Annotated in this window: 55 protein-coding genes, 1 pseudogene, 1 riboswitch and 1 other annotated feature (1 of these 58 running past the window's edge); of the genes and pseudogenes, 3 read left to right on the top strand and 53 right to left on the bottom strand. The window is 29.1% G+C overall.

What is annotated here, in order from left to right:
• The 25 genes from yabQ to purR all read right to left on the bottom strand — a co-directional run.
• On the bottom strand, window positions 1–458 hold the 5' portion of the coding sequence (yabQ, locus tag KGF52_RS02345; RefSeq protein ID WP_227829095.1) for a spore cortex biosynthesis protein YabQ. 73 nt of this gene lie to the left of the window's left edge; 458 of the gene's 531 nt are visible here — the first part of the coding sequence; it begins with the start codon at window positions 456–458; the stop codon falls past the left edge of the window.
• A complete protein-coding gene (locus KGF52_RS02340) occupies window positions 459–713 on the bottom strand; it encodes a YabP/YqfC family sporulation protein (protein ID WP_003421411.1) in 255 nt (84 codons plus the stop codon).
• A gap of 61 nt (window positions 714–774) precedes the next feature.
• Window positions 775–1,017, bottom strand: a complete 243-nt coding sequence (locus tag KGF52_RS02335; RefSeq protein ID WP_227436285.1) for an RNA-binding S4 domain-containing protein — start codon at window positions 1,015–1,017, stop codon at window positions 775–777.
• 71 nt (window positions 1,018–1,088) lie between these two features.
• Window positions 1,089–1,367 (bottom strand): HU family DNA-binding protein, encoded by a 279-nt coding sequence (locus KGF52_RS02330; protein ID WP_227436295.1) that lies wholly within the window; start codon window positions 1,365–1,367, stop codon window positions 1,089–1,091.
• 88 nt (window positions 1,368–1,455) lie between these two features.
• Window positions 1,456–2,904 carry a nucleoside triphosphate pyrophosphohydrolase gene (gene mazG, locus KGF52_RS02325; RefSeq protein ID WP_227839022.1) on the bottom strand — a complete coding sequence of 483 codons (1,449 nt, stop codon included), beginning with the start codon at window positions 2,902–2,904 and terminating at the stop codon, window positions 1,456–1,458.
• Between the two features lie 106 nt (window positions 2,905–3,010).
• On the bottom strand, window positions 3,011–4,624 hold the full coding sequence (locus KGF52_RS02320) for a polysaccharide biosynthesis protein (RefSeq protein WP_227839021.1): 1,614 nt from the start codon (window positions 4,622–4,624) through the stop codon (window positions 3,011–3,013).
• A 119-nt stretch (window positions 4,625–4,743) separates the two neighbouring features.
• Window positions 4,744–5,283 carry a stage V sporulation T C-terminal domain-containing protein gene (locus KGF52_RS02315; RefSeq protein WP_227436300.1) on the bottom strand — a complete coding sequence of 180 codons (540 nt, stop codon included), beginning with the start codon at window positions 5,281–5,283 and terminating at the stop codon, window positions 4,744–4,746.
• Window positions 5,284–5,406: 123 nt separating this feature from the next.
• Window positions 5,407–6,402 carry a peptidylprolyl isomerase gene (locus tag KGF52_RS02310; protein ID WP_227839020.1) on the bottom strand — a complete coding sequence of 332 codons (996 nt, stop codon included), beginning with the start codon at window positions 6,400–6,402 and terminating at the stop codon, window positions 5,407–5,409.
• A gap of 30 nt (window positions 6,403–6,432) precedes the next feature.
• Window positions 6,433–9,819 (bottom strand): transcription-repair coupling factor, encoded by a 3,387-nt coding sequence (gene mfd, locus KGF52_RS02305; protein ID WP_227829099.1) that lies wholly within the window; start codon window positions 9,817–9,819, stop codon window positions 6,433–6,435.
• Between the two features lie 16 nt (window positions 9,820–9,835).
• Complete coding sequence (pth, locus tag KGF52_RS02300; RefSeq protein WP_227839019.1) at window positions 9,836–10,396, bottom strand: aminoacyl-tRNA hydrolase; 561 nt, start codon at window positions 10,394–10,396, stop codon at window positions 9,836–9,838.
• Window positions 10,397–10,409: 13 nt separating this feature from the next.
• Window positions 10,410–11,060 (bottom strand): prepilin peptidase, encoded by a 651-nt coding sequence (locus KGF52_RS02295; protein ID WP_227839018.1) that lies wholly within the window; start codon window positions 11,058–11,060, stop codon window positions 10,410–10,412.
• A gap of 102 nt (window positions 11,061–11,162) precedes the next feature.
• On the bottom strand, window positions 11,163–11,945 hold the full coding sequence (locus KGF52_RS02290) for an A24 family peptidase (protein ID WP_227839017.1): 783 nt from the start codon (window positions 11,943–11,945) through the stop codon (window positions 11,163–11,165).
• Window positions 11,926–13,008 carry a type IV pilus twitching motility protein PilT gene (locus KGF52_RS02285; protein WP_227829102.1) on the bottom strand — a complete coding sequence of 361 codons (1,083 nt, stop codon included), beginning with the start codon at window positions 13,006–13,008 and terminating at the stop codon, window positions 11,926–11,928. Before KGF52_RS02285 ends, KGF52_RS02290 begins: the two co-directional genes overlap by 20 nt.
• 105 nt (window positions 13,009–13,113) lie before the next feature.
• On the bottom strand, window positions 13,114–14,625 hold the full coding sequence (locus KGF52_RS02280) for a hypothetical protein (RefSeq protein ID WP_227839016.1): 1,512 nt from the start codon (window positions 14,623–14,625) through the stop codon (window positions 13,114–13,116).
• 20 nt (window positions 14,626–14,645) lie between these two features.
• Window positions 14,646–15,173, bottom strand: coding sequence for a prepilin-type N-terminal cleavage/methylation domain-containing protein (locus tag KGF52_RS02275; protein ID WP_227839015.1), 528 nt, complete (start codon window positions 15,171–15,173; stop codon window positions 14,646–14,648).
• A 38-nt stretch (window positions 15,174–15,211) separates the two neighbouring features.
• On the bottom strand, window positions 15,212–15,778 hold the full coding sequence (locus KGF52_RS02270) for a prepilin-type N-terminal cleavage/methylation domain-containing protein (RefSeq protein ID WP_227839033.1): 567 nt from the start codon (window positions 15,776–15,778) through the stop codon (window positions 15,212–15,214).
• Window positions 15,779–15,804: 26 nt separating this feature from the next.
• Complete coding sequence (pilO, locus tag KGF52_RS02265) at window positions 15,805–16,713, bottom strand: type 4a pilus biogenesis protein PilO (RefSeq protein WP_227839014.1); 909 nt, start codon at window positions 16,711–16,713, stop codon at window positions 15,805–15,807.
• Window positions 16,706–18,412 (bottom strand): hypothetical protein, encoded by a 1,707-nt coding sequence (locus KGF52_RS02260; RefSeq protein ID WP_227839013.1) that lies wholly within the window; start codon window positions 18,410–18,412, stop codon window positions 16,706–16,708. Before KGF52_RS02260 ends, pilO begins: the two co-directional genes overlap by 8 nt.
• Before the next feature lie 15 nt (window positions 18,413–18,427).
• The gene (locus KGF52_RS02255) at window positions 18,428–19,636 is read right to left on the bottom strand and encodes a type II secretion system F family protein (RefSeq protein ID WP_227829108.1); all 1,209 of its coding nucleotides are present in this window, start codon (window positions 19,634–19,636) and stop codon (window positions 18,428–18,430) included.
• An 11-nt stretch (window positions 19,637–19,647) separates the two neighbouring features.
• Window positions 19,648–21,324 (bottom strand): GspE/PulE family protein, encoded by a 1,677-nt coding sequence (locus KGF52_RS02250; protein ID WP_227839012.1) that lies wholly within the window; start codon window positions 21,322–21,324, stop codon window positions 19,648–19,650.
• A 153-nt stretch (window positions 21,325–21,477) separates the two neighbouring features.
• Window positions 21,478–21,954 carry a type II secretion system protein gene (locus KGF52_RS02245; protein WP_227839011.1) on the bottom strand — a complete coding sequence of 159 codons (477 nt, stop codon included), beginning with the start codon at window positions 21,952–21,954 and terminating at the stop codon, window positions 21,478–21,480.
• A 156-nt stretch (window positions 21,955–22,110) separates the two neighbouring features.
• Window positions 22,111–22,196: riboswitch (cyclic di-GMP riboswitch) on the bottom strand.
• Between the two features lie 850 nt (window positions 22,197–23,046).
• On the bottom strand, window positions 23,047–23,997 hold the full coding sequence (locus tag KGF52_RS02240) for a ribose-phosphate pyrophosphokinase (protein ID WP_227839010.1): 951 nt from the start codon (window positions 23,995–23,997) through the stop codon (window positions 23,047–23,049).
• Window positions 23,998–24,091: 94 nt separating this feature from the next.
• Window positions 24,092–25,471, bottom strand: coding sequence for a bifunctional UDP-N-acetylglucosamine diphosphorylase/glucosamine-1-phosphate N-acetyltransferase GlmU (gene glmU, locus KGF52_RS02235; RefSeq protein WP_227839009.1), 1,380 nt, complete (start codon window positions 25,469–25,471; stop codon window positions 24,092–24,094).
• 211 nt (window positions 25,472–25,682) lie between these two features.
• Window positions 25,683–25,961: a septation regulator SpoVG gene (spoVG, locus tag KGF52_RS02230; RefSeq protein WP_003421453.1), complete on the bottom strand. Its 279-nt coding sequence runs from the start codon at window positions 25,959–25,961 to the stop codon at window positions 25,683–25,685.
• A 155-nt stretch (window positions 25,962–26,116) separates the two neighbouring features.
• Window positions 26,117–26,995: a pur operon repressor gene (purR, locus tag KGF52_RS02225; RefSeq protein WP_227829113.1), complete on the bottom strand. Its 879-nt coding sequence runs from the start codon at window positions 26,993–26,995 to the stop codon at window positions 26,117–26,119.
• A gap of 218 nt (window positions 26,996–27,213) precedes the next feature.
• On the opposite strand from purR, the gene murC reads away from it, so the two are divergent.
• Entirely contained in the window at window positions 27,214–28,566 is a 1,353-nt protein-coding gene (gene murC / locus KGF52_RS02220) for a UDP-N-acetylmuramate--L-alanine ligase (RefSeq protein WP_227829114.1), read from the top strand.
• Window positions 28,567–28,643: 77 nt separating this feature from the next.
• Here the strand turns inward: murC and KGF52_RS02215 are convergent, their stop codons facing one another.
• The 21 genes from KGF52_RS02215 to KGF52_RS02115 all read right to left on the bottom strand — a co-directional run bounded on the left by KGF52_RS02215 (window position 28,644) and on the right by KGF52_RS02115 (window position 50,075).
• Window positions 28,644–29,438, bottom strand: a complete 795-nt coding sequence (locus KGF52_RS02215) for a hypothetical protein (protein WP_227829115.1) — start codon at window positions 29,436–29,438, stop codon at window positions 28,644–28,646.
• Between the two features lie 69 nt (window positions 29,439–29,507).
• On the bottom strand, window positions 29,508–30,404 hold the full coding sequence (locus tag KGF52_RS02210) for a cation diffusion facilitator family transporter (RefSeq protein ID WP_227829116.1): 897 nt from the start codon (window positions 30,402–30,404) through the stop codon (window positions 29,508–29,510).
• Window positions 30,405–30,591: 187 nt separating this feature from the next.
• Window positions 30,592–31,707 (bottom strand): M20/M25/M40 family metallo-hydrolase, encoded by a 1,116-nt coding sequence (locus KGF52_RS02205; protein ID WP_227839008.1) that lies wholly within the window; start codon window positions 31,705–31,707, stop codon window positions 30,592–30,594.
• A gap of 149 nt (window positions 31,708–31,856) precedes the next feature.
• Window positions 31,857–33,140, bottom strand: coding sequence for a hypothetical protein (locus KGF52_RS02200; protein WP_227839007.1), 1,284 nt, complete (start codon window positions 33,138–33,140; stop codon window positions 31,857–31,859).
• A gap of 65 nt (window positions 33,141–33,205) precedes the next feature.
• Window positions 33,206–34,075 carry a 16S rRNA (adenine(1518)-N(6)/adenine(1519)-N(6))-dimethyltransferase RsmA gene (rsmA, locus tag KGF52_RS02195; protein WP_227839006.1) on the bottom strand — a complete coding sequence of 290 codons (870 nt, stop codon included), beginning with the start codon at window positions 34,073–34,075 and terminating at the stop codon, window positions 33,206–33,208.
• Between the two features lie 161 nt (window positions 34,076–34,236).
• Window positions 34,237–34,767: a ribonuclease M5 gene (gene rnmV, locus KGF52_RS02190; protein ID WP_227839005.1), complete on the bottom strand. Its 531-nt coding sequence runs from the start codon at window positions 34,765–34,767 to the stop codon at window positions 34,237–34,239.
• A gap of 365 nt (window positions 34,768–35,132) precedes the next feature.
• Window positions 35,133–36,200, bottom strand: a complete 1,068-nt coding sequence (locus KGF52_RS02185) for a putative 2-aminoethylphosphonate ABC transporter substrate-binding protein (RefSeq protein WP_227839004.1) — start codon at window positions 36,198–36,200, stop codon at window positions 35,133–35,135.
• A gap of 11 nt (window positions 36,201–36,211) precedes the next feature.
• Window positions 36,212–37,900 carry a putative 2-aminoethylphosphonate ABC transporter permease subunit gene (locus KGF52_RS02180; protein WP_227839003.1) on the bottom strand — a complete coding sequence of 563 codons (1,689 nt, stop codon included), beginning with the start codon at window positions 37,898–37,900 and terminating at the stop codon, window positions 36,212–36,214.
• Window positions 37,901–37,918: 18 nt separating this feature from the next.
• Window positions 37,919–38,914, bottom strand: coding sequence for an ATP-binding cassette domain-containing protein (locus tag KGF52_RS02175; protein WP_227839002.1), 996 nt, complete (start codon window positions 38,912–38,914; stop codon window positions 37,919–37,921).
• On the bottom strand, window positions 38,915–39,751 hold the full coding sequence (locus KGF52_RS02170) for a PHP domain-containing protein (RefSeq protein WP_227839001.1): 837 nt from the start codon (window positions 39,749–39,751) through the stop codon (window positions 38,915–38,917).
• Window positions 39,752–39,754: 3 nt separating this feature from the next.
• Window positions 39,755–40,924 (bottom strand): alpha-D-ribose 1-methylphosphonate 5-triphosphate diphosphatase, encoded by a 1,170-nt coding sequence (locus tag KGF52_RS02165; RefSeq protein ID WP_227839000.1) that lies wholly within the window; start codon window positions 40,922–40,924, stop codon window positions 39,755–39,757.
• Entirely contained in the window at window positions 40,925–41,638 is a 714-nt protein-coding gene (locus KGF52_RS02160; RefSeq protein ID WP_227838999.1) for an ATP-binding cassette domain-containing protein, read from the bottom strand.
• 39 nt (window positions 41,639–41,677) lie between these two features.
• The gene (locus KGF52_RS02155) at window positions 41,678–42,550 is read right to left on the bottom strand and encodes an ATP-binding cassette domain-containing protein (RefSeq protein WP_227838998.1); all 873 of its coding nucleotides are present in this window, start codon (window positions 42,548–42,550) and stop codon (window positions 41,678–41,680) included.
• Window positions 42,543–43,412, bottom strand: coding sequence for an alpha-D-ribose 1-methylphosphonate 5-phosphate C-P-lyase PhnJ (locus KGF52_RS02150; protein ID WP_227838997.1), 870 nt, complete (start codon window positions 43,410–43,412; stop codon window positions 42,543–42,545). The genes KGF52_RS02155 and KGF52_RS02150 overlap by 8 nt, the downstream gene beginning before the upstream one ends.
• An 18-nt stretch (window positions 43,413–43,430) precedes the next feature.
• Window positions 43,431–44,519, bottom strand: a complete 1,089-nt coding sequence (locus tag KGF52_RS02145) for a carbon-phosphorus lyase complex subunit PhnI (protein ID WP_227838996.1) — start codon at window positions 44,517–44,519, stop codon at window positions 43,431–43,433.
• Window positions 44,520–44,521: 2 nt separating this feature from the next.
• Complete coding sequence (phnH, locus tag KGF52_RS02140) at window positions 44,522–45,097, bottom strand: phosphonate C-P lyase system protein PhnH (protein WP_227838995.1); 576 nt, start codon at window positions 45,095–45,097, stop codon at window positions 44,522–44,524.
• A gap of 14 nt (window positions 45,098–45,111) precedes the next feature.
• Window positions 45,112–45,543 carry a phosphonate C-P lyase system protein PhnG gene (gene phnG / locus KGF52_RS02135; protein ID WP_227838994.1) on the bottom strand — a complete coding sequence of 144 codons (432 nt, stop codon included), beginning with the start codon at window positions 45,541–45,543 and terminating at the stop codon, window positions 45,112–45,114.
• A gap of 274 nt (window positions 45,544–45,817) precedes the next feature.
• The gene (locus tag KGF52_RS02130) at window positions 45,818–46,588 is read right to left on the bottom strand and encodes a TatD family hydrolase (protein WP_227838993.1); all 771 of its coding nucleotides are present in this window, start codon (window positions 46,586–46,588) and stop codon (window positions 45,818–45,820) included.
• 29 nt (window positions 46,589–46,617) lie between these two features.
• Window positions 46,618–48,555, bottom strand: coding sequence for a methionine--tRNA ligase (gene metG / locus KGF52_RS02125; RefSeq protein ID WP_227829132.1), 1,938 nt, complete (start codon window positions 48,553–48,555; stop codon window positions 46,618–46,620).
• 84 nt (window positions 48,556–48,639) lie between these two features.
• Window positions 48,640–48,888: a binding site (T-box leader), on the bottom strand.
• 65 nt (window positions 48,889–48,953) lie between these two features.
• Entirely contained in the window at window positions 48,954–49,475 is a 522-nt protein-coding gene (locus KGF52_RS02120) for a spore maturation protein (RefSeq protein ID WP_227838992.1), read from the bottom strand.
• A 15-nt stretch (window positions 49,476–49,490) separates the two neighbouring features.
• Window positions 49,491–50,075, bottom strand: a complete 585-nt coding sequence (locus tag KGF52_RS02115) for a nucleoside recognition domain-containing protein (RefSeq protein ID WP_227829134.1) — start codon at window positions 50,073–50,075, stop codon at window positions 49,491–49,493.
• A gap of 131 nt (window positions 50,076–50,206) precedes the next feature.
• Here KGF52_RS02115 and KGF52_RS02110 point away from each other — a divergent pair, with 131 nt between their 5' ends.
• The gene (locus tag KGF52_RS02110; RefSeq protein ID WP_227829135.1) at window positions 50,207–51,637 is read left to right on the top strand and encodes a nicotinate phosphoribosyltransferase; all 1,431 of its coding nucleotides are present in this window, start codon (window positions 50,207–50,209) and stop codon (window positions 51,635–51,637) included.
• Window positions 51,638–51,674: 37 nt separating this feature from the next.
• A complete protein-coding gene (locus KGF52_RS02105) occupies window positions 51,675–52,103 on the top strand; it encodes an Lrp/AsnC family transcriptional regulator (RefSeq protein ID WP_227829136.1) in 429 nt (142 codons plus the stop codon).
• A gap of 177 nt (window positions 52,104–52,280) precedes the next feature.
• Here KGF52_RS02105 and KGF52_RS02100 read toward each other — a convergent pair whose 3' ends face one another.
• The 7 genes and pseudogenes from KGF52_RS02100 to KGF52_RS02070 all read right to left on the bottom strand — a co-directional run.
• A complete protein-coding gene (locus tag KGF52_RS02100) occupies window positions 52,281–52,985 on the bottom strand; it encodes an HDIG domain-containing metalloprotein (protein ID WP_227838991.1) in 705 nt (234 codons plus the stop codon).
• Between the two features lie 22 nt (window positions 52,986–53,007).
• Window positions 53,008–53,841 (bottom strand): 16S rRNA (cytidine(1402)-2'-O)-methyltransferase, encoded by an 834-nt coding sequence (rsmI, locus tag KGF52_RS02095; RefSeq protein ID WP_227838990.1) that lies wholly within the window; start codon window positions 53,839–53,841, stop codon window positions 53,008–53,010.
• Window positions 53,842–54,594 (bottom strand): tRNA1(Val) (adenine(37)-N6)-methyltransferase, encoded by a 753-nt coding sequence (locus KGF52_RS02090; protein WP_227829139.1) that lies wholly within the window; start codon window positions 54,592–54,594, stop codon window positions 53,842–53,844.
• 76 nt (window positions 54,595–54,670) lie between these two features.
• A complete protein-coding gene (locus KGF52_RS02085; RefSeq protein WP_227436386.1) occupies window positions 54,671–55,564 on the bottom strand; it encodes a stage 0 sporulation family protein in 894 nt (297 codons plus the stop codon).
• Window positions 55,561–56,496 carry an ATP-binding protein gene (locus KGF52_RS02080; protein WP_227436388.1) on the bottom strand — a complete coding sequence of 312 codons (936 nt, stop codon included), beginning with the start codon at window positions 56,494–56,496 and terminating at the stop codon, window positions 55,561–55,563. Before KGF52_RS02080 ends, KGF52_RS02085 begins: the two co-directional genes overlap by 4 nt.
• Before the next feature lie 2 nt (window positions 56,497–56,498).
• Window positions 56,499–57,188, bottom strand: coding sequence for a deoxynucleoside kinase (locus KGF52_RS02075; RefSeq protein WP_227838989.1), 690 nt, complete (start codon window positions 57,186–57,188; stop codon window positions 56,499–56,501).
• Between the two features lie 99 nt (window positions 57,189–57,287).
• A pseudogene (locus KGF52_RS02070) lies at window positions 57,288–57,671 on the bottom strand (arginine decarboxylase); the annotation flags it as partial.

The raw sequence follows: 57,671 nt of genomic DNA, 5'->3' as shown, positions 1-57,671 counted from the left end.
TTTCTCTTTATACTTTTTTTTGTTGCCATAAATATGTTTGGTATATAAAATATAATATCAAATAGTAGGTGTAGTGAATAGATTATAACGTAATACAAATTGTTTAAAAAACTGACTATGTAGTGTGTAACTTTTTTAAAAGAATTCCTCACAAAACGAATTATTTTATTGATAATTGATAAAACAATTTTACTTATGGTGTTATAGTATAAAATAAAACCAATAAACAAAGCCACAAAATGGTAATATCTTAAATTAAAAAACTCTGTAAGGTTTATTGTTATAAATATTATAATGGTTGCTAGAAACCAAAACAATACATCAAAAATTATTGCAAAATAATTGATGAATTTAAAACTCCCTCTCAGGCCTCTATAAAAATCAAACAACACTCCTATGAGTATTCCACCATAAATAGTAGCGTAGAAAATACTTACATCTTGAGTAAAAGGTATCATCTATCTAAATACCTTTTTCAAAAAACTTTCTTGTGGCTTTTTAGGCTTTGCATATACCATAGAATTTATAGTTCCATCTATGCTAATTATATTTTCGTCTATACTTAGCTTGCTCATATCTAGGTTTTCGCCTTCAATCACCATCTCGCCTACAGAAGTTTTAAGCTCTACTCTTTTATCATTAAAAGAATATATGTGCTCGACTCCTGAAATAACCAGCTTTGATCTATCTTTCAAAGTTATGTTCTGTTCCATAATATCCCCCCAGTAAATATTTCACTAATACTACTATTAATATACTAGAGGACTATTAATTTTATTCTAAAATTTCGTACATTTCTTTTGCATCATTTTTTAATACATGCTCTCTTACTTCATTTATCTTAAACTTCATCTTCTTCTCTCCAAATTGTATTTCTAGTGTATCTCCAATATTCACTTCTGAAGAAGATTTAGCGACTTTTCCATTTATAGTGACAATTCCTTTATCACATGCATCTTTAGCAACAGTTCTTCTCTTTATAATCCTAGATACTTTTAAAAACTTATCTAATCTCATAATTATCACCTTCCTTAGCTCTATAGAAAAAGTGTGGTAAATTTATCCACACTTTTTCACAAGATTTCTAATTATCCATTTATTGTATCCTTTAATCCTTTTCCAGCTTTGAAAACTGGTGCTTTAGAAGCTGGTATATCTATAATTTGCTCTGGATCTCTTGGATTTCTTCCTTGTCTAGCAGCTCTTTCTCTTGTCTCAAATGTTCCAAATCCAACTAATTGAACTTTTTCATTATTTACTAGTGCATCTTGAACAGAACTCATAAATGCGTTTAACGCAGCCTCTGCTTCCTTCTTTGTTAATCCACTTTTTTCTGCCATCTTTGATACTAATTCAGCTTTATTCACGATATTTACCTCCTAAAAATGTTTATAATATAGACTCCTATCTTTCTGATAAAAGTTCTAGATTTTTGACAAATTTCCTTCCACAATTTTATTGTTTTTTAGCCTGATTCCAAAATTCATCCATCTCTTCAAGTGTCATGTCTTCTAATTTTCTATTTAAATTCATTGCACTTTTTTCTACAAACTCAAATCTATTTATGAATTTATCTGTAGTACAGTTCAAGGCTTCTCCTGAGTCTATGTCTAAAAATCTAGCTAGATTTACTATCGAAAATAATAAATCGCCTAGTTCTTCCTTTATGTATTTTATATTCCCGACCCTGTGTTCGTCAAGTAATTCCTGATATTCTTCTTCAATTTTTTTAAATACATCTTCTACATTGTCCCAATCAAAGCCAACAAGAGCTGCTTTATGTTGAACTTTACTAGCCTTCATAAGAGCTGGTAAATGTTTTGGTATTCTTCTAAGGCCATCTGTTACAGTGCTTTCGCCTTTTTCTTCTTTCTTTAACTCTTCCCAAGTTTTTTCAAACTTAGACATATCTAGTTTTACACCATTAAATATATGAGGATGTCTATGAATTAATTTTTTGCATATACCATTTACCACTTCTTTTAAATCAAAGTAGCCTTCCTCATTACCTATCTGACAATGGAATATAACTTGTAAAAGAACATCTCCTAGCTCTTCTACCATTTCATCTATATCATTATTATCAATTGCATTACAAAGTTCATATGCTTCCTCTATAACAGAATTTTTTAATGATTGATGTGTTTGTTTTTTATCCCATTCACATCCAGATGGACTTCTTAATGTATTAACTATTATTTCTAAGTCATGTACTGTATTATACATCTTTTTAGAACTTTTGGGTATATATAAGCTAGTTAAATAGTCAAAAAAGTTTTCATTTCTGTCTAATTCACATAATTTTATAAACTTTTTACTTTCTAAATCTTTGACACCTGCTCCATTTACTATACATACTTCTTGATTATAATCATAATATTCCATAAGTTTTAACTTTACATTTGATGCTATAAATTTATCATACACTTGAGTTATTATCATACTTGTATCTAAATCTATGTATGAGTTTTCTATCTCAAAGGCATCTATCAATTTAAATCCATCAGATGGGTCTATAGCTAAATAGTTAAACATAGCGTCTACAAAGCTCATAGAAGGTACTATCTCCACTTTTATGTGCTTTTCATCGGCAAGTCTCTCTATTATACTTACAGTCTTTTCTGCGACCCTTGGATGACCAGGAACCGCATATACTAAATCACCTTTTGTAGATTCTTCTATAATAAATTCAGATATTTTTAAGTAAACACTCTCAAAGTTTTCCTCATTTTCATAAAAGTAATCTAAAGAAGTGTATTGTATAGTTTCTTTAAGTTTATCAATTATTGGATGTTTCTCTGTTCTAAAAAAGACTCTAGGGCTGTTTTTTAAAGATTCCAGTACACCTTGGCTTATAAGAGAATAGTCTCCTGGTCCAAGCCCTACAATACTTATCTTACCCATAACATCACTCCCATTAGCAAATTTCACTTTATTTTTGTATTATTATACAAATAAGGAGCTTTACTATTTGTATAGTATTTCCTTTATTTGCATATATATTCCTATATTATCTTATAAGTTTAACTTTTTTTAACAATTTATATAATTTATCACCTTTTGGCATAGTTAATATCTCTTCTTTTTTAATTCCGCCTATTCCAAGAATAACTACTACATATACAATCCCACCAACACCTATTGCGATTATTGTAGATAGACTATTGCCCAATAATCCAACTAAAGCACCATAACTCAACTTAACCATTATAAACATTGTCATAACTGTTATAAATGGTTTTATTATAAATTCCTTCTTAGGAAATTTTACATTCATATATTTTTTAACATATAATAAGTTAATCATAGCTGCCACAAAGTATGCTGTAACTGTTCCAAAAGCTGAACCTAATACATTGATATCTGGTATACCTGTCAATGTGTAACTTATAACAATCTTACATAACATACCCACACATAGAGCAATTACGGGAACTATGGGTTTTCCCATTCCTTGAATTATACCTGTTAATGTTTGTATTAATCCTAGGAACAGTACACATGGAGTAAGAGTAAACAAGATAGTTCCTACAGATGATGGCTCATGTGGAAATAAAAGACCCATTATTGGTATCGCTAATGATGCCATACCAAACGCACAAGGTAATACTATAAGTAAAGTCACCTTAACAGCACTTTTAGTATCTTTTCTAGCCTTTGATTTATTACCTAATGCATATGCTTTAGAAATAGCTGGAACTAAGCTCATACTCATTGCAGTTGTTATAACGGCTGGTAAATTTATTGTTGCCATTGCCATACCTGTCAATTGACCAAACATTGAATTTGCTACTTTATATGTAAAGCCTGCTTCCATAAGTCTTCTTATTACAATAACATTATCTATCATATTTACAAGTGGCATTACTGATGCACCTATTGTTATCGGAATAGCAACTGTTAAAAGCTTTTTAAAGATATAAGAAACTTGTTCATCCTTGAACCTTTGACTCGCATCTATCTCAGCTCTACGTTCTCTTCTTCCTAACATATAAGCAAACATCAGATAAACCATAGATGCTACTGAACCTATTGTAGCTCCTGATATAGCACCTGCTGCTCCTAAAGTTTGCCCAAAACTTTTCATAAGTAGGTAGGCCAAAGTAAGACCTAATACAACTCTAAAAAATTGCTCTGCAACTTGAGACACAGCAATCTTAGTCATGTCTTGTCTACCTTGAAAATATCCTCTATATGCTGACATCGCTGGAACAAATAATAAAGCTGGAGCAATAGCTTTCATAGAGTACAATGCACCAGGATTTTTCATTATGTTTGTTACTATGTAGTCGGCTCCAAAAAACAATATACAAAATGATATTATACCAGTTATAAATAAAACTGTATGCGATACTTTAAATATCTTATTTGCACCTTTATAATTTCCAATAGCAACTTTTTCCGAAACCAATTTTGCCACAGCTGTTGGGAATCCAGCAGTAGCTAATGTTAAAAATAGAGTGTACACAGGATAAGCCGCCTGATAGTATCCCATTCCTTCTGAACCAATCATGTTCCCAAGGGGAATTCTAAAAAATCCACCCATTATTTTTACGATTACACCTGCTAGCCCAAGTATAAGGGCTCCTTTTAAAAAGGAGTCTTTGTTTTTGTTATTGTTCATAACATAACCTCCATACTGTTTATATAACAAACTTTAATATACCATATTTTTAATGCTATATTCAATATTTTAAACAAAAACTTCAAAAGACCTTCACGTAAAAGGTCTTTATGATAAAATTATTGAACTTGTTTTCCTAAAAAGTTAGCAGCTATTTTTAAAGATTTTTCTTCACTTTCTGCAATTGTATCTTTATCTTTTGAAACAACTACAATAGAACCTATACAGTCACCAGATGCACTAATTATAGGCATAATAACTTGACTAATATATTCCTTTTGGTCTTCTTTAAATAAAGGTAAAATATTTTTATCTTTTGAGTACTTTACTGTTCTTTCACTTATTATTGCTTCTAACTCATCACTTATACTTTTTTCTTTATAATCTTTTTTAGGAAGTTTAGATACAGCTATTATAGAATCTAAATCGGTTATTAATACACCATATCCTAATACTTCTGCTAATGTTTCAGCATATTCTTGGGAGAATTCATTTAATTCTCCTATTGGAGAGTATTTTTTAAGTATGACTTCTCCATCTTTTGCTGTGAATATCTCTAAAGGATCTCCTTCTCTAATTCTTAATGTCTTTCTTATCTCCTTTGGGATAACTACCCTTCCAAGATCATCTATTCTTCTAACTATACCTGTTGCTTTCATATTTTTTAATCCCTCCATAAATTACTTTAAGTTTATTTTTACCATTGTTAAGAAAAATATACAAAAAAAGCTATATCTTCTCCAGATATAGCTTTTTTAAGCATATTACTATTTTTTTAGTTTTTAGATTGTGATTGTATTTATTACTTTTTCATCTTTTTCTACTTTAGCTTCTTTAGTTAATTTTTCTATTTTCTTTTGATATTTGTTTTTTAATAATTGATCTTTTATAGTTTCTTTAGAATCTTCAAATGGTGTTTGTTCATTTACTTTATCTGTTACTTTGATTATATGGTATCCATATTGAGTTTCAACTAAGTTAGATATTTCACCCTTTTTCATAGAAAATGCTGCTTCTTCAAATTCAGCGACCATTTGACCTCTTGAGAAGAATCCTAATTTACCACCATCACTTGCTGAAGCATCTTGTGAATATTTCTTTGCAACCTTTGCAAAATCTTCACCTGATTTAACTTCTTTAAGGGCTTCTTCAGCTTTTTTCTTAGCTTCTGCCTTTTTCTCTTCTGAAAGTGGTTTATTGTTGTCATCTACTGTTTTTAATAAAATATGAGAAGCTTCTACCTCATCTTTTTTGAATTCATCTTTATGTGTATCATAGTATTTTTTCATTTCTTCATCTGATATTTTAGTTTCTTTAGTAAAATTAGCTTGATAGTTTTGCATAGCTAAATCTTTTTCTTGTTGGTCTTTTAAAAATGTATCATCTATACCTAATTTTTCAAGTTGCTCTTTATATTTTTCATCTTTACTCATAGCATCTTTTAAATCTTTAAAACTTTTTTCAACATCTTCTTTTTTAGGAAGTAAGTTATCTTTTTTAGCTTGTGAATATATAACTTCTGTAGTTATAAGTTGTTCAAGAATTAAGTCTTTAAACTTGTCCTTATACTTTACTCCTTTTTCAACTTCTTTGTCCCAGATATCTTTTCCGTAAGTTTGTTCCATAGAATCTTTATAAAGAGCTATAGTTTTTTTAAATTCATCTGATGATATTTTTGTACCGTTTACTGTTGCTACAGTTCCATCTGTGCTTGCACTACAAGCTGTTATTGATACTACAACTATCATAGCTATTACTAACGTTATTACTTTTTTCAAATTTAAAACATCCCTTCTTAAATTTACAAGTTATTTGACCTTGCACATTTTTTCTAACAGTTCTTCTAATTCTGTAACTATATTATAACCTATTTTTTGTTTAGTTCTATACTTTGTTATTGGAACTAATAATATTTCATCTTTTACTTGTCTAATTTTTTCTATTTTTAATATCTTACACAACGATTTTATATAAGCTATTGTAAGTAGTGTTTGTACTGGTTTAGGTATATCAGAGAATCTATCTTCAAGTTCTTCTTGTATATCCAACATATCTTCCCTATTTTCAATAGAAGCAATTTTCTTATACATTTCAATCTTAATCAATTCATCCTTAATATAATTGTCTGGAATATATGCATTTACACTTAAATCTATTTCAACATCAATTTCTTCAACAATAGGCTCACCTTTAACCTTTTTAATTGCATCATTAAGCATTTTGACATATAAATCATAGCCTATAACTGCCATATGACCATGTTGTTGAGAACCTAAAATATTTCCAGCCCCTCTGATTTCAAGGTCTCTCATCGCTATTTTAAAACCTGAGCCAAATTCTGTAAATTCCCTAATAGCCTTTAATCTTTTTTCTGCTATTTCACTTAAAGTCTTATCTTTTTCATACATGAGATAGGCATATCCTTGTCTGGAACTTCTTCCAACCCTACCTCTTAACTGATATAACTGAGCTAATCCCATTTTATCTGCATCGTATATAATCATAGTATTTGCATTGGATATATCCATACCTGTTTCTATTATTGTAGTACATACTAGCACATCATAGTCTTTATTTAAAAATCCTAAGATTATATTTTCTAGTGATTTAGAAGTCATTCTTCCATGTGCAACAGCTACTCTAGCATCTGGGACAAGCTTTTGAATCATACTTGCCATTTCTTCAATATGCTCAACTCGATTGTATACAAAGAATACCTGTCCACCTCTACTTAATTCTCTTTCTATTTCATCTTGAATTACGCTTTCCTTACTCTCAGTAACATATGTTATTACAGGATGTCTTTCTTGTGGGGGTTCTTCTATAACACTCATATCTCTTATCCCACTTAAAGACATATGTAGAGTTCTTGGTATAGGAGTTGCTGAAAGTGTAAGCACATCTACTGTAGATTTAATTTTCTTTAAAGCTTCTTTGTGCTTTACACCAAATCTTTGCTCCTCATCAATAACTACAAGACCCAAGTTTGGTAAATTTATATCTTTAGATATTATTCTATGAGTACCAATTAGAATATCTACTAACCCTTTTTTAGCATCTTCAATAATCTGCTTTTGTTGTTTTGGAGTCTTGAATCTACTTAAAACTTCCACTCTCAAAGGATAATTTTCAAACCTTTCTTTAAATGTATTGTAATGTTGTTGAGCCAGTATTGTTGTTGGAACTAATACTGCAACCTGTTTTTGGTCCATACATGCCTTAAAAATGCTTCTAATTGCTACTTCTGTTTTCCCATAGCCAACGTCTCCACAGACAAGTCTATCCATTACTTTACTTGATTCCATATCCTTTTTAGTTTCCTCTATTGCTTTTAATTGGTCTTCTGTTTCTTGATATGGAAACAATGATTCAAACTCTGCCTGCCAAGGTGTATCTTTTGAAAACTTATACCCTTGTATCTTTTCACGTTTTGCATAGAGTTCAATTAAGTCTTTTGTCATATCTTCAATTTCTTTTTTGACTTTTGCCTTTGCCTTTGTCCACTCATTGGTTCCAAGCTTATTTAACTTAACTTTTTCTACCTCTGCACCAATATATTTTTGTACTTTATCCATCTGGTCTATTGGTACATATAAATTATCTCCACCTTGGTAAACTATTTTCATGTAATCTTTTTTGATTGCATTAACTGTAATCTGTTCAATTCCTGTGTATCTACCTACACCACTATTTTCATGTACTACATAATCTCCAACGCTTAAATCTAAAAATGACTCTATCTTCTTTCCTTTTTTGGCTTTTTTATTACTAGTCTTAGAGGCTCTTTTATAAACACCTATCATTTCATTATCTGTTATAACAACAAATTTTATAGATTTATACTGAAAACCACTATTTATATGTGCAGGTACAATTACAATTTGAGAAGATTTAATTTCAATATCTCTATCTTTAGAAACAGTCGTTTCTAAGCCTTTATCCAATAAATCTTTTCCTAATTTATTTGCTCTTTCCAATGTATTTGTAGCCAAAATTATTTTATAACCATTGTATTTCAGCCGATTTAATTCTTCTACAAGTAAGTCTACTTTTCCATTAAATGTAGGTACTTCTCTACTTTCAAAATTTATTATGGATTTTACAGAAAAGTTATTTATAGACTTTGGTAATAGTGAATTCAAGACCACAGACTTGTCTTTTACTAGGTACTCCAAATCTGTATAATGGTATAATAGTTTTCCTTGATTTTTAACAGCCAAACCTCTTTCAAGGTTTAGTTTGTAATTTTCTCTAAACTCATTTAAGTAATTTTCACATCTTTCCTTAAGTCTTGTTATATCATTGATAAATACTATTGCATCATCTGCTAGATAAGTAAATATACTTTTGTTTTCTTCTGGATAGATATAATCTATATAGTTTTCTACACCTTCAAAATAAGTCTTACTTGATATATATTCTATATTTTGAAAGGTTCCTTCATCAGTATTTTTAGTTGTTTCCTTTTTTAACCTAACTAATGCATCTGTAGTTTTTTCTGGATAAATAAATTCTCTTGAAGGAGTTATAGAGAACTGTTGTAACTTATCAATTGATTTTTGAGAAAATACGTCAAAAGTTCGTATGGAATCTATCTCATCATCAAATAATTCCATACGAATCGGATTTGTATACTCAAGTGAGAATACGTCAATAATTCCACCTCTTATACTAAATTGACCAAACCCCTCTATTTTTGAAACTCTTTCATATCCTAAGGAAACTAACTTCTCAGTTAATTTTTCTAAATCTAAACTATCCCCCACTTTGTAATGAGATACACTATCAAGTAAAACTTGTTTTGGTATATATTTTCTTAAAACTGCTTCAATAGAAGTTACTAAAATTATTTTTTCTTTCTTTGCTAGTTTTAATAATACCTTTAATTTTTTTGCTTCTTCGTTTCTGTCCTTTGCATCTAAATGATAAAAGTAAATATCTTGAAATCCTAAATATTCGACTTTATCCCCAACATAAAAATTTAAATCTTCATATACTTTTTTTGCTTCTAAATCACTACTTGTGATAAAAATCATTTGTCGTGACAAATCATTAAACATAGAATATGATATATGAGGTTTTTGTACTGGCAAAAGTCCATTAACCAATAATGAGCCTTTTGTATTTTTTATGCAGTTTATTATATCTTTATACTCTTTTGAGTTCTGCAAAGGATATAAAAAAACATCATTCATTTAAATCTCCCTCTCACTATCCATTGTATTTATTCATAGACATGTCTATATTTTCTCTTATTATTGAGTCAACAGCACACGCCGCTTTTTCTAGTGCTTCATTTATATTATCAGATTCTTCTTTTCTAAATCTAGAAAGTACAAAATCTGCTAAGTCTTGGCCAACTTCTGGCTTAGATACACCTACTCTTACTCTTGGGAAATCATTTGAACCTAAACACTTCGTTATAGATTTCATTCCATTATGAGTACCACCACTTCCTTTTTTTCTTATGCGTATCTTTCCAACATCTAAATCTATATCATCATACACTACTACTATAGTATTTAAATCTACCTTATAATATTTATATATATCTATTAATGTTTCTCCACTTAAATTCATATAAGTTTGTGGTTTTACTAGTAATACTTTTTCAGTACCTACTCTACCTTCGCCAATTAAAGCTTTGTGTTTTATTTTAGTAACACTAATGTTGTATTCTTTTGCAAGAATATCTATGACATCAAATCCAACGTTATGTCTAGTCTTTTCGTATTTTTTTCCTGGATTTCCTAACCCTACTACTACGTACATTTTTTACCTCCTGTTATAGAAATTTATATAACAAACTATAATAAAAATCAAATATATTATACTCTGTAAATATTATTATAATTGTCGCTAGAGAAATAAATGGTGTAAAAGGAATTTGTTTTTTGATATTTATATTTTTAAAAATTTTAATTCCATATAAAATAACAAAAAATAAAAATGCTAAAATAAATGATAAAACTATCACATAAAATCCATAATTATTTCCCAATGCAAAGCAACATAAGCTATAGAGACCTACATCTCCATAGCCTAATCCTTTTGTAAATTTAGCAATAATATAAGGTATAATAAAACCTATTGCCAGTCCAAATATATGACTTATATAGTCAATTTGTACTATATTGCAAAAGATTAAAAAAATTACACCTTGAACTATTATACCACTAACTATTGTTATATCATATACATATATTGTGTAGCAGTCTATAATAGATATAATTATTAAAAATGGAATTAATACTATGTATTGTACACATTCTGCACTAATCCCAAATTTTAGATATATTAATACAGATAAAACTACAGTTACTATGTAAATAAAAAGCATATTATACGAATTTTTCTTTACTCCATCACAAAAAATATATAAGGATTTATTTATCAAATATGCAAAAAATAAGGAAATTATTATTATATACTCCATAGTCTACAGTACTCTGTAGTAGGGTTAATAATAATATTGTCCTTATTGATTACTTTAATTCACTTTTATAAAAATTAAAATTACATTAAATTTAACTATCATCTACATAAGTATAGAAAAGTAAAATTCAAGTAATTGTCTTCCAAATAAAATTGTTATCAATGCTCCAATTGATATAAATGGCCCATAAGGTATAACAGAATTGTATTTCTTTCCCTTTATCTTACTAAAAACTATCACACAAATTCCATATACTGCTCCTACATAAACACTCAGTAAAGCTGTTAAAAGACCATTTTTAGTACCCATATATAAGCCTAACATTGCGAATAGTTTAATATCTCCTCCACCCATGCATTCTTTTTTTATTATAAATTCAATTAGAACTACTATAAGCCAAACACTTCCTCCACATACAAAAGCACCTATAATTGAATCTTTAATTGAAACTTCTTTTAGTAGGAGATTAAAAATTATAGCAAATATAGCTCCAAAAACTAGTATCCTATCTGGTATTATAAAGTGGTCAATATCTATAAATGTTATTACAATTAATAAAGATACAAGAACCAAATAATAAATAGTCGATATAGATATTCCATAAACTATAAACACTGTTAAAAATAAAATTCCTGTAATTAACTCTACTATAGCATATCTGCTAGAAATTTTCTCACCACAATACCTACATTTTCTACCGCTCATTAAATAGCTAAAAACTGGTATTAAGTCCATAGGTTTTAGTCTAGTATTGCAACTCATACAATGAGATGGGGGGCTAGAGATAGATATACCTTCTGGAATCCTAAAAATACAAACATTAAAGAAACTTCCAAATACTATCCCAACTACAAATACATATAAATTAACGACTATAATTTCCATTATAATTTACGCCACCTATCATTCTAGTCATAAATTCTTGGTCGGTACATCTACTAAGTGCCATATCTTTTGTAATCTTTCCATTTTTATAAAGTTCCATCAAATCTTGATCCATAGTTTTCATACCTGCTTTAACTCCAGTTTGTATCATATTTGGAATTTGATATGTTTTTCCTTCTCTTATTAGGTTTTTTATTGCTGGTGTTGCAAACATCAATTCAATTGCAGCTATCCTACCTTTCCCATCTGATGTAGGAAGTAATTGTTGTGATACTACTCCTTCACAAACTGTAGACAATTGAGTTTTTATTTGTTGTTGTTGAGCTGGCTGGAACATGTCCACTATTCTGTCTATTGTCTTAGCAGCACCAACTGTATGTAGTGTTGAAAATACTAGATGTCCTGTTTCTGCGGCTGTTAATGCTATTGACACAGTCTCCGGGTCTCTCATTTCCCCTATTAGAATTACATCTGGGTCTTGACGTAAAATAGCTCTAAGAGCTGAGTGAAAACTTTCTGTATCAGTTCCTACTTCTCTTTGGTTTACTAAACTTTGTTTATGGTGATGGACATACTCTATTGGGTCTTCTAGTGTAATTATATGTTTTTGTTGTGTTTCATTTATTATATTTATCATACTTGCAAGTGTCGTACTTTTACCACTTCCTGTAGGCCCTGTAACTAAAACTAATCCTTTATGTCTTTCAGTAAAGGATTTTATGTTTTCTGGAAGTCCTAGTTTCTCAAAAGTTGGTATTTCTGCTGTTATAGTTCTTATTGCTATTGCATAATTTCCTTTTTGTCTATAGGAATTTACCCTAAATCTTTCTCCAGTTTTTAGAGAAGCTGAAAAGTCAGCTTCTCCATGTTCTTCTATTACTTTAAACATAGATTCCCCAGCTATGTCTTTGGCCATTTGCATTGTTATCTCTGGTGTCAAGATTTGTTCACTTAGCTTTACAAATCCTCCTTTGACTCTAGCTACAGGATTTGTACCAACTGTTATGTGTATATCTGATGCGTTCAATCTTATACCTTGTTCTAATAAATCATAAATATACATAATATTTATTCTCCATATCTTCTATTAGTTTACTTACTTTTTTAGTAATAAATACATAAGGTTATTTTATTACTTAATTTACACTAAATTATCTTTTATTTGTATCTAGTTTATTTTTTTATATGAACTTATGTCATGACTAATTGAAATTATATCTTTTATATTATCGTTATCTGACTCATTTTTCTTGATTTTAAAGTTTACAGTTGCCTGAACTTTATATTTTGAATTTGAATTTACTTCCTCACCTAATCCAGGAATGATTTTTTCGATTTTCTCTGGTTCTATCTCAGTTATTCCATTTTTATCTCCAGTAACTGTAAATTTCATCTCTGTGCTATATCCATTCTCAATTAGATTTAACCAATCTTCTTTTGTCGCATCATATTCAGCTTTATAAAAAGGTATTTTTAAAGATATATCTTCTGTTTTAGCCACCTCTTGAGGTTTTAGTTCTTTTATTCTACATTTTATCTCTGTCAGTGTTTCTCTTTGAAGTTGTTTCAAAGTTTCACTTAATCCAAATGCATCAAAATTTGAAGGTAGCTCTCTGTACATTTCAATTTTGATTTTATTAAACTGCTCTATAATTTCATATAATAGATTCTTGTATTGTACATAATTTTCTGATGTATTTTTTTCTCCTTTAGATATATTTAAACTTAGAACTTCAAACTTTTGTACATTATCAAATAATTTAGCTCTCAAATCATTTAATTCTTTGCTTCTATTTGGAATTTCTTCTATATATTCATTCAATTCATCCCAACATTTACTCCAATTTCTATCAATCAAATCCCTTTGTATCAATTCTAAATATTGTGTTTGATTTGGAATTTCATCTAAAACTTCTACTTTTGACGAATTACGATGAAATATCGTATGCCTATATTCATTCATATTTTGTATAGCTAAAGAAATTTTATCCAAAGCTTTATATGTGTGTATAAACGCATTATCAATATGTTCATCTTTCTCAACATTACCATCTTCTAAAAAGAATTTAAACATCATATCATTTCCTAAAAGCTTTGATTCATAATTAACCATATTATCAATATCTGATTCTAATTTTTGTCGTGTTATATTAGAAATATCACCAGTATTGTATTTCTCACCCAACGCTAATATAAATTTTTTATTTGAATCAATAGAAGAGTGAACCATATTCGCATCACCATCTTGCATAATACCTAATTTTTCTACTTCTATTAGTTCATCTCTTGCTTTCTCTAACTCTTTACAAGCTGTAGCTAGATAATATTTTATATTATTCATATAATTAAGTTGTATTTCTTCAAGATTTTCCTCTTTATTCTCATTTGATACTGTTCTTGAAGTTACCTTGTTTTCCTTATTGTTATCTTTTTTAAACTCATTATCTATTTTTTCAAGCTCATCATACAACTTTTCATATGCTTTATCAACACTATTTTCCACACATGTCTCTGCTAAATACTTGGCCTGTATACCCTCATTAGTAGTCTTTGTAGACTTTATTCTATTAGCTATTTGATTTGAAAATGTCACCCCAACAATAGAAAGCAATGCTACTACAACCAAAACTAAAACTAACGCCGCTCCTCTTTCGTTTTTTATCTTATTCCACTTCCTCAAAATCTCACCCCCAAGTAAAATTATTTATCTTTAAATATTTCAGTTACAATTTTAACTTCTTTTTTACTTGAATAGTCATTCATGCTTTTCCCTGTTGCAGTTATTTTGTATATTTGACCACTTTTATCCTCTACAATAACCTTTACTTTGTTTGTAATACTTTCCTTGTCAATTATATTGCCATCTTTATCTTCTATTGTTGTAATCTCTTTATATGGAGTATCATACAAGCTCACATCATCCTTGTTAAGTACTTTATCATATACAACTTTATTTGATTTATCTATTAATTTTTCATATTCCACCATTCCATCTTCTCGCTTATCTATACTGTCAAAATCAAATGTTCCACTTTTTATTTTCTCTCTTAAATTCTCTATTTCACTTTGAACATAATTTAAGGAACTTATATCTGCTTCATTTTTAGTGTTGGCCTTTTCATTAGTATTGATAATATTAAAAAATGCAAATAATATAATTCCCATAATCGCCATAGCTACTAATACTTCAATTAAAGAAAATCCTTTTTCATTACTCTTTTTACCCATATTTTATCAACCTACTTATTTTTTAAATAAATTCCCATTTACCCAATTCTTGACATAACATCAAATGTATAAGTCTTATTATTTAAGTTACTGCTTTTCTGGCCTTCTTGAGCTGATTCATTATAATATACACTTACCGTATAAATAGATTTATCAGCTTGTTTTTCTATTTTAAATGGTGTTTCCTTCATTTCTTTATTGTTTTGAACTAATGGTTGATTAGAGATTATTTCTTCTCTAAGCGCATCTTCAATATTAGTGGTATTTTCTTGGATTCTTGTTACAGAGTATACTCCTGTATTGTTTTTGGTCTCTATAGATACTTCATACTCCACTGTATTCTCTGGAGTTTCTATATTATATTCATAACCGCTACCTGAACTGTTCTTTGTTACATCCTTACAGTTTTCTAAGTCTCTATTTAAATATTTATTAATTAAATTAATATTTACTTGAGCATCTGTAATGATTTGTTGTTTTTTTACTGCTGATGTTATACCATTAAATACTTTATAAGAAATGCTTAAAACTATAGTCAATATAAATACAGCCACTATTATTTCTAATAAAGTAAGACCTTTTTCATTGTTTTTGTACAAGCTCATCACCTATCTTTAAAACCTCTTTGGTTTTATTTTGCACTAGATTTAAATGGATTATATTTTCCTGGTCTCCATGAAGATGGATTATCTGTATCAAGTACCATTGTAGTATTTTCTTTCGTATACATTATAAATTTAAACGTAGCCTCTACTACACCTTCTGCTTCTGGAGTCGCTACTTCTTTTTTTGTTTCTTTTTCTGTTGCAGCTCTAAGTACACATGTATTACATAGATAACTTGTTGACCTATCTAAAAGTTTGTCATTCTTAAGAATTTCTCCCTCTTTTATCAATGGACAGTCATTATATAAATGCCATTTATCTTCGCCTTCTACCCAATATATTTTTGTATCTTTATTTATGTTCACATTTTTTATTAGATCTTTATTATTTGTTGTCTCTTGCTCTTCTTTTTCTGGTTCTATATATGAAGTCATAGTATAGTCTAATATCTGAGTAACATTTTTTTGTTCTTCTAAATAAGCCATCAATTTTTTAACATTTCTATAGTCCCCTCTAACACTTATTGTTGTTGATATTCCATAAAAATGTTCATATTCTCTAATGTTTCCAACATCATAGCTAGTTAAGTCAATATTATATGTTTTCATTTTCTTGTCTAAACCAATTAGAAACAGACCATCTTGCATATCATATAATAGATTTTTACTTTTTTCATTTAATTCATTCTCAATATTTTTAAGTTGTTTTTCATATTTTGGCATAAGAGCTGTTTTCTCTTTATATGTATTTAATTTTTGTGTAGCTTGTTTTACAGAATTTTTCGTAGAAACATATTTCTCATATTGTGGATAAAGTCCAAAATATCCATAGGATAAAATAGCAAGTAAAATTACAACTTTTATAAGAATTCCCTTTAGACTAACTTCCATTTTAAATATATCTTTTATATCTTTTTTAAATATGTCCTTATTCATTAGTCAATACACCTTCTTTCAGGTATAATGTCATATTAAATGTATAGTTGGAATCCTCTCCATTGCTTTTTATACTATGCAGTTTAACATCCTCAAAATAATACAATCCCTTTAATTTATATAAAAATTGCCCTACATAAGAAGAATCCTTAGCATTTCCATCTATATTCAAAACATTTGGTATCTTATCATATAATGGAGTCTTATCATCTGCTTCTGTATTACTATCAGACTCCTCATTACCATTTAACGCCTCTGCCACATTTACAGTTTTATCTTCATTTAAGTCATTACTATTTTTACTTTCATTATTATTACTTTTTGTATTTGTACTTGTTTTAGCTTCATCATTATTTGTATTAGTTTTACTGTTGTCTGAGCTTTCAGTTTTATTAGTTGTTCCTACTCCTTGATATGTTGTTGATAAGCTTGTCAGTTCAACCCTACTTGGAGTATTTTTATCTATATCATCTAATAGATTTTCCCATTTAACCTTTTTCCCAATTAACATATCATATACCTTTATTTCTTCTGTTTTACTTTGTATCATTTTTTCTATATTTCCAATTTGATAGTAAGCAGATTCAATATTCCTTATTTCATCATTTACATTTTCAAGTTCTTTATTAGCTAAACTGTTTGAAAAAATTAAACATAAATATGGAATAGAAACCACTAAAACAACTACGGGCGCTATCTTCATTACACTTTTTATTTGTTTAGCTTTCATTTGTTTTCTGAGTATATCCATTGGTAGAAAATTTATATTTTCAAAATCTTTTTTACCTTTAGGCTCTATCATACAACCTAAAAGTTCTACAATTGAATTTATATCATCTTCATCTATATCACCAGATACCATATCAGCTATATCCATTATCTCTGTAAGACCTTGAGAAACATAGTTTGAAAATGCAGAACTAAAAGCCTCATAAATTAATTTATTAGAGTACCTTTTCCCCAATATCAATATAGTATCTGTTACCTTACCAAAGTTTCTTGACGAATAGTAATTCATAAGTCCTTTTGACTCTTCGACCACATTTAATAATTGCATTTCCATATCTTTAGCAGTTATTCTTATCGGTATATTATCACTAATAAATAAAGTATCTTTTTTATATATGTTTATAATTGTGCTATTATCGCTTATATTTGTCACCATTATATCATTGTAATCTAAGTTCTTGAGAATTCTTAAATAGGCCGTTGATAATGTATCTATTCTATCCAATACCAAATCAAATTCATGTATTATATCTACAATTGCATTTATTTCTTCCTTTTTTATAGCTCCAATAATCAGATTTAAACTAGCCTCTTCTCCTTCTGACCTATCAGATATCTCACTAGATACTTCATATGAAAATACATACTCATCTGATTCTAAAGCCATCATTTCATCCATTTCTAGCTTCATAAATCCATCTAAATCTTTTTTATCCATCTTAGGCAACTTTTGAGGTTTTAGAATTACATCTCTCGTATTCAAACAAAACACTATGTGTTTTGATTTTAACTTTACATTTTCTAATGCATATCTCAATAGAGCATACTTTTCTTTAGAAAAATCTTGAGCAATATCCTCTATTGAAAATACATTAAAGTTTTTTATATAAAACTTATCTTTATCATGTTTGTATCTGCCTTCAACTATGGATATAGAATCCCCATAATATGATACATAAACCTTATTCATTTGTTGTTTTCCCTCCTACATAGCATCATATATACTAAGCATTGGCATGAATATTGATACAACCAGTACCGCAACTATAATACCAACTGCAATTATTAAAACAGGTTCTATCATTGATGCCATTCTATTTAGATAAATTTCGGATTCATATTCATAGAATTCGGCCATCTGTCTACTTATGTTCTCTAATTCCCCTGTCTGCTCCCCTATTGCTATCATCTGCACTAAAACTGAATCAAAATACGTATATCTTTGTAAGTTTTCTGCTAGACCTTCACCTCTTGTTATTCCATCTTTTGCTGATGTTAAAATCTTTTCTGCCATAGTATTATTTACACTATCTATGATATAATCAAGCCCTTGTACTAATGGATATCCTGTTGATACAAATAGATACAATGCTCTTGAAAATCGTGTAGCCACCATGCAGTTTATCCCTTTTCCCAAAACAGGAATTTTATTTATAACTCTATCCTTTTGAGCTCTACCAACTGGTGTTTTTAGATACTTCTTAAATTGGTAAATAGACAATATAATAGCTAAAAGTACTATTGGCCAAAATGTCTTCATAAACGTACCAAATCCCATAACAATCCTTGTTATAAGTGGAAGAGTAGCACCTACTGTTGTAATTGAATTAATCATCTTAGGTACCATAAATGCTGTAAATATAAAAATCATTATAAATGAAGAAATCAAAACTATTAATGGATATGTAGCCGCATTTCTAAGTTTTTGCTTAACTCTATGCTCACTGGAATAAAATGAAGCCATACTTTTTAATACTTCATCTAGTTTACCTGTAGCTTCACCTGTAGCTACCATGGCACCAAGTAACTTTGGAAACTTCGACTTTGGTGCAAGCATTGAATCAGCAATAGTAGAACCTACTTTTATCTCTGCTACTATACGATTTATTTCTTCTCTTAATGTAACATTAGTTGACCTTCCTGCTAATGTTTCTAATCCAGAAATACTATTTATACCAGAAGACACTATAATAGCAAACTGTCTGCAAAAGTGGCTTATCTGGTCAGCCCCTAAGTCTTTTCTTCTCTTTCTAGAAGATATATTTATATTTTTACTTTTACTTTCTTTGATTTCAAGAACTCTAAGATTTCTTTTTCTAAGAAGACTTTTAGCTTCATTAAAATCATTAGCTTCAATCACATCAGTTTGCTTTTTCCCATCCTCTTTTATTATTGTATACTTAAAACTTTTCATAATATCATCCTTTAATCAGTCATCAAAATTATTCTAATCATTTCTTCTACTGTTGTCTTTCCACCTAAAACCTTTTTAACTATATCCTCTTTTAGACTAACCATACCTTGTTTTTTAGCTAACTTTAAAATTTCTCTTTGATTTGCAGAGGAGTCTATTAGCTCTTTTATTTCTGGTGTAATTTCAAGCATTTCAAATATACCTAGACGTCCCTTATATCCAGTATTATTACATCTTTCACAGCCCTGCCCTTTATAGATAGTTACTGATTCGTTTATATCAATACCAAGAGCCTTTTTTTCTCCAGTATCTGCTTCATATGAAACTCTACAATACTCACATATTTTTCGTGTCAGTCTTTGAGATATTACCCCTAAAAGAGATGAAGTTATCAAAAAACTTTCCACATCCATATCCAAAAGACGTGAAATTGCTCCAACTGCTGTATTTGCATGTAATGTGCTTAAAACTAAATGTCCTGTAAGAGAGGCTCTAATTGCTATTTCGGCAGTTTCTGTATCTCTTATCTCTCCAACCATTATTATATCTGGGTCTTGACGCATAAAAGCTCTAAGCCCACTAGCAAAAGTAAGTCCTGCCTTTTCATTTATTTGAGATTGATTTACACCAGGTAATTCATACTCTATAGGGTCTTCTATTGTCAATAAATTTCTATTTTCTGTATTCAATTGATTTAGCATTGAATATAATGTAGTAGTTTTTCCACTTCCAGTAGGTCCAACAACTAATATAAGCCCATAAGGGGTATTTATTAACTCGTCATATATTTTAGAGCCATGTTCATCTATTCCTAGTACTTCTTTACTTACCATAAAATTACTCTTATCAAGTACCCTCATGGCTATCTTTTCATCCCTATTGGTTGGCATTGTAGAAACCCTAAAATCTATCGGTTTATTATCTACTTTTAAATATATTCTACCATCTTGTGGAATCCTCTTTTCAGATATATTTATATCTGACATTATTTTTATACGACTTATTACTGCCTTGTATGGCGCAGAGTTCATCCTCATATATTCTCTTAACATTCCATCTATCCTAAATCTAACACGCATGTAATTTTCACTTTGTTCTATATGTATATCACTTGCTTCCATTCTAACAGCATTTTCTAGTATATTATTTACTAGCCTTACTATTGGAGCAGCATTTACATCCTCTTCAAGGATTACTGTTTCTCTAATTCCACCAGTCTTGTTTTTGTTGTATTCAGTCATTGCTTTATTTATTTCTGAATGTGCATAGGCATGACCTATTGCTTTGTTTATATCTTCTGCACTTGATATAAATATTTCGACATCTTTACCTGACATACGTCTTACATCTTGAACTGCTTCTCTATCTTGTGGGTCTGACATGGCTAAACATATTTTATTTCCATCGATTTTGAACGGAAATACAGTATATCTTTTACATATATTTTCTGGAACCATCTTTGTAGCTAATGTATCTATTTCTGTTCCTTCTAAAAATACACTTTCTATATCTAAAAGTTCTTTTAATACACTTATTAATAAGTTACTATCTATAAGTCCTTCTTGTACTAGAAATTCTCCTAGTCTTTTTCCACTATTTTTTTGCTCTGATAATGCCCATTTAAGCTGGTCTTCTGTTATGTATCCTTTTTCAACCAGTTTGTCTCCTATTCTAACTTTTTTAGCCACAAATTTCACTCCTTTACTATTTCAATTATACCACCATTTATGATTGGGTATTAAATAAAATAGTATAAAAAGACAGGAAGATTTTCTTCCTGCCTTTTTATTATTTTATAATTAAGCTTAAATATAGTCAAATAATAAATATATCAATTGCCACTAGTTTTCTAAATTGTCTATAAGAACTATATACAGATTTTTCTCATCAATAGCTCCATTTAATTCCGTAGAAAGTTTAGCATCTGTATAAACTTTATCTGCACCTATATCAGAAACTAATTTACTTGCTTGCTCTTTTGTTAAAGTAGCGCCTGTTATCAATAACGCCAATTTTTTATCATTATCGGTTCCTTTAACTAAACTATAAGTTCCACCAATATCAGAATTTTTTAAATCAGATTCCATGTATGTTTTTAAATCATTAGTAATATCTTCAGGTAATTTATTCTTATCTGAATAATAAGACAATGCTGCACTCTTAACTGAACTATAATCAGATTCAACACTTGCTACCTTAGCCTTGTTTATATTACTAAATAAAGCTGGAACTGCTACCACTGCTAATATCCCTATAATTGCAATTACTACCAATAATTCCACTAAAGTGAAACCTTTTTTATTCTTTCTTAACTTCATTTTTATTCCCCCTCAATTTTTAAATTAATACTTACTTATAATATATCTGGTTAAAAATCTAAGTAAAATTATTTACACGTACTAACCAGATTTATTTCTAGCATATAACCATTTTTTTGAACAAAAAAAGCTATGAAAATAAAAGTATCATAAATACAATTTCATAGCCGGTTGCACCACTAACTCAATATGTTCCAAGGTGCCCACATCACAGAACATACATCAACGTTTCTATTTTATTAAATTTAGAGTGATATATAACTCATAATAGAGATACATATCCACTTATATTATATAATAGTTACCACATTTTAGCAATACAGTTTATGTTATTTATATATACCAAATTTTCACATGTTCAAACATAATTTCTTAAAGTAACTATACCATACAAAAAAAGAAACATCTCCCTACAATTATCATATATCGTAAGGAGATATTTATAAATTATCATTTAGTTTTATCATTGTCATTTCCATCCTTTGCTAATATTTATTTGAAAGCTAAAAGCTATTACAATATAGTATTTTATCAAAAACATCTATATATAAACATTCTATATTCTTGCAGTTATGATTCAGTCACAATCACTATATAAATGAAACTCTTCATTTACAGGTATGCTTATTGTGCAAAATTACTTTCTTTACAGTAACTTTATATAATCCAGAACCCTCTCACAAACACTAAAGATATAGAATAGATACTATTTTCAATTCTTATAAATAAACTTTCAATAGATTTTTATATTTACTTTAGATTGTGACTGAATCACTTAATTATTAGGGGTTCATCTTCATTCCTTCCCATTGGAAACACCTCTTTCTTTAATTTATATTTACATAATACTACATAATTCAATTTTTTTCAATACTTTTTCTAAATATTTTTTATATTCATAAAATTCATAATTTTGTATTTTTTATTAAATTTAGTTTTTAATTACTCATCTACATGTTTTACAAGAAACATTTACTTTTACATACACACATACAGCTCCAATAAATTATAATAATACATAAATTAGATATCAAAAAAGAGTTGCTTAAAAAACTTACATCTTTTTTAAGCAACTCTTATAAATCTAATTAATTAAAATAATTTACTTACTGATTCATTAGAGAATATCATTCTTATGGCATCTCCAAATAAAGGAGCCACTGTTTTTATTTTTATCTTATCTATTCTTTTTTCTTCAGGAAGTTGTATAGTATCAAGGACTATTAACTCACTTATTTCTGAATTAGAAATTCTTTCAATAGCTGGTCCTGATAATACACCATGAGTACAACAAGCATAAACATCTTTTGCGCCAAACTCTTTAAGTGCATTTGCAGCATTAACTATTGTTCCTGCTGTATCTATCATGTCATCTAATAGTATAACATTTTTACCTTTAACATCACCTATTAAGTTCATAACTTCACATACATTAGCTTTTGGTCTTCTCTTATCTATTATAGCTATTGGAACTTCTCCATTTAAAGTATTAGCAAATTTTCTTGATCTAGTAACACTTCCTAAGTCTGGAGATACTACTACTAAATCTTCTATTTTCTTTTCATTGAAGTAATTTGCTAATATTGTTCCACCTAGTAAGTGGTCTAATGGTATATCAAAGTATCCTTGTATTTGAGCAGCATGTAAATCCATTGTTAATACTCTATCTGCTCCAGCAGCAGTTATTAAGTTTGCAACTAATTTAGCAGTGATTGGATCTCTTGCCTTAGCTTTTCTGTCTTGTCTTGCATATCCATAGTAAGGAATAACTGCTGTTATTCTTCCTGCTGATGCTCTCTTTAATGCATCAATTAAGATTAATAACTCCATTAAGTTATCATTTACTGGACTATTAGTAGATTGTACTACAAACACATCACAACCTCTTACTGTCTCATTCATGTTTACACATATTTCACCATCACTAAACGTACCTACTTCACAGTCTAGCACTGATACACCTATATAGTCAGCTATTTTTTGTGCTAACTCTTTCGATGAATTACCTGCAATAATTTTAATCTCGCTTCCGCTAGTATTCATTTATGTAACCCTCCTGAAAATTTTAAAATCCTAATGAATATAATTTATAATAATTTCGAGCTAATTTTATTAGCCAAAATAATAAACTAAATAACTACTTACCTTGGTTATCTTTTTGATTCTTTTTTTCTACCCATCCTTCTTTAACAACTTGTCTTTGTCTTGCTATTGCTAAAGCTCCATCTGGGACATCATGTGTTATTGTTGAACCTGTAGCTATATATCCTTTTTCCTCTACAACTACTGGTGCAACCAAATTAGAATTTGAACCTATAAACGCATCGTCTTTTACTATTGACTTAAATTTATTTTTACCATCATAGTTTACAAATACTACTCCACATCCAATATTTACATTTTTACCAACATGTGCATCTCCTATATAAGAAAGATGAGATGCTTTTGAACCATCTTCTATAACAGCATTTTTTACCTCTACAAAATCACCTATTTTTACATTGTTTCCTAATTTAGTTTTTGGTCTTAGATATGCATATGGTCCAACAGTAGTATTATCTCCAACTTTACTATCAAGTATAGTTGAATTTTTTATTTCTGTTCCAGTTCCTATTTCTGAGTTTGTTATAGATGAGTTCATTCCAATTATACAATCTGAACCTATCTTTGTTTTACCTTGTAACATAACACCTGGATATATTATAGTATCATTACCTATCTCAACATCAGATTCTATATAGGTAGAGTTAGTGTCTATTATAGTCACTCCATTTAACATATGAGATTCATTTATTCTTTTTCTCATAATTTCTTCTGCCTTTGATAATTCCACTCTTGAGTTAACACCCATAAGCTCTTCAATAGTTGAACCTGCAAATGCACCAACTTTTAAGCCTTTGTCTCTCATTATTTTAGCAGTATCAGTTAAATAATATTCACCTTGTGCATTGTTATTATTTAACAAATCTAATGCTTCTCTAAGACTCTTTCCATTAAAACAGTATATCCCAGAATTTATTTCACTTATCATTTTTTCTTCTGAATTTGCATCTTTTTGTTCCACTATTTTAAGAAGGTCCCCCTTCTTATCTCTTATTATTCTACCATAACCTGTTGGATTTCCAACTTTTGTTGTAAGAACTGTGGCATGATATTTATTTTCTATATGGAAATCAAATAATTTCTTTAATGTTTCTTCCTTTATAAGTGGAGTGTCTCCACAAAGTACAACTATTACATCTTCATCATTTATATATTCTTTAGCCATTTTTACAGCATGTCCTGTTCCAAGCTGTTCTGTTTGCATAGCTATCATAGTTTCTTCTGCAAGTTTTTCTTTTACTACATCTGCTTCATGCCCCAAAATTACAACAGTATCCTTTACGCCTGATTTTTTTGAAACATCTATAATATGGTTGACCATTTCTTTTCCACATACTTTATGTATAACTTTTGGGTATTTAGACTTCATTCTTGTTCCTTTGCCAGCGGCAAGGATTATAGCTTTAAAGTTCATTGATACACTCCATTCAATCTAATTTAATTTTATTCGTATTATTATCTCAATCAATATACATTATAATACATTTATTTAACAATTTGTATACAACATATACATTATCACTAATAATATAGCACTTTTTTACTAAAAAGTACATATTTTAATGCAAATTCTACATTTAAAAAGAGCCTAAATGTTCGGGCTCTCTCCATTTTTATATTTATTGTTATTCAGCAGCTACTTCCCATTGAACTAATGCTTCATGATACGCTTGTAAAACTGCATCTTCTAAAACTTGTCTCATTTCTGCATTTATTGGATGAGCTATGTCTCTGAAATTTCCTTCGCCTACTTTTCTGCTAGGCATTGCTATAAATAACCCATTGTGGCCTTCTATAACTTTTATATCATGTACTACAAACAAATTATCAAAAGTTATTGACACTATACATTTCATTTTACCTTCTTCTGTTAATTTTCTTACTCTTACGTCAGTTATCTTCATACCAATATATCCCCCTTTGATTTTGACAGAAATTAATTTATATTAAAATTATTATTGTTGGAATAAATTAATATAAACTGTTTTTTAAGTAATTCTATGGACAACTAGGGATATCCTCTTTTTATTTTTACATATTTTTCTAAATATTTTTTTTATTAATCTTCATCTATCTCAAATTCAAATTCTGAATCATTTTCTCCATCTAAGTCTTCATTTCTATATTCATATTTAAAAGTTTTTAAGTTTGGTTCAACTACTATTTTATCTCCAGTAACATCTAACTGAATTAGTGATATATAATCTTTTACCATTTTTTCTGAAGGATTTGTTGTAGATATGAATACTCCAGTACCTATAACCTCTGCTCCAAATTCATTCATAAGGTCTACCATTCCTTTTATAGTACCTCCACCCCTCATGAAATCATCTATAATTATAACTTTACTATCTGGTTTAAGAGCCTTTCTTGGTAAACTCATACTCTCAACCTTCGAATTATTTCCACTTACATATGTCATACTAAGGGTAGGACCTTCTGATACTTTTATATCTTTTCTTATTATAACTAGAGGTAAATTCATAGCCTTTGCAGTCATAAGTGCCATAGGTATACCTTTTGTTTCCATTGTTACAACATAATCTGCGTCTACATATTCAATGTTTGAAGCAAATATTTTTCCTATCTTAGCAGCTATTGTAGGGTCATAAATTAAATCAATTAAATATAAAAAACCGCCAGATAGTATTCTAGATGTGTCACATATTTTCTCGCACAATTCCATTAAAAACTCTGCATTTTCTGCTATAGAAGTTTTAGGTATATATTTTACTCCTCCTGCTGCACCTGAGATAGTTATAACTTTACCTAAGTGTAGTTTTTCAAATACATTTTTTACAACTAATAAATCTTCACTTATTGTTGATTTTGCTGCATTAAATTGATTTGTAAAATAACTTAATGTATATATTTTATTTGGGTTATCAGATAGTATTTTAACTATTGCTCCAATTCTCTCTGTTCTTTTAAATTTCATTACTATTTCCTCCTACAAGTACCTTTATATAACGTTAAACTAACTAATGCATAACAATTCGTATTGTGGTATAATATTACTTATGTTTTATTATATTCAAAAATAAAATACATATAATATTATATGCATATTAATTATAAAATATTGAACATTATATTATTATACCACAAAAATAGTTCATATTGTAGGACTTAATTAAAAAGAAAGGTGGTTTTATTATGAATATACACTTTATAGGAATTGGCGGTATCAGCATGAGTGCATTAGCCGAAATATGTATCAATAAGGGTTATCAGGTTTCAGGTTCGGATTCAAACGAATCATACCTATTAGACAAACTTAGGGATCAAGGGGCAACTATCTATATCGGTCAAAAAAAAGAAAATATATCAGATGATGTAAATATGGTTGTTTATACTGCAGCAGTTCACCCAGACAATGAAGAACTTATAGCTGCTCGAGAAAAAAATAAATTAATAATGAACAGAGCTACTTTTTTAGGTCAGATTATGAGGGAGTATAAAAACTCTATAGCAGTTTCTGGGACACATGGAAAAACTTCTACAACATCTATGTTGTCTACAATTTTTGAATATGCAGACTTAGACCCTACTATATTGGTTGGTGGTAACTTAAGTATGATAGGCGGTAATGTTAAGATAGGTAATTCTAACCACTTTATAACTGAAGCATGTGAATATGTAGATAGTTTCCTTAATTTTAATCCTAAGATATCTATAGTTTTAAATGTTGAGGAAGACCATCTTGATTATTTCTCTGGTATAGATGAAATCAAAGCTTCGTTTAACAAATTTGGTAAACTTTTACCTCCAGATGGATATTTCATAATAAATGGTGATGATGAAAATGTTGATGACATATTGTACGATGTTAAAGCTACTATTATAAAATATGGTAGAGATTCTGACAATGATGCTGTTATAAAAGATATACATTTTGACAATGGTGGTCACGGAATATTTAAAATAGAGTACCAAGGAAAAGATTTAGGAGAATTTGAACTTTCTGTATATGGCCTTCATAACATATACAATGCTTCTTCTGCTATAATGGCAGCTCTTGTTTCTGGTATTGATTTAGAGACTATAAGAAAAAATATAAAAATATATAAAGGCGTAGGAAGAAGATTTGAATCTAAGGGATATTACAAAAATGCCTTAGTAATAGATGATTATGCACATCATCCAACTGAGCTAAAGGCTACTTTAGCTGCTGCTAAAAAGTTAAAAAAATCAACTTTATGGTGCATCTTCCAACCGCATACTTACACTAGAACAAAATCTCTTTTAGGTGAATTTTCAGAAGCTTTCTATGCAGCTGATAAAGTTATAATAACAGATATATATGCTGCAAGAGAAGATGACCCAGGAGATATACACTCTAAAGACTTAGTTGAAAAATTATATCAAAACAATGTAGATGCTATCTACATAAAAGAATTTGAGGATATAGTAAAATATTTACGTGAAAATGTTAATGATAATGATTTAGTAATAACTGCTGGTGCTGGTCCAATATATAAGGTTGCAGACTTACTAGTTGAAAAATAGTATGTAACTAAAAATAACATATAAAAATTAATTTAGGCTATCAAATGATATAATCACTTGATAGCCTTCTTAATATTTTATTTCTTTCCAATCTCAAATATTTCATTTTTAAGATAATCAAATAAACTTGTATGAACCTCGTAGTAAGAGACAGTTTTCTTAGAAGTAACTTTTACATAATCCTTGCCCATTGTATCCACTTTCACCGCAAAATTTTCACCTTTTATATTTATACTGAAATTATAATCACTTCTTTCCTTACTTTTTTCTGGCTGAACCTTTCCTACAACTCTTTTTGAAATCATCTTATGTGCTAAATCATCAAACTTCCATTTATGAATCTTCTTAGTTTCTTTTCCATAAGTTATAGTGACCTCTTTCCAGTCTTTATAGTGACTCAAAAGGTCAAATGAAGTATATATGCTCTCATCTAAAAGCTTCTTAAAAGAATTCTTGGAATCAATTGGAACTTTATAATATTCCTCTTTATTTACAGTATAGACTCTAAAAAAATTAAGGTCTGTAGAAAATTTAATTCCATCATCAGAATACCCTTCATAAATTGCTTCATAAGAAGTAGTATTTCTCACTTTCTTAAATTCGGAGAAAAAGAACTTTATCTCGTTCCACATATCTTCTTCGATTTTTATGTTTTCTACATTTTTATCTGATACATAAATTTTCTTCTTCTCTTTTATTTGAGTCATTAAAGACCTATTATCTTCTGTCTCTGTTTCTACTTTCTTTGGAACCTCACTCTTATCCTTTTCCATGTTTAGACCTATTTTAAAAGATATAAAGTATATTATAAAGAAAACAACTACTCCTATTAATATTGCAGCTTTTTTCTTTAGTTTTCTTTTCTTACTCATTTAACCACCCCTAGAGTTTATAGTCATAAAACAATTATATAACTTTTTACACTTTTTTTTAAGCTATAATTATTTTATACACTTATTTCCTTGGCAATTAGTGCATGGTTCAACATGAACTGTTATCCCTTTTACAAATTCCATATGTTTTATTATATGTTTTTCCAACTTAGTAGCAATATCATGCCCCTGTTTTACTGTTAGATTTTCATCAACACATATAGTCAAGTCCACATATGCCATAGCTCCATGTTTTCTAGTCTTTATATCTCCTAGATTTTTAACGCCCTCTGTATCTGCTACAATAAACTTTAATTCTTGTCTTTCTTCTTCTTCAACTGAAACATCCATCAATTCATTTACAGAACTTATAAGTATATCAATTCCTACCTTAGCTACAAATACTGCTACTACAACTGATGCAATTGGGTCTAATGGTTTAAATCCTAAAATAGAACCTCCTATACCTATAAATGCAGCCACTGAAGATAGAGCATCTGACCTATGATGCCAAGCATCTGCTTTTAAAGCTGGTGAATTTATCTTTTTAGCAACTTTTATTGTTATTCTATATTGATACTCTTTTATCAAAATTGAAATGACTGACACTATTAATGGAAGTATTGATGGAACACTCAATGCATCTAAGTTAAATAAGGATTTAATAGCCCCTATACCTATTGTGATAGAAACAAATATAAGTAATATTGATAATACGAATGATACCAATGTCTCTGCCTTTTCGTGACCATAATTATGTTCCTTATCTCCTGGTCTAGAAGATACATAATTACCTATCAGCACACCTACAGAACTTATAATATCTGAGGCTGAATGTAATCCATCTGCAATCATAGCACTAGAATTACCAATAATACCAGCTATCACCTTAATTATTGTTAAGACTATATTCCAAATTATTGATTGTATTGTTATTTTATTTGCTTCCTCGTACCTTGTTTCCATTGTTATTCCTCCTCATAAACCAAATCTAAATATTATTAAAAACATATATTTAAACATAAATTAAAGTTATTATTATATTCAAATGTATATCTTTTACTTTCAATAGAGATTATCAATCTTCTATAAAATGAAAAATCACCTAGCTTGAGCTAGGCGATATATATATATTATACACTATTACTTAAATTTATGCTTCTTTTATTATCTCTATTACCATTTTGGCAGAATCATATAAATCCTTTATAGCTATATGTTCATCTAATGTATGAGCATTTTTCATACCTATTCCTAGAGTTATAGCTTCAATACCATTTTTACTTAATATATTAGTATCGCTACCTCCTCCTGTAGATTCAGTATGACCTTCTATTCCTAAATTTGAAAATGCTTTTTTTGCAAGTTGTATTATTTCTGAATCTTCATTAACATCTATTGGAGTATATGCTCTATTTACATCTATTTCAATTTTAGCTCCAAAATCCTTAGCGGCTTTTTCAAAAGTTTCTACCATATGTTTAGTTTGAATATCTAATTTATCTTCTTTTAGACTTCTAGCTTCTGCAACTATGTTAACTTCTCCTGTTACTATATTTGTAGCTGTTCCACCATTTATAATTCCTATGTTAGCAGTTGTTTCTTCATCTATTCTAAGTAAATTCATATTATCTATTGCTCTAGCAGCTACCATTATAGCACTTATACCAGCTTCAGGCTCAAGACCTGCATGAGCTGTCTTTCCTAATATCTTAACATTTATTACATCTTGTGCAGGAGCTTTTACTATTATCTCTCCAGGAGAACCACCACTATCTAATACAAAGGCATATTTAGAATCTATTTTTGCATAGTCTAAATTTTTAGCTCCAACTAATCCACATTCTTCACATATAGAGAATACAACTTGAATATCAGTATGTTCTATATTGTTTTCTTTTACCTGTCTTAATCCCTCTAATATAGCTGCTATACCTGCTTTATCATCAGAGCCTAATATTGTAGTACCATCACTTTTTATTATTCCATTTACTTCATCCACTATAGGTTTTACCCCTATTCCTGGAGTTACTGTATCCATATGTGAACTAAATAATATTTTCTTTCCTTCTTTATTTCCTTTTAAAGTAGCTATTATATTGCCTGTTTCTCCATTTGCTTTTTCACCAGCATTATCTACTACAACTGAACAACCTATTTCTTCTAACTTTTTAACTAATACTTTAGCTACATTCCCCTCTTTTAAAGATAAACTGTCTATCTGTATTAATTCAAGGAACTCATTTAAAATTCTTTGCTCGTTTATCATAATCTTCCTCCATAATATAATAGGTATTTCAACATATATTGTAGTGTAATATTTAAATATTATCAATAGTTTTTAAACTTTTATATCATTTTCATTAATTTTCTTTACTAAAATGAAAGTTAAAGTTAAATTCTTTCATTCTTATTGTTTTATCTAACTATATTTCTCTGCCTAGAATCTATAAAGCATAACCAGTAGCCTAAACTATTGGTTCTATGGTCACAAACTTGATATCTTAAAAATCCTGTGCTTCCATTATCTGGTTGTTCATTTCTATTCCCTGGAATAGCATAAATATAATGCTTTCTCTTATTATATTCATCATATTGTACTCCAAATAAGTAATGTCTATATTTATATGAATGTAAAACTGCATCACTATACATTGTATAATTCAATACATTTAAATATCCTAAATAAGGCATTGAATATCCACACAATGTTGTAGGATTTACCTCTATTTTCCACCATCTTGTATTGTCTATATAATCTGCTGTAAAAGGCTTAACTTCTCTGAATAATTTTAACCCTTTCTTTATTTGTCTAGGCATAAGTAATGTTCCAGCTTGCTTATTTCCATTATCTACTTGACTTATCCCATTGGCTCTTTTTACTTTTTCAATATTATTTTGTTCTTTTTGAGCTTTCTTTGACTTAGTAGTTTTTGGAGAAGCAACTATCTTTTCTTCATGTCTTATTTCAAAGTCATCTTCATCCTCATCATATTCCTCATCATCTTCTATATCGTCATAGCATTCATTTTCTTTAGCCTTGTTATAATTTTCTATTTCTTTATAGTTATTAAATTCTTCAATTTCACCATCACTAGAATCTTCTATATCTGCTCTTGCCTTTAATTCTACATCTTTACTTTCATCATCTTCCCAATAATCGTCATATTCATCTTCATCATATTCTTCTATGATATATTCTTCGTCACTATCACTATTTTCTTCATTGTCATCATCATCTTCTCTATATTCTTCACTTGCATCATCTATATCGTCTTCTAAATACTCTTCTTCACTTTCAGCTAATTCTTCATCTTCTACATCTTGGAATAATATGTCCTCATAATTTTCAATCTTATTTCCCTTAAAGCCAACTAAAGGAATATTTCTTTCATACAATAAGGCAATTCCTTTTATCTCTTCATCATAATCCTCTAAATCTAAAACAAATTCACCTCTTCCTTGTTCATTTAAAATTATATTTCCTAAGTCTATTAATCCATGGTCACCTTTTATTGCTACTGCTTTATACCCATCTTTAACATATTTTAGATTTTCTACATATAATGCAATGATTGATTTTTCATCATTTACTTCGACTTTTGCAAAAGCTTTTGGCAGTACTCGTTCTTTGTATCTAAAGTTTATGTCTTTAGCTTCTAGTATTATATAGTCTCTTTTAAACTTTCTTTTAGAACCCACTGCAATCCCCCCTTAACACAGTTTCTCTAAACAATATATGTTAATAAAATAAAAAAAAGTACCTCCTATTTAGAAGATACTTTTGTATTTACTATATTTGAAAGAACTGCAAACTCTTCTATACTAAGAGTTTCACCGCGTCTTTTTTCATCTATATTAGCTTCTTTTAATATTTCTCTTATTTCATCCTTATTAAGAAAACCAAGGCCTCCCAATGAATTAAGTAGAGTTTTCCTTCTTTGTCCAAAAGATGCTTTTACTGTCTTGAAAAATATTTCTTCATTATGAACATCATATTTCTTTTCAGCTCTAACATGTAAACCTATAACTGTTGAATCTACATTAGGCTGTGGTATAAACATATGTCTTGGAGCCTTTGCTACAATTTCTGTTTCACAATAGTACTGAACAGCTATAGACAATGCTCCATAATCCTTTGTACTTGGAACAGCATTCATTCTATCTGCAACTTCTTTTTGAACCATAACCACTATATCTGTTACAGGTATATCCTCTTCTAAAAACTTCATAACTATTGGTGTAGTTATATAATATGGAAGATTTGCTACAAGCTTAACTGGTCCACCATTTAATTTATCTTTTATTAGCTCTTGTATATCTACTTTTAATATGTCTTGATTTATAACTTCTATGTTCTCTAAATCTGATAAGGTATCTTTCAATATAGGAATTAAGTTTTTATCAATTTCTATAGCTACTACTTTTTCTGCTACCTTACCCATTTCACGAGTTAGTGTCCCTATACCAGGTCCTACTTCTATTATATTATCTCCTTCTGTGACTCTAGCTCCATCCAATATTTTATCTATTATATTACTATCTATTAAAAAATTCTGACCTAAAGACTTTGAAAATTTAAAATTATGTTTTTTTACTACTTCTTTTGTTGCGCTATGTGAAGATAGTCTATCCATCGTTTACTCCTTTTTAACTTATTTTAAGATTTTATCCTATTAATTATACTTAATTTACATGTATTCAAAGCAAAATATTTATTAAAGACAATTTATTTTAAATTACTCTGTAATTTTATATTTATTTTTTATATTTTTTTCCATATCATACATGATTACATTTAAATTTGTTTTAATGCACTTACAAATTCTTCTCTTTCAACACCATAATTATTTAATCTATTTAAAAATTGCTTTGCATTTCCATAGCCAATTCCAAGTATTTTACCAAGTGCATCTCTCCTAGATGATGCATCTTCATTTCCTATAAGACCATTTCTAATCAAATCAACTTGTTTAAATTCATCTCTTTTTTCTGTACTTTCAGTTCTAACTTTATTTAAAGCTGTTATTATACTTTTTGGAGTAGCATTTTCTATCCCTATATCTCCATCCTTTTTAGCTTCTTCTCTTGGTAAAAACGCATGTTTACATCCTGGGACTTCTGATGCTATTTTTTTTCTTATTTTTTCACCTGCAAAGTCTGGGTCTGTAAATATTATAACTCCACGTCTTTCATTAGCTGATTTTATACGCTCCATTACTCCTTTTGGAAATCCAAATCCACCTGTGGTTATAAGTTCTGCATCTATTGCTCTCTTAACTGCTGTAACATCGTCTCTTCCCTCTACTACTATTATCTCTTTTATCATATAAATTCACCTTTTATTTGTTTTTAGTTTTTGTTTACATCTCTTTATTTTAAGGTTTTTATTTGATTTAATCAAGGCACTAACCTATTTATTTTTATTTAGAAATCTATAGTTTAAGAAAAATTTATTTCTACTAGATAAATATATTCACTATTATATTCTATTGAATCACTTATAAGCAACAATAAGTCCCATGTAGCATTACCTATATTAATATTATATCATCCATACAATTTTCTTTTTTAATATCAATGATTTATAGAAAAAATATGTAGGTCTCATGACAAATATAAAATCCAACAAAAAAGAACCTAGATATAAAATTTATATTCTAGGTACTCTTTTGTTGGATTTTATTAATGAATTTAACTTTCCTTTTCTGTCTTTCCATCATATTTTGATATCCATTTATTTAATATAGTTTCTCTATTTTTTGCTGCTGATTTTAAATCATTATCTATCATTTGCTCTAATGGCTTTTTAGGGAATCCTTCTGGGATTGGATTTCCTGTATCAACTGTAGTAACTGCATAGTTCTTAGAATACTCATTCATTGCATCTTTACTTATCGCCCAATCTAAAAATATCTTAGAAGCTTCTTTTATATTATCTTTTTTTACAAGAGCATTTGCTTCTATATCCCATCCAGAACCTTCTTTTGGAAACACTACTTCCACTGGATAACCTTCTTCTTTTAATTTTATGCCTCTGTATCCAAAAGATATCCCTATAGGGTATTCTCCTGAAGCTGATGATGTAGCTGGAGCTGAACCAGATTGAGTATATACACCAATATTTTCATGTAGCTTATCCATATACTGCCATGCCTTTTCTTCTCCCATAATTTGTATAAGCGCTGACACTGTTAAATATCCTGTTCCAGAAGAAGATGGATTTGGCATAGATATAAGCCCCTTATATTCTGGCTTTATCAAATCTTCATAAGAACTAGGAACTGGTATATTTTTATCTTTTAATTCTTTAGTATTTACAGTTATACCTGTCATCCAAGCATCTATACCAACCCATGAAGGCACTTCTTTATCATCTTTAAATGCAGTGTCTATCTTATCAGACCCTTCTGGAGCGTATGGTTCTAGCATTCCTTGGTCATCTGCAACTAACAAACTTGTGGCAGCAATCCCCCATACAACATCTGCTTGTGGATTATCTTTTTCTGCTAATAATCTCGCTGTTATATCTCCTGTCGATGCTCTAACAACATTTAATTTAATATCTGGATATTTTTCTTTAAATGTAGCTAAATATGGGTCTATACTGTCTTCTTCGATTGCTGTATAAACTGTTAATTCTCCTTTTGTTTTACTATCAGACTTTGAGTCTCCACCTGATGAAGCAGTGCTACACCCTGTTATTACACTCAATAAAAGCGTTGATAATACTCCTAAAGAAACTAGCTTCTTAAATTTCATCTTTACCTCCCCTATGCAACATCTTTTTGTTGCCATTTTTGTGTATTGTTTTTTAATTTTTTTGTTACGAATTCATAGCAAAGTCTTACTATTATATTTGTTAAAAGCACTAATACTGCCATAGCTGCTGATGGCCCTATATATCCTATCTCATCTAACTTCAATATGGATATTGATGCAGTCTGAGTCTGAGGGGTATACAAAAATATTAATGCTGAAACAGTAACCATTGAATTTACAAAATAATATACTACTATCTCAAGTATTGATGTTATAGACATTGGTACTGTGATGTTAAAAAACACTTTATAAAATGGAATATTTATAGATTTTGCTACTAATTCATACTCTCTATCCAACATTTTTAGTGATGAGTTTGAAGTTATAAAGCAAACAGAATAAAAATGTACTATGTTTACTATGACAAGTATGACTGTACCACCATATAGGAAATTTAGTGGATTACTTGCTGAGTTAAAAAAAGTTATATATGATATTCCTAGTACTAGACCTGGTAATGCCATTGGTATCATAGATAAGAAGTAAGCTGTTTGTCTTAATCGTGGAAATTTATCCACTTTTTCTATCATGTATGCACTAAAAAACACAAATATAGTTCCAAATATAGCTGTTAGTGTTGATATTTTTAAACTGCTTAAATAAGTTTTTAATCCGCTTCCTAAAATACCTTTAAATGTATAATGTTCCATCGTAAAACTTAGGTTATATGGCCATAATTTTATAACTGAACCTATAACTGAAACGAATATCAAAATGAAGATTAGTAAAGTTATAAAACTACATGCTATTAAAAATACTCTATCTCTAAATTTATTTTCTTTAATTTTATAAGGCATAGATTTTGCTGTTATAGTCATTCCTTGTTTTTTACTTGCCACCTTGTCTAATGTAAAAGCTATTAGTACAGGAATTAACATTACCATAGAAACAGTTGCCCCCATTGGTATATTAAACTGCCCTACTACTTGCTTATATATATCCGTAGCTAATACATTATAGTTTCCTCCAACTACCTTTGCTGCTCCAAAGTCTGTAAATGCAAGTATAAAGGATACAAAGAAAGAACTTACTAGTGAATACTTTATGCCTGGAATTGTAATTTTAAAAAACTTTTTAAAGTCACTAGCCCCTAAGCTATCTGCTGCTTCATAAAGTCTATAATCTGCCATTGAAAGTGCTACCGATAATATTAAGAAAGCTTGTGGAAACGTAAATAGTATCTGAGAAATAATTATTCCTAATGGTCCATATAATGGTACCTCAAGTCCCATTGTTGTAAAGATTCCTTTATTTCCAAAAAGGTATATAAGTGAAATACCATATAACATAGTTGGTGCAAAAAGAGGAAACATTCCCATAGTTTTGAAAAAATTCTTAAATTTTATATTTGTTCTTGTTATTGCATATGAATAGATAAATGCTAAACACAGCGATATTAAAGATGAAACTGTGGATACAAAAATTGAATTTTTAAATGATGCTATAAGACTTGGATTTTCAGCATATTTACTAAAATTTGAAATACCTATGAAGTTTCCACTTGTATCTAAAAATGCATTTTTTAATAATGATACTAAAGGAAACAAAATAAATACTATTAGTACAATTAGCGAAAAAATCAGAAAATATTTTTGTATTGTGCTATCACTTATCCTTCTTTTGTTTTTTGTTGTTATCATTTATTCACCCCTAGCTATTTAAGCACATCCCTCTGATTTATATTCTACAATTCCCTCTTTGGGAATTTTGAAATTTATTTTAGACCCTATACACAGTTTCATTTGTTCTGCAACTTTTGAAACTATGTCTAATTTTATTTTCTTAGAACAATATTCAACTGTAATTCTATAGTTAAATCCTCTAAATTCAATATCTAAAATCTCTCCAACTTTGATGTCATTGTCTTTAGAATCTCTATTAAATTCTACCTTTATATCTTCTGGTCTGATAGCTATCTTATTAATACCATCATCTATAAAGTTTATTGTTCCTATAAAGTCAGCTACAAAAGGTGTCTCTGGATTTTTATATACTTCTTTTGGAGTCCCAACCTGTATTATTTCTCCACTATTCATAACAACCATTTTATCTGCTAAGCAAAGTGCCTCTTCTTGGTCATGAGTTACCATTATAGTGGTAATTCCAAGCTTTCTATGTAAACTTCTAATCTGTTCCCTAAGTTTCAACCTTACTTTTGCATCCAATGCAGATAATGGTTCATCAAGAAGTAAAAAATCTGGCTCTAAAGCAATTGCACGAGCTAGCGCGACTCTCTGTTGCTGTCCTCCTGATAATTGCGATGGATACTTTTTCTCATATCCATTTAGTTCGACAACTTCTAAAACTTCTTTAACTTTCTTATCAATATTAGATTTATTTATATTTTTATTTTCTAAGCCAAAAGCTATATTTTTGTAAACAGTCATGTTTGGGAATAGTGCATATGACTGAAAAACTATACCAAAATTTCTACTTTCAGGTGGTGAGTTCGTCATATCCTTATCATTTATTATTATTTTTCCATCATGTTTGTCTTCAAGACCTGCAATTATTCTAAGCAATGTACTTTTCCCACAACCACTTGGTCCCAATAAACAAATAAACTCTCCTTTTTCAATATCAATAGATATATCTTTTAGCACTTTAGCTTGTCCATAACTTTTACTTACATCTTTAACTTGTAAAAAAGACATTTATAAAACCCCTCCTAAGGCTAACCTAAACTTAAATAAATCTTCTCTATTTAAGCTTTTACTTCCTAGGTCACACTCATGCTGAGAGTAAAGCCCATGATAATCTGAGCCTCCTGTAACAACTAAGTTGTATTTCTTAGCATAAGAAAGTGACTCTTTTTCTAAGTCTTTATTGTGAGATGGATGATACACTTCTATCCCATCTAATCCAATATTCACCATATCTTCAATAGCATTAAAATTGTCCATTTGGCCAGGATGAGCTAGTATGCAAATTCCACCAGAGCTTTTTATAGCTCTTATTGCATCTTTATAATCTACATATTTTAAAGATACATAAACCTTACCATTTCCTCTATGAAACAACTCTTTATATAAACTTGAATATATTTTATCTGTGTACCCTTTATCTATAAGTGCTTTCATTATATGTTGTTTAAATATTCCAGTCTTTGATGAATATTTCTTTACATCTTCTAGAGATATTTTATATCCTAAATCTATAATTTTATTTACCATCTTAACAGATGCTTTATGCCTATCGCAAACCATTGGATTACATAAATTTTTTATTTCTTGACTATTTAAATCTATATTATAGCCCAAGATATGAACTCTTTTTCTGTTTTTATAATCGTATGCTGATATTTCTATACCTGGTATTATAGTTATTCCATAATTTTCTCCCAATATGATAGCTTCATCTAGTCCAGACAATGTATCATGATTTGTTATTGCTAAAACACTTATATTCTTTTCTAATGCTCTCTTAATTATTTCTTCTGTAGTGAAGTTGTTATCTGATATGCTTGTATGGCAATGTAAATCTGTTAACAATCTTTATACCTCCCTTTTATAAACTGTCTTTCCATTTACAATAGTATTTACAACTCTTGGATACTCACTATCAATATCCAATAAAACTAAATCTGCTTTTTTATTTTCTTTTATGCTACCTCTTTCATCATATATACCAACTGCTTTAGCTGGATTTGAAGTAAATAGGTTAACTGCTTTATTTAGACTGTTAGTTCCTTGTGCAACTATGCACATGGACTTTATCATTGCTGATGGAAGATAGTCTGAACAAACAATATCACAACAATCTTCCAATATAGCATCCATCGCCTTTAAGTTGTTATTATGAGATTTCCCTCTTACAATATTTGGGGCACCTAGACAAGTTAAAACACCCAGTTTCTTTGAATATTTTGCAACTTCAAGAGTTATAGGAAATTCAGATACATTAACTCCTATATTTTTTATAAAATCCATTTTTTCTAATGTATCATCATCATGTGATGCAACATTTATATTTTTAGTTTTTGCCCTTCCTATGACACTAGCTATTTTATTCCAATCTAAATTATCATGTAAATCTACTAATTCATCTAACCATGTATCTACATAATTTTCTGTTACTCCCCATACTTTAGTAGCATATTCTCTATAGAACTTCGGATTTGTATATTGACCTTGTCCTGGAGAATGGTCCATTATAGATAAATAGTCTATTTTATCTTTGTCTAATAACTCTGATACCTTATCTAAACCTTCATGGTACAACACTTCATACCTTAGATGAACTTTATGATTTATACTCTTACTATTTATATTTTTGTACAAATCGATATTTTCAATCATTTTTAAAGAATTATCAATACTTCTAACTCCTACTCCATCACCTAGAGATATAGAATGATAAACTGTTGTTATTCCATTTGCAGGTAGTTTTTTATCTAGCTCATAAAATGCCATATTAAATGGTAATAATGTACTTGGTCTTGGCTCTATTTCCTTTTCAATAGCATCACTATGAATATCTATGATACCAGGTATAACATATAAATTTTTTGCATCTATTATTTCATCTATCTCGTTGAAATCTAGTAAGTAGTCAATCTTATCATTTGAGACTTTCTTTATTGTATCTCCTTCTATAATTAAATGGCCATTTTCTAATATTTTATCTTCCAATACAATATTTGCATTATGAATTAATTTTACCATCTAAGCTACCCCGCTTTCACTTATAGTGCCTTTTGTCATAGTAAAGGTTTTATCTATAACTGTCTCCATAAATTCTATATCATGAAATATCCCTATCATTGTAGTTCCTTGATTTTTAAGTTCCAACATTTTTTCTTTTACGTATATTTTAGATTGATTATCAAGTGATGCAGTTGGTTCATCAAGCAACAAAAGTCTAGGTTTTTTAACCATAGCTTGTGCTAGATTTAACCTTAACTTTTCTCCGCCAGAAAAATTATTCGGATAGGCATCCCACAAGTTTTCCTTTATTTCAAACTGAGTCAGTATATCTTTCGCCATATCATATGCACAATCTTTTTCAAATCCACTCTCAATTAAAGAATGTACTACTAGCTCAATAGCAGTTATTCGTGGAAGTGTTTTTAAAAACTGTGATACATATCCTATTTCCTTTTTTCTAAGATTTATCATTTCTCTATCGCCAATTGTAGATAAATCTATCTTTCCGTATATTTCTGAGTTGAATATTATTTCTCCAGTCGTTGGGATATAGGTTTTATAAATACTTTTTAATATAGTAGACTTTCCCGCTCCAGATTTTCCTATTATTCCTAAAAATTCACCTTTAGAAATTGTAAAATTTATTTCACTACACGCTTTTATAGTTTTGTTTAATGCATGTAATTCAAAATCTTTGCTAAAATTATTTACTTTAAGTATAATTTCTTCCATTTTATTTAAAACCCCCATTTTACTTATTACAAATATTATTTATAGTAGTGAATTTATAAGTTGCTGAGTATATGGATGCTGTGGGTCTTCCATTATCTGGTCTGTTAAACCAGATTCAATTACACTTCCATTTTTCATCACAATTGTCCTATCAGCAAGCATTTTTATAACATCAAAGTCATGAGATACTACTATCATAGAAATTTTAAGTTCTCTTTGTATTTCCCTTATTAAATCTAATACCTCAGCTTGTACAGAAACATCCAGTCCTGTTGTAACTTCATCTAATAAAAGTATTGGAGGATTATTAGAAAGTGCTTTTGCTATTTGAACTCTTTGTTGCATTCCTCCACTAAAATATTTTGGTTTATGGTCTATTCTCTCTACAGGTATATTAGTCTTTACTAGAAGTTCTTTAGCTCTATCTCTTATTTTCTCAACATTATATATATTTGCCATTAATAATTTCTCTGCTATATTTCCACCACTACTAAAATTCAAATTTAAACCAAGATGGGGATTTTGATATACAATACCCATAAAATGATTCTTTATGTACCTCTTTTTTTGGTCTGAGAGTTCTAATATATTTTCGAACTCGTCATAATTTGATATGTACACTTCTCCACTATTTGCATTTTCTTGAAAAAACAAAATCTTTAACAATGTACTTTTTCCTGAACCAGATTCTCCAACAATACCAAGAACTTCTCCTTCATAAAGTTCAAGATTTACATTATTACATGCAACTATAGAACCACAATATTTACATATATTATTACTTTCATATCCTGTACTCTCAAAACACTTTTCACATCCATCTCCATAAATAAGATTGATATGTTTTCCTATTAATACTCGTTTATCTATATTTTCTATTTTTTTGTCTTCTCCTAGTTTTGCACTACTCATTCCAAGCACCTCCAATTGCCACATCTACGCTATCATTTCTTAACCTAACTTTTTCACAATAACTTGTATCAGAACAACTATAGTACTTTTCATTAGTATCACTGTCATATACTTCATCTAAAAATGTGTTTGAACTTTTACATAAACTACAATGTTTTCCTTCAAATTTTTCCTCTTCAAATTTATAGTCATCAAATTCTAAGGGTTCTACCTTTGTGTATGGAGGTATGGCGTATATTCTCTTTTCTCTACCTGCACCAAATAAAAATAAGTTATCTGACATATTTAATTTCTTTATATCAAATCTTGGTATTGGTGATGGATTCATTAAATATCTATCATTTACTTTACATGGATACTCTGCTGCTATTGATATATCATCAAATTTAACTATATCTTCATACAGATATACCCACATCCTGCTATAATCTTCTTCTGAATGCATCCTCCTTGTCTCTACTTCACTAGGTTCTACTATTCTAAGTGTCTCTGGTATTGGCACTTGGAATATCATTATTTGATTAGACTTTAATTTTTCTTCTGGTATTCTATGTCTTGTTTGAATCAATGTAGCTTTTAATGTATCTTTTGTAGTTTCTACATTGCTTACACTTGAAATAAAATTTCTTATATTACAAGCATTTGTAGAATCGTCACTACCCTGGTCAATCACTTTTACTACATCACTTTCACCAAGCAATGATAGTGTTAATTGTAGTCCTCCAGTCCCCCATCCTTTGGCAATAGGTAATTCTCTTGAACCAAAAGGTACTTGATAACCAGGTATTGATACTGCTTTTAGTATTTTTCTTCGGATTTCTTTTTTTGTATTTTCATCTAAAAAACCATAGTTATATATCACTTAATTTCCCTCCATATCCTATTTTATTCTTTCTACATCTGCTTTAAAATCTACATAGTGAGGAAGCTTAAAGTGAGATATAAACCCTAATGAATCTATACCATCTATATGAAGTAATACAAATTCTTCATCTTGGGCTAATTTTTCACTATTTGGTTCCAAAGATTTATCTAGTATAGCCATAGATATAGCCTTATTTTCATTATTTCCCATACAAAGACCATATCCTAAAGACATTTTATTTATATCTCCCGATTTATTTTTATAATTTTCAGACTTATTTTGTGATGCTTTTGATACTATTTCACACTCAGTAACCAACATTTCTCCTATTGTTATTTGCTCATCTTCATAAATAGGATGTTTTATTTTTATATATACATCTCCTGTTCTAAGCTCACTTATATATGGATGCTCATCACCAAAACCTCTTACAATAGAATAAGCAAACCCTGATACTGCTCCACTTTCACCTCTAGTAAGTGCCTGCAATTTTGCTGACCTAGAAACTGGAAATCTTAGACTATTTCTTGTAATATCATCTATTACTTCTTCTTCTAATTTATCTTCATAAGTATCCTCTTCCAACAAATTCTCGTTTCTAAATATATTAGATACCTTTGTGAATTTAGGTATTTCATTCACTCTTTCTAAGTCATTTATATAGTTAGCTTTAAAATCTCTATTTTTTTCTTCATCCTCTTTAATCAACTCTATATTTAGTATTCTATTTTCATAATCTCTAGTTGCTCCAAGATACTGCCCTCCTGGTATATCTTTAAATGTAGCTGAGATTCTTCTACCTATTCTCATTTGTTCTGTATTTATAGGTTCTGAATAAGTTACTCTAGGCATTGTTGACCTTAATGCTCTTATATAGAAGGATGCTTCTAATATATCACCTTGAGCCTGTTTTATAGCTAATGCAGATAATTCCTTGTTGTATAGACTTCCCTCAGAAATCACTTTATCCACAGCATAAGACATTTGCTCCTTAATTTGTTTTACATCTATTGGTAGGCTTTCTCCTTTTATTCTATAAAATTCAAGTATATTTCTAGCCTGTAATATAGCTTCTTCTCCACCTTTAACTGCCACATAAGCCATTATTATAATACCTCCCAACTTAATTTTGATGACCTTGGTATAAATGCAACTTCTCCTTTTTTATCTATTAAAATCAAATCTGCCCCTGTCGGATAGTCTTTATTTATCATAAGTAATTTTTCTAAGAATTCTTGTTTAACTCCATCTATATATAAATTCTTTTTAGATTTTATACCAGGACCACTTAAATAAAGTCTTATGAATTTATCTTTATAATCTGTCGATAGTTCGTTTACTTGATGTATTATAGTTGTACTTTCATCAGGATATTCAAAAGAACCTATTTTAATTTGTAGTATATCTAGTTCTGAATTAATATCTAAAAACAGGTAGTCTGATTTATTGTAATTTACTTGGCTTGACATTGTCAGTGCTCTTATATTTTTTATATCTTCTTTAGTACAGTTTTCTATATAGAAGGTAACTTCTTGGTCTAATAAAGTAATTGCTATACCAATTGCTCCATTTGATAATTTTGTATTATTTTCTATAGTTATATTATTGATGTTATTTAATTTCCCAGGAAATGAAGCACTATCTAGCAACTTTCTATATATTTCTTGCATGTAACTTACCATGATTCTCCTCCTACTTAATCCATAGTATTGAATTGGACTTTTGTTTTATTAATTAAACTAAATTCATTAATAAGTTCTTGCTCATATCTTAAGCTTTCTTCATAGATACTTTTATTTATGTAATTCTTTAATTCATCAAATTTATTATTATTGCTATGTAAAACTGCATCTATAGTTGCCAGACAAATAGATTTTTTTTCATTATTTTCTGCAACTATACCATAACCTAAGCTTTCATCTACCTTAACACTACACTCTGTAACTAATATTTCTCCTAAATTAAATGTAGTATTTTTTACACTTTCGTTAGCTCTTACCATCACTGTAGCTAGGCTAGGGCCTTTAATTATAGAAATGCTTGATGTATTTTTTATCATTAAATATATTTGCTCCAATTTCTCATAGTTCATATTTATCAATATCTTAGTACTATCAACTGTATGCAAGATTTTGCCTCCTTAATCTTTCCTCTATTTACTTATTTCTAAGAATATAATATACAATCTAAGTTAAATAGATATTACGTTTGAGTTAATTCTAATGAATATCTTGTAAATTCTTTTTTAACAATGTTAAGAAATATATTGTAAGACTACTAAAAAATTATAATATTACAAATAAAAAAAGCATACCACTCAAACTGAATGGTATACTTTCTCTATATTTATAACTATTATTTTTATATAATTGTAATAATTGTAAATTTTATTTTTAATTTAACTATTTTATATTAAAAAACTTCTTCGCATTCTCTTTAGTAACTTTACACACTTCCTCATAAGATATTCCTTTTTCTTGAGATATCTTATCTGCAACAAAAGCTACTTGAGAAGGATTATTTCTCTTTCCTCTATGTGGTTCTGGTGACATATATGGTGAATCCGTTTCTATAAACAGTCTTTCTAGAGGTATCTCTCTTACAACTTCTCTAGTTTTTTTATTGTTTTTAAAAGTAACTGTTCCTGGAATTGATATATAACATCCCATTTTAACATACTCTCTAGCTAATTCCACATTACCACTATAACAATGAAGTACACAACCTATTTCAGGACTCTTAGTGTTTTTTATTATCTCAAAAGTATCCCCATGTGCATCTCTATCATGTATTATTATTGGAAGCTTTAACTCATTAGCTAGCTCAATTTGTTTCTTAAACCACTCTTTTTGCTCTTCTCTTGGAGAATAATCATAATAATAATCTAACCCAATCTCTCCTATAGCCACAACCTTTTCATTTTCAGTTGCAAGTCTTCTTAGAGTGTCTATTGCTGTATCATCTAGTTTTGATACATCATGTGGATGTACTCCAACTGCTGAATATATAAAGTCATATTTTTTTGATAGTCCAATTGCTGTTATAGACGTTTCTATATCTGCTCCTGGATTTACAACCAACTCTACACCTTTTTCTTTTAATGAACTAATAAGTTCATCTCTATCTTCATCAAAACTTTCATCATTTAAATGTGCATGTGAGTCAAATAACATTTTTTATCTCCTTACTATTTAATTGCCTATTAGCGAACCTCGCATCCATCCTTAGCACCTTGTGTAAATGGTAGAACATAAGGGTCACCATCATCTCCTGCTGCTAATATCATACCTTGAGATTCTACACCTCTTAACTTAACTGGTTTTAAGTTACATACCACTGTAACCTCTTTACCAACTAAATCTTCTGGTTTATAGTATTCAGCTATTCCAGATACTATTTGTCTTGTTTCTGGTCCGATTTTAACTTGTGATACTAATAATTTATTTGCTTTTGGATGCTTTTCACAGCTTATTATTTTTCCTACTCTAAGCTCTATTTTATCCAAATCATCAATAGTAATTTCTTCTTTATGCTCTAAAGTTTTTTCTTCTACTGGAGGTTTCCCAGAAAACATTTTAGTTAATTCTTCTATTTCTTTTTCTACATCTAATCTTGGGAATAAAGATTCACCTTTAAACACTTTTACATTTTCTCCAATAAGACCAAATGTCTTTGTGCTTTCCCATGTAGTTATATCATCTTGACCTTTTATTCCTATATGTGCATATATTTTATTAGCAGTTTCATTCATTATAGGATTTATTAGTGTTGCAATTATTCTTATAGATTCACATAAATTATATAAAACTGTATCTAATTCATCTTTTTTAGTTTCATCTTTAGCAAGAACCCAAGGCATAGTCTCATCTATATATTTATTAGTTCTTCTAACTAGTTTCCATACACTCTCTAATGCTTCATGGAATTGCATTTTATCCATTTCAGCCTCAAAATTTTCTCTAGTTGATACAGCTTGCTCTTTTAAATCAGCATCAAAATCAGTTGAAGTTTTTACTGTTGGTATTATACCACCGTTGTATTTTTCAACCATTGCTACAGTTCTACTTACTAAGTTTCCTAAATCATTTGCTAAGTCATAATTTATTCTTGTTACAAAATTTCTATGAGTATAACTTCCATCTTGACCAAATGCAAACTCTCTTAATAAGAAGTATTTAAGAGTATCTATTCCATATCTTTCTATTATAGGCTCTGGATAAACAACATTACCTTTTGATTTACTCATTTTATCATCAGCAAACAATATCCATCCATGACCAAATACTTGTTTTGGAACTTCTAAACCTAAAGCCATTAAAAGTGCTGGCCATATTATTGTATGGAATCTCACTATTTCTTTACCTACTATTTGAACATTTGCAGGCCAATATTTTTTAAATTCTTCATCATTATCTGTCATATATCCTAATGCTGTTATATAGTTACATAGAGCATCCACCCATACATAAATTACATGCTTTTCATCAAAAGGAACTTTTATTCCCCAGTCAAAAGTTGTTCTTGTTACACTTAAATCTTCTAGCCCTTTATCTAAGAAATTTGCCACCATTTCATTTTTTCTAGCAGCTGGGAAACAGAAACTATCGTCTTTAAATAACTCTTTTAATCTATCTTCATATTTAGATAGTCTAAAGAAATAAGATTCTTCTTTTACTAAGTATGTTTCTCTTCCACAATCAGGACATTTGTTTCCTTCTAATAACTGTGATTCTGTCCAAAAACTCTCACAAGGAGTACAGTATCTACCTTCATATTCCCCTTTGTATATATCACCTTGTTCATATAATTTAGTAAATATTTTTTGTATTATATCTGTATGTCTTTTTTCTGTTGTTCTTATAAAATCGTCATAAGATATATCCATAGTATTCCATAATGCCTTTATATCTTTTATCATTCCGTCAAGGTATTCTATTTCTGACATTCCTTGTTCTATCGCTTTCTTTTGTATCTTTTCACCATGTTCATCTGTTCCTGTCAAAAACTTTACATCATATCCACAGAAACGTTTAAATCTAGCTATTGTATCTGCAGCTACTGTTGAGTAAGTATGACCTATGTGTAATCCTCCACTTGGATAGTATATTGGTGTTGTTACATAAAAACTCGGTTTGCTCATATTATTTACCTCCTAATTTTTTATCGTTCGTAGTCATATAAATATTTCATTTAAAATAATAAAAAATCGCCTCCTATGATTTATCATAGGGGCGAGATTATTCACGGTACCACCCTAATTCATCTATAACGATTATGTTTCACATGAAATGTAGAAATTAACTTTATAGATATCTTAGTAGACTATAACGTGCCCAACCGTTTTACCCTAGCATATACGCTCAGATAAAAAGCTCCAAGACCATCTTCAATAAATCTTTTTACACTAGCTTTCACCTAACCTAGCTCTCTGATAGAAAAAATCTTTATCTACTCTTCTTTTCATAGCTTATAATTCATATTACAATTTATTTCTATATAATCACTATATTATAAAATTTTTCCCACATTGTCAACAAATTATACAAATATTACATAGCAAATAAAAACTGCTGCTATAACTCCTGCAACATGACTAATCATAGCGCATGATAATGTATGTCTAGTATTTTTTATCTTTAAACTCCCATAATAGATTGCCATTGTATAAAAAATAGTCTCAGAAGAACCTACAATTGTAGCACCCATTTTTTCTACTAAACTGCCTATTCCAACTCTATTTGCAAGTTCGCTATACATTCCCAAAGCACCACTTCCAGATAAAGGTTTTACACTTATTAAACCTATTAATTCTTTTGGTATACTCATCATATTTGCTATTGGTGTAAATATCCATTCTAACATATCAAGACCTTTGCCAGTTTTAAATATTCCTATTGCTAAAAATATACCTATTATATAAGGTAAAATATCCCATGCAGCCTTTAAACCATCAATTGCTCCTTTTACAAAACTATCATATACATCTATTTTTTTATATTTACCATAAACTACTATGTACAAAATTATTACTGGTATAAGTAAGTTTGAAAATACTTCCATACATCTACATCCCCTTTATCTATATCTTCTTTGAAAAAGTTTACATGTTATTATTGCTATTGCTGTAGATATTATGGTTGCAAATAAAGTTGTAAAAATTATTTCACTTGGGTTTTGAGCTCCCATATCCATTCTTAATTTAATTATAGTAAATGGAATTATCTGTATAGATGATATGTTTATTACCATAAACATAATCATATCATTAGTAGCTGTATCTTTTTTGTTATTTAGAGTCTGAAGCTCACTCATTGCTTTTAAACCAAATGCTGTTGCACCATTCCCAGCACCCAACATGTTCAAGGCAATATTCATAACTATATAAGACATTGCTTTGTGACCTTTTGGAATAGAAGGAAACAATCTTCTCATTATAGGATTTAATTTCTGACCTATTTTTTCAATCAAGCCCGACTCTTTTGCAATATTCATTATACCCATCCAGAGTGCCATAATGCCAGCTAGACTTATTGCAAATTCTATACCTTTTGATGTTTCACTCAATATAACTTTATTTAATTCTCCCATATTTTTAGAAATCAAACTTCCTATTATTCCTATTGATACCATGTAAAACCATATTTTTCCTATTATAATCAACCTCCTCTTTAAATAATTTTATGATAGTTAGGTAATACTTTATACTTGAAAGTTGTACTATATTATGTTTTAGTATAAGTGTGGGAGTTTTTATAATTTTTAATATTTAATAATAATTAAGGAGAGAAATAATGAGAAATCTAACACTTCTTACTGATTTATATCAGCTTACTATGTTAAATGGCTATTTTGAAAAAAATATTCACGAAGACATTGTTGTATTCGATATGTTTTTTAGAAAAAACGCTTGTGATGGAGGGTATACTATAGTTTGTGGTATTGATCAGGTTGTTGAATACATAGATAACCTTCATTTTTCAGATGAAGATTTGGAGTACTTAAAAAGCTTAAATTTATTTTCTGATAAGTTTTTAAAGTTTTTGAAAGAGTTTAAGTTTACAGGAGATATTTATGCTGTTGAAGAAGGGACTATAATGTTTCCTAATGAGCCATTGATTACTGTTAAAGCACCCCTGTATCAAGCTCAACTTATTGAAACAGCATTGTTGACAATAGTTAATTTTCAATCTCTTATTGCTACGAAAGCATCTAGAGTTTGCTTTGCAGCTCAAGGAGACACTGTACTTGAATTTGGATTACGTCGTGCACAAGGTCCAGATGCGGGCATATATGGTGCTAGAGCTGCTGTAATTGGTGGCTGTTCTGGAACTGCAAACGTACTAGCTGGAAAGATGTTTGATGTTCCTATAATTGGTACTCATGCTCATAGTTGGGTACAAAAATTTGATACTGAACTTGAAGCATTCCAAGCATATGCTGATGTTTATCCAGATAAATGCCTACTACTTGTGGATACTTATGATGTATTAAATAGTGGTGTACCTAATGCAATAAAAGTCTTCAAAAATATTTCTGAAAAAGGATACAAACCTATGGGTATAAGACTAGATTCTGGAGACTTAGCTTATCTATCTAAAGAAGCAAAGAAACAACTAGATAGTGCTGGTTTTTCAGATATTAGTATAACTGCATCTAATGACCTTGATGAATACACTATAGCATCACTTAAGGCAGAAGGAGCTACTATAAATTCATGGGGAGTAGGTACAAAGCTTATTACTTCTTTCGATTCACCTTCTCTTGGAGGCGTTTACAAATTAGCTGCATCTTGTAAAGAAGGTACTCTTGAACCTAAGATAAAAATTTCTGAAAATCCAGAAAAAATAAATAATCCTGGTTACAAGAAAGTTATAAGAATATATAACGAAGACAATAAGGCAGAAGCAGATTTAATTATGTTACATGATGAAATTATAGATGAATCTAAACCTTTAGAAATCTTCCATCCTACTTATACTTGGAAAACAAAGGTCTTTACAAATTACAAAGTTAAAGAACTTCTTAAGCCATTGTACATGAAAGGTGTATGTAAATATAATAAAAAAGCTGTTCTTGAAATAAGAAATCATGTACAATATGAATTAAGTACTATCTGGGAACAATACAAAAGACTTTCGAATCCACACATTTACAAGGTTGATTTATCTAGAGATCTTTGGTATTTAAAAACAAAAATGATAGATTCTAAAAAAGTTTTATAGGCATTAATTATTTTTATTTAAGGGGGACTGTTTATTTATGGATGTTACAGATTACAGAATCATAGAAATTTTACAGGATGATGGGAGAATTTCTATGAAGGACTTAGGAAAAATAGTTGGTTTAACTTCTCCTGCAGTTTCAGAAAGAGTTAAGAGATTAGAAGAATCTGGTGTTATAGAAGGATATAAAGCAATTGTTAATCCAGATTCATTAGGTAGAGTTATAAAAGCGTTTATTCACATATCTCTTCCAAGTAATGGATATACAGAATTCATTGAGTCTGCTGGAAATGACCCTAGAATTGTAGAATGTCACCACATAACAGGTGATGATTGCTTACTTTTAAAAGTTATTGTAAAAGATATGTATGAATTAGAAAACGTGATTGATACTATAAAGAAAATAGGTTCTACCAAGACCTCTGTTATATTATCAACACCGATACAAGCAAAATCAATATTGTAGATAAATTGAACATCAATGGCTTATTCGCTAATACACCACTAGATATTTCTAATAAAATTTTAAGTTTTGATGTAAAAAAAGTTGTCTTTTATTAAAGACAACTTCTTTTAGGTTTTTGAAGTTTGTATATTTTAAATTTAAATCAACTGTCTAAACCTTAAATTATATTAAATAACTTTATGCATTTGTATAATTACTCTTATATAAGTAATTTGTTAGAATATATTCCATATAGGTCTTTAATACTCCTACTTCTTCGTTCTTGTCTAATAGTTTTATAGTAGATACTATATCTGCATATCCAAGCAATATTATACCTATAGTGTCTTCGTCTACTAAATTAAATACATTAGCTAACTCTTTTTTACTCAAATCATTTTTCTTATATAAAGATAAAAGTATCATATGATATCTTACATATTTACTTATAAGTTTATATGTCTGTGTTGATAATTCTAAATTTGTACCCATATTATTTACTATTTGTGCACCTATTTTTTCATGATTTGTAAAATGAACTCTACCGGTTTCATCTAAAGTTAAACTATCTGGCTTTCCTATATCATGTAAAAATATTCCTAACTTTAGTGCTTGTGACTTATTTATTTCATCCTCAATATATAAATTCAAATAATTTGACACATGCTCTCTCAAATGATTTGGAAAAAATTCTTTGTCATTTAGCACTACTTCTAATTCTTTTAATGCATTTATAGAATGTTCAAAACAGTTAACAACATGATATTTACATTCTCCTACAGATTTCATTGCTTTTACTTTAGGGATTACTTTTTCTAGTTCATTCTTTTTATCCAACTCTATAAACGTTTTATGTGTATCTTTCCTTTTTAAACTCTCTATTATAATTTTTCCTATTTCCATAAAATCACCTCAGATTCAGGTTTTATAAATCCAGAACTTGTTTATAAACAACATCCTTTTTTAATTTTCTATCTTTACAAACTATTTTTATTGCATCTTTTTTGTTCATACCACTTTCAATTAACTTTAAAACATATTCTCTATCTGTAAGACCATCATAATCTCTTTTTTCTGATTTTTCACCATAAAAACCTTGCACTATTAATACAAACTCTCCCCTTACTTCCTTTTCCTCAAATATTTTTATGACAGTTTCTATATCTTCTCTTATTATCTCTTGATATTTTTTTGTGAGCTCTCTATTTACAGAAATTTTTCTATTTCCAAGAATTTTAAGCATATCTTTTAGTGTATCCTTCAATCTATGTGGTGATTCATAAAAAATTATAGTTCTGCTCTCCTCTTTTATTTCTTCTAGTTGCTCTCTTCTAACTTTTTTATCTCTATCCAAAAAACCTTCAAAAACAAATTTATGCGTATCCATACCAGAACCAACCAAAGCTGTTAGAAATGCTGTTGCTCCTGGTAACACTTCTATTTCTATATTATTTTGTATAGCCTGTCTTATTATTTCTTCTCCTGGGTCAGATATACCAGGCATACCTGCATCACTTATCAAAGCTATGTTTTCTCCATCAATTAATTTATTGATTAAATAATCGCCTTTTGAATCTTTATTGTGCTCATGATAACTAGTCAAAGGTTTTGAGATTTCAAAATGATTTAAAAGCTTTATACTGTGTCTTGTATCTTCTGCTGCAATTAAATCTACTTCTTTTAATATTCTTAAAGTCCTATACGTTATATCCTCTAGATTTCCTATTGGTGTTGGACATATGTACAATTTTCCACTCATCTATAACTCTCCTATATCTTCATTATTATATATTGATTTTAATTCTTCTGTATAATTACCATCTTCTCCATAGACATATAGTGGGTCTAATATCTTAAGCTCTGGTCTTCCATCTTTTACAAATTGAACCAAAACTAAATTAGGCGCTTTTTTAGGTCTTGGATGAACAAACTGAATAACTTTTGGCTCTAATCTGTATTTTCTCCCTAAAGTTATTATATCAACCAATCTTGTTGGTCTATGTATCATGAAAAATTTACCTCTAGGCATAACTAATCTGGATGCAGTCTTTATTACATCCTCTAGATTACACTTTACTTCATGTCTTGATATTGCTTTTTTATCATTTGGGTTTTTTATACCATCAATATGCATATATGGAGGATTTGATGTAACTACATGATAGCCATTAACTTCCAAAACCTTGTCTATTGACTTTATATCTCCATTTATAATCTCAACTCTTTCTTCCAAATTGTTTAATTTTATAGAACGAGTTGCCATTTCATATACATCATCTTGTATTTCTACACCAATAATTTTTTTAGCTTCACTTTTGCCTGCAATTAGAACTGGTATAATTCCTGTACCAGTACCTAAATCAACAACTTTAGCATCTTTTTTTACTTTTGCAAAATTAGCTAATAAAACAGCGTCTATACCAAAACAAAACCCATTAGTATCTTGTATAATTTTAAGACCTTTTAATTGTAAATCGTCGATTCTCTCTGAATCTTTTAATTGTATATCCATATATAACTCTCCTCAAATATTAGTAGCTCTAAGCATTAATTGCTTTAAAAAAGGTAGGAGAAGTCCTACCTTAAATTTAATCTTCTAATTTCTTTAACTCCTTTAGTGTAGCTTCATCTAATCCATCATTACCCTTGCATTTACCACCACAGCCCTCACATTTTTTAGGCTCTTTAAGTATTTTTATATCTTCTCTCGTATATATTTTTACTGTTTTATCTTGGAACTCCACTTTGATTTGTTCTAACAGAGGATTTACCTCTACAACTTTTCCTTTTCCATCATCTGATTGCACTAATGCACCTACAACAGGCATTTTTTCTATTGCTTCACTATATACATCATGTTCATATTTTAAGCAACAGAATAGTCTTCCACATATACCAGATATCTTTGTTGGATTTAAAGATAAGCTTTGGTCTTTTGCCATTTTTATTGAAACTGGTTGAAAATCACCTAACCAAGAAGAACAGCAAAGCTTTCTACCACAAGGTCCTAGACCTCCTATAGACTTTGCCTCATCTCTAACACCGATTTGTCTAAGTTCTATTCTAGTCTTAAATATAGCCGCTAAATCTTTTACTAATTCTCTAAAATCTATTCTACCTTCTGCTGTAAAGTAAAAAATCAATTTATTTCTATCAAATGTATATTCGCAATCTATTAAAAACATTGTTAACTCATGTTCTTTTATCTTTTGTTGGCATAATTCAAAAGTCTCTTTTGCTTTTTCCTTATTTTCTAAATATATTTTCTTATCTTCTTCTGTAGCTATTCTTATAATTGGCTTTAAAGGAGAAACTAATTCGCTCTCGTCCATTTCTTTTGGCCCAACCACTACTTTACCATACTCTAAACCTCTTGCAGTTTCTACAACTACATCCATATCTTGCTCTATATTAAAATCAACAGGGTCAAAATAATATATTTTCCCCGCACTTTTAAACCTAATTCCTACTATTTTTATCATTTAATCACCTCGTATATATTTAAAGACATAACTTGTATGCTTATATTGAAATTACAATTACTTTTAATTTTAGTCTTTGTACCTTCTATTATATCAATAATTTTGGATAATTGAGAATAACTAATTTTTCCACTCATATTTTGGATAAAAACTAGTTTATCTATATTTATTAACATATCTCTATTTACATTTTCTTTTAATAAGATAATGTCTCTAAAATAGTTTATCATAATATCCAATAAACTTATAATCTGATTTCTATATTTCTCCATGTTATTTGGTATATTTAGAATCTCTACTATATTTTTATCTAGCATTATTTGGATATATTGTTGTATATCGTCCCTCATTACTGAAAACTCAGCCGACTGAGATAAATCTAAAGCATTTTCAATACTCCCTCTTGAAAAAGTAGCCAATATTTGAGCCCTTTCTTCTTCTATGCCTTTATTTATTAAATAAGTTTTTAAATCTGCTATTGGTATAGGCGAAAACTTTATTATGTCACATCTAGATTTTATCGTTTCTAATAGTGATTCTTTATTATTTGTGACTAAAATTATTATAGCATAACTTGGAGGCTCCTCTAATGTCTTTAAAAGGGCATTTTGAGCTTCTACAGTCATCTTTTCAGCATTATTTATTATATATATTTTATAGTCCTTATGAGGTCGTACTACTATATCTGATTGTAAGTTTCTAATTTGAGCTATTTTTATACTATTTCCATCTGGATTTATAAGTACATAGTCTGGACTATTTTCTAGATTTACATAGTCAAGTAACAATTTTGATAGCTCATCAGCAAATTTCTTTTTTCCTATTCCATCTATTCCTTCAAACATATACGCATTATTAAGTTTATTTTTATTTATAGAATTTATTAAATATTTTTTTGCAAAATCTTGTCCTATAATATTTTCAAAATACATATTTATCTCTCCATAGATTTTATTGAATCAAGAACTATTTCATAAACTTCATTATGTATACTTTCAATACTTCTTAATTTATTATTTGAAACACAATTTATTTTTTTCCAATCATACTTATCAGCTATATATAGAGCATTATTATAAGATTTCTCTAAATACTCTATATCACTTTCATGAATATCTTTCTCTTTTTCTCCTGTAATTTTGTTTTTTCTATTCTCCATAAGTTTTTCACTAAACTCAATAGGAACATCTAAAAATACAACACAATCAGGTTGAGGTATTTTAAATAAATTAAATTCATAATCAGCCAACCAGTTAAGATATTCCTCTCTATCACCAATGTCCATTTTAGAAGCTTGGTGCACCATATTAGAGGTTGTATATCTATCAGCGATAATTATTCCACCTTTATTATAAAATTCCTCCCAATCGGTTTTAAATGATGCATATCTATCTGCTGTAAAAAAAGTTGATGCTATATATGGGTCTACATCTGAAGCATTTTTACCAAAATCCCCTCTTAAATACATTTTTACCAAAGCAGATGATTGAGACTCATAATTTGGATATTCTACCTTCTTAATCATATAGCCTTCTTTTTTTAGTCTTTCATATAATTTTTTTGTTTGAGTTGCCTTTCCACTCGCATCTGAACCACTCTCTATAATTATTAACTTACCTCTCATTTTAATATCCTCCATCTAAACATTTTACCTATTTTAGTATATTACTTAAATGAATTTATATATAAATATCCTATAGATTCTTTATAGTAATCCTACTTTTTATATATGTTCTAAATCTATTATTTCTATAAAATTTAAAGTTATATCTTTAAGTCCACTTATAACCATACCTTTAGAACTACAAAACTTTAAATAATCTATTATTTCTTTACTTATTATTTCGCCAGGAGATATTATATTTATCCCTGGTGGATATGGTACTATAGATTCACCACATATTTTACCTATGCTGTCATATATTTTAACACTTTTTTTAGTTTTATAAAATGCTTCTCTAGGTGTTAATATTTTCTGTGGAATATCAACAGGATATTTTATATTATCTAGTTTTGTAGATTTAAATTCTTTTACTACAATATCATTTAATGCCATTTCTAAACTAATGAAATCTTGAGTACTATTTCCTATTGTACAGATTAATAG

Origin of the sequence: Clostridioides sp. ZZV15-6597, from assembly GCF_020657815.1 — a bacterium.
In the GTDB taxonomy this organism is placed as follows: Bacteria; Bacillota; Clostridia; order Peptostreptococcales; family Peptostreptococcaceae; genus Clostridioides.
Note: the sequence above shows the minus strand (reverse complement) of the source record. Positions and strands in the feature narration are given on the sequence as shown.

Coding starts and splice junctions, on each gene's coding strand:
- KGF52_RS02080 (WP_227436388.1), bottom strand. CDS start 56,496: ATGTATTTTGAAAATATTATAGGACAAGATTTTGCAAAAAAATATTTA.
- KGF52_RS02120 (WP_227838992.1), bottom strand. CDS start 49,475: ATGGAAGTATTTTCAAACTTACTTATACCAGTAATAATTTTGTACATA.
- KGF52_RS02270 (WP_227839033.1), bottom strand. CDS start 15,778: ATGAGCTTGTACAAAAACAATGAAAAAGGTCTTACTTTATTAGAAATA.
- KGF52_RS02215 (WP_227829115.1), bottom strand. CDS start 29,438: ATGAGTAAGAAAAGAAAACTAAAGAAAAAAGCTGCAATATTAATAGGA.
- mazG (WP_227839022.1), bottom strand. CDS start 2,904: ATGGGTAAGATAAGTATTGTAGGGCTTGGACCAGGAGACTATTCTCTT.
- KGF52_RS02155 (WP_227838998.1), bottom strand. CDS start 42,550: ATGAGTAGTGCAAAACTAGGAGAAGACAAAAAAATAGAAAATATAGAT.
- KGF52_RS02275 (WP_227839015.1), bottom strand. CDS start 15,173: ATGGGTAAAAAGAGTAATGAAAAAGGATTTTCTTTAATTGAAGTATTA.
- KGF52_RS02340 (WP_003421411.1), bottom strand. CDS start 713: ATGGAACAGAACATAACTTTGAAAGATAGATCAAAGCTGGTTATTTCA.
- KGF52_RS02180 (WP_227839003.1), bottom strand. CDS start 37,900: ATGATAACAACAAAAAACAAAAGAAGGATAAGTGATAGCACAATACAA.
- KGF52_RS02185 (WP_227839004.1), bottom strand. CDS start 36,200: ATGAAATTTAAGAAGCTAGTTTCTTTAGGAGTATTATCAACGCTTTTA.
- KGF52_RS02130 (WP_227838993.1), bottom strand. CDS start 46,588: ATGTTATTTGACTCACATGCACATTTAAATGATGAAAGTTTTGATGAA.
- purR (WP_227829113.1), bottom strand. CDS start 26,995: ATGAAATTTAAAAGAACAGAGAGAATTGGAGCAATAGTTAAAATACTA.
- spoVG (WP_003421453.1), bottom strand. CDS start 25,961: ATGAAGATAACTGACGTAAGAGTAAGAAAATTAACAGAAGAAGGTAAA.
- KGF52_RS02075 (WP_227838989.1), bottom strand. CDS start 57,188: ATGAGAGGTAAGTTAATAATTATAGAGAGTGGTTCAGATGCGAGTGGA.
- KGF52_RS02160 (WP_227838999.1), bottom strand. CDS start 41,638: ATGGAAGAAATTATACTTAAAGTAAATAATTTTAGCAAAGATTTTGAA.
- KGF52_RS02105 (WP_227829136.1), top strand. CDS start 51,675: ATGGATGTTACAGATTACAGAATCATAGAAATTTTACAGGATGATGGG.
- KGF52_RS02210 (WP_227829116.1), bottom strand. CDS start 30,404: ATGGAAACAAGGTACGAGGAAGCAAATAAAATAACAATACAATCAATA.
- KGF52_RS02090 (WP_227829139.1), bottom strand. CDS start 54,594: ATGGATATACAATTAAAAGATTCAGAGAGAATCGACGATTTACAATTA.
- KGF52_RS02315 (WP_227436300.1), bottom strand. CDS start 5,283: ATGAAAGCAACAGGTATAGTTAGAAGAATAGATGATCTTGGAAGGGTA.
- KGF52_RS02335 (WP_227436285.1), bottom strand. CDS start 1,017: ATGAGATTAGATAAGTTTTTAAAAGTATCTAGGATTATAAAGAGAAGA.
- metG (WP_227829132.1), bottom strand. CDS start 48,555: ATGAGCAAACCGAGTTTTTATGTAACAACACCAATATACTATCCAAGT.
- pth (WP_227839019.1), bottom strand. CDS start 10,396: ATGTACGTAGTAGTAGGGTTAGGAAATCCAGGAAAAAAATACGAAAAG.
- KGF52_RS02165 (WP_227839000.1), bottom strand. CDS start 40,924: ATGGTAAAATTAATTCATAATGCAAATATTGTATTGGAAGATAAAATA.
- KGF52_RS02240 (WP_227839010.1), bottom strand. CDS start 23,997: ATGAATACTAGCGGAAGCGAGATTAAAATTATTGCAGGTAATTCATCG.
- KGF52_RS02245 (WP_227839011.1), bottom strand. CDS start 21,954: ATGAAGTTAAGAAAGAATAAAAAAGGTTTCACTTTAGTGGAATTATTG.
- KGF52_RS02290 (WP_227839017.1), bottom strand. CDS start 11,945: ATGGAAATTATAGTCGTTAATTTATATGTATTTGTAGTTGGGATAGTA.
- rsmI (WP_227838990.1), bottom strand. CDS start 53,841: ATGAGTGGAAAATTGTACATATGTCCAACACCAATAGGAAATCTAGAG.
- KGF52_RS02255 (WP_227829108.1), bottom strand. CDS start 19,636: ATGAAAAGTTTTAAGTATACAATAATAAAAGAGGATGGGAAAAAGCAA.
- murC (WP_227829114.1), top strand. CDS start 27,214: ATGAATATACACTTTATAGGAATTGGCGGTATCAGCATGAGTGCATTA.
- KGF52_RS02175 (WP_227839002.1), bottom strand. CDS start 38,914: ATGTCTTTTTTACAAGTTAAAGATGTAAGTAAAAGTTATGGACAAGCT.
- KGF52_RS02320 (WP_227839021.1), bottom strand. CDS start 4,624: ATGAACAATAACAAAAACAAAGACTCCTTTTTAAAAGGAGCCCTTATA.
- KGF52_RS02110 (WP_227829135.1), top strand. CDS start 50,207: ATGAGAAATCTAACACTTCTTACTGATTTATATCAGCTTACTATGTTA.
- phnH (WP_227838995.1), bottom strand. CDS start 45,097: ATGGTAAGTTACATGCAAGAAATATATAGAAAGTTGCTAGATAGTGCT.
- KGF52_RS02260 (WP_227839013.1), bottom strand. CDS start 18,412: ATGAATAAGGTTTATGTATCATATTATGGGGATTCTATATCCATAGTT.
- rnmV (WP_227839005.1), bottom strand. CDS start 34,767: ATGATAAAAGAGATAATAGTAGTAGAGGGAAGAGACGATGTTACAGCA.
- KGF52_RS02285 (WP_227829102.1), bottom strand. CDS start 13,008: ATGTATATTTATGATTTATTAGAACAAGGTATAAGATTGAACGCATCA.
- KGF52_RS02295 (WP_227839018.1), bottom strand. CDS start 11,060: ATGGAGTATATAATAATAATTTCCTTATTTTTTGCATATTTGATAAAT.
- KGF52_RS02145 (WP_227838996.1), bottom strand. CDS start 44,519: ATGGCTTATGTGGCAGTTAAAGGTGGAGAAGAAGCTATATTACAGGCT.
- pilO (WP_227839014.1), bottom strand. CDS start 16,713: ATGAATAAGGACATATTTAAAAAAGATATAAAAGATATATTTAAAATG.
- KGF52_RS02085 (WP_227436386.1), bottom strand. CDS start 55,564: ATGATAAAAATAGTAGGAATTAGGTTTAAAAGTGCGGGGAAAATATAT.
- rsmA (WP_227839006.1), bottom strand. CDS start 34,075: ATGGATAGACTATCTTCACATAGCGCAACAAAAGAAGTAGTAAAAAAA.
- KGF52_RS02205 (WP_227839008.1), bottom strand. CDS start 31,707: ATGATAAACGAGCAAAGAATTTTAAATGAGTTCCTTGAATTAATACAG.
- mfd (WP_227829099.1), bottom strand. CDS start 9,819: ATGAATGATGTTTTTTTATATCCTTTGCAGAACTCAAAAGAGTATAAA.
- glmU (WP_227839009.1), bottom strand. CDS start 25,471: ATGAACTTTAAAGCTATAATCCTTGCCGCTGGCAAAGGAACAAGAATG.
- KGF52_RS02100 (WP_227838991.1), bottom strand. CDS start 52,985: ATGGAAATAGGAAAAATTATAATAGAGAGTTTAAAAAGGAAAGATACA.